Here is a 57,671-nt window from a genome sequence, read left to right as displayed (position 1 = left end):
AATGCTGATTGCAGACATGATAACTGGATTTATTATTGTTTCGCTAACAGAAAAAATTATCAAAAAGAGTGCGACTTCATAATACTGTAAGGGCTTTGGCAAGAAAGAAGGTTCGTCGAATTTTAAAGTTAATAAAGTGAAGTAAAATAAAGCACATGCGCATAAAAAAAGGGCGAAATTCATTTGAGAAAAAAAATGTGGATAATTATTTTTCAATGCTCTACGCGATAAATAGTAAGTAATAATAGGAGTCGCTACCATTATAGTTAAACCTTCCAATGCTGAAAAGAATGTCACTGGTATATTATAATTAAACACTGTTTTATGCGTATAGTGCTCAATAAAAAGTGAAAGTGTACCTGAAGCGCTAAGATTATAGATTACTGCCCAAAAGCCAAAAAATATAATGGAAACAATGAGCATATAGAGTGCTTTGTTTTGTACTTGAGATATTTTTTCTTTTGGAAATTTTAAATTGATATTTTTGCCTGATTTAAAAACGAGATGCTTTTTTCCAAAATAAAATATTAAAATACCGAGAGCCATGCCAAAACCTGCCGAAGTTAAAGCTATGTGGTAACCATATGTCTGTAATAGAAGTCCACCGATGACTCCTGCTAGCATTATTCCTAAATTGATACCACAATAATACCAACAATATCCTGACTCTCTGCGCTTATCATTCCATTTATATAAATTTCCAAGCAGTGCTGGTATGCAGGGTTTAAAGAAAGCAGTGCCTGTCGCAATTAAAAATAAGGCAATATATAAAAAGTTTATGTTGGCTGAGAATAGCATAAAAAAATGGCCGAACATTATTATTGTGCCACCTAATAATATTGAACGAAAATGCCCAAGAAATTTATCAGCAATAAGCGAACCAAAAATTGGAAAAATATATGCAGCAAGTGTGTATAAACCACCTAATGTAAGAGCATCGGCTTTACTCCAGCCCAATCCATGCTCAGAAACTGGAGAAGATGCATATAAAACAAGTAAAAAAGAGAGAGTATAAAAACTCAGGCGTTCAAAAACTTCGGTTAAGGCAAGAACATACATGCCTTTTGGATGTGATAAAGTCATCATCTTTTCTTTCATGTATAGTGTTAAAAAAAATAATAGGATTTCAAATATTAAATTTTTAGCTAGCAAAAATTAATTTAGTCTATAAGAGAATGAATTCAAGTGTTTTTTTTCTTGTATTTTTGTCATTAATTCTTAAAAATTGCAAATTATTTTTTTTGGACTTCTTTATTATGTTCAACTTTATGTATGTTTAAAGCTCATATTTAAAAAAAATTAAATAATTAATTTAAAATATATATATTTTAATTTTTTTTCTTAAAAAGTTGAATTGTCACTTTATTGAAACAAAATGGACAAAATAAATATTTTAAAACGCTCATTAGATATGCAAAATATTTATTTTTAAATGTACTAAATACAATAAGTATTAGTTGTCGAAAATAGAAGCACCTGTTCTGAGTTCGGAATTGATCTTTACTTCTTGCGAAGCAAGATCAAGATAGCGACGCAGAATTGCTTGTTGGGTTCTATTTGTTTGCATGCAGGGGCATGGTATCCGCACAACGAGATCGATTCTCTCAGGGGATGGGAGAATGATGGATATTCTGGGATCGATACTTGCCGGCCCAAGTACGAAAGCATTGTTTTTACTGTTAAAAAATTTCTTAGCTTCTATTAAGTAAGGAGCAGTAATTTCTTTTGCTGCAAATAGTAAGAGTGATTCGCATTGCCTCCAATCCTGAGTGCTTGCAATGGGTACGGTAAAGGAATGAAAGACATATTTTTCATTGTGACTTTCCCTTGAGACGGAATATGTCAAGTACAAGCTGTTTGGGATAACGAGTGTGCGGCCAGTGTATTGAGAAAGTTGCCCAGTGGGTCCTATTTCGAGCAGGGTCGTGGTTAAAAATTTATAATCAACCACATCACCACGGAAAGCGCCGATTTCTATTCTGTCACCCACAGAAAATGGTTTTGCGATCCATTTATAAAAACCACCAACAAAACAGAGAATAAATTCTTTTGTCGCTATCGCTAAAGCAGCTGCGATGGCAACAAAAGAAAGAGCTATTGTTTTAAGTTCGTTCGACCAAATCGTAATAAGCGAGAAAAATATGATAACTATAAAGGCATTTTTAACACGTACCGTGATGTTAATCTTGCTTTCCGCTGGGGTGATTTTGAGTTGAGAGATTTGTCGCACGACCAAAAAGCGAATTGCAAGCAATGTGATAAAGACAATGACCGAAGTAAAAATATTCTGTACATAATATTTATCCTGGAAAAACTCGTACATGACTTTCCTTTAAACAACTATTTTTTACTGCCATAATGTAAGGCTGCCTGTTCTTTAGCAGCTTCCATAGCAGTTTTTATCATTTTTCCTTTTAGGAAGAAATATAAAACAGCACCTATCAATAAGATAAAACTCAAAGTTAAAAATGTTTTGAAAGGAGCTTCGAGCGAAATAGCCCCAATTTTAGCTGCTATAATACTTGTTAAGCCCAAGGTAGCCAAATAAAAAGATTGGAAGAGCGATTTTAACTTTATAGGAGCAATCATACTAATTGCAGACATCATTACTGGAGAAATGATTGTTTCACTAATTGAAAATAAAATAATAAAAAATGCAATTTCATAATATTGAAAAGGTTTTTCACCTGCAAGTGAATTCTGCCCAATAAATGCAAGGTAACTAAAATAAAATAAAGAAATTGAACAGAGTAAAACTGCAAAATTCATTTGGGTAAAAAAATGTGGATATTTGTTACGTAAAGCCATTTTAGCAAGGAAATAAGTAATGACTGGGGTTACAGCGATAATCGTGAGACTTTCAAGCGATTGAAAAAACGTTGTCGGGATAACAAAATTAAATAGCGTTTTATTTGTCTGATTTTCAATGAATAATGTTAATGTTCCAGATAGTGCAATGTTATAAATAATGGCCCAAATAGCAAAAAAGGCAAATGCATTTAGGAGTGAAAGGAGTGCTTTTCTTTGTTTGCGTGTGATAGGTTGATGGTCTTTTTCTTTCTGCTTTGATTTGCGAATAACTTTCTCTAGGACTAGATGCTTACGACCCATAAAGAAAACGATCATCCCGAAAATCATCCCAACTCCCGCAGAAGCAAGTGCAATGCGAAAACCAAAGTGTTGCTGGAGTAGACCGCTGCTGATCCCTGCTATCATAGCACCTAAGTTAATTCCAAAATAATACCAACTGAAACCAGATTCTCTGCGTAAATCATCAGGTGAATACAATTGACCAAGAAGTGCTGGCATACACGGTTTGAAAAATCCTGTACCTACTGCTACACAGCTAAGGCCAATATAAAAAAAGTATGAATATTCTGAAAAAAAGAGTAAAAAGTGACCTAAGATAATCACAAATCCACCAAAAATAACAGCTTTATATCTGCCAATAATTTTGTCGGCAATAAAAGATCCTAAGATCGGCAAAGTAAACGCAGCCATTGTGTAAATCCCTGAAAGGGCAAGAGCTTTTTCATTACTCCATCCCAGTCCATTGTTTTCGATACTTGCCGATGCATAGAGAACAAGTAAAAAACTGAGGGTATAATAACTTAAGCGCTCAAAGACCTCTGTAAATGCTAGGATATACATACCTTTTGGCTGTGATTTTTGTTTCATTTGTATTATCTCGCAAAAAATTAATAAAATAGTTAATCAAAAGCTTCTTGTGCAATTTGACCATTTAAAAATAGAGTATACCGTAAATGAGGACAAGATTTTTTGGCTTGATTTTTGACTGAGCTAGCAAGTTTAATTTTCAATATTTACGCAATAGAAAAGAATTATTTTATTATTTAATAAATTTTAATAAGAATGATTAATTATTTTTTAAAGCAGAGATTATTCTTATTTCAGTATTACTTTGCCAAAAATAAATGCTTCGGGTAAGAATTCATTTATTTTTCCAAGATCTTTTTGATCGATGACGAGTGTAAATCCTAAACCCATATTCCAAACTGTATAAGCTTCATCATCAGAAATATTTCCCAATTCTTGAAAATATTTCATTATTTTGGGAGTAGATATTTTTTCTTTATCTACTTGATAGTGTAAATCTGCAGGCAAAATTCGGCTGATATTTGTTAGGCCGCCACCCGTAATATGCGCCATGCCTTTTATGCTAAGCTGTTTTTTTAATCTTAAAATATCTTTCACGTACAAGCGGGTTGGTTCAGTTAAATAATCGCCAATAGTTTTGTCCGCAAAAGAATCTTGTAACTGGATATTATTATCCTGCATAATTTTACGTACTAAAGAATATCCATTTGAATGAAATCCACTGCTCGGTAAACCAATTAATAGATCGCCTGCTTTGATATTTTTCCCATCAATAATTTCATTGTTATAAACTTCGCCAACGGCAAAGCCTGCGAGATCGAATTTATTGTTGTCGTAAAATCCAGGCATTTCTGCGGTTTCACCTCCTAATAGAAGACACCCTGACTCCTTACACGCGCGCACAATTCCTTTGATCACTCGGTGAGCGATATCGACATTGAGCTTACCTGTGGCAAAATAGTCCAGGAAAAAAAGCGGACGAGCTCCACAGACAATGAGATCATTTACGCTCATGGCAACGAGATCTTGTCCAAGATCTTCATAGCGCTCCATTTTTATGCCAAGTTCAAGCTTTGTCCCGACCCCATCGGTGCATGCAACTAAGGAGCGCTCTTCATCGAAGGGGTAGAGACCAGCAAAACCTCCAATAGATGGATTCATTTCTTTGATTTTATCAACAAGATGTTCACCTGCAGCAATGCTAACACCTGCTTTTTCATAAGTTTGACTTGTCATAAATTTTTCTCCTGGCCAATAATTTTTGCGAGAGTGGATGTGAGCAATTTATGCTCGAGTGGGCGAACACGTTCTTGCAGTTGTTGCACAGTTTCGAAAGGAAAAATTGGAAATTCAATAGAATTGAGCACGGGCCCCGCGTCGAGTTCTTCTATCACTTCGTGTACAGTTAATTCCCAGCGTGAAAAATGATTATCAATCGCATATTCATAGGCGTGCGCTCCTTTGTATGTATTGAGATTCGCTGGATGTAAATTGATTAGAAGCGGGGTCGGTTGAGTTTTTCTCAGTTCGGTAAAAAACGTAGCAGTCAATACACGCATATAACCTGCAAGGACAATGACCTTAATATTTTTAATCGTTGTTAATTTATTAATAATTTCAATTTCGTGATCTGCACGCGATAGAAAATGCGTGTGTGGAATAACGAAACAAGGAATATTTTTATTTTGTGCTTTTTTAATCACAAGTGCTGATTCTTTATTGCAAACAAGCGCTTTGACATCCAAAGGAAATGCATTGGCAATTGCTTCAAAATTAGTGCCAGAACCACTGGCAAAGACAACGATCATAAAGACTCTTTCAGTGGTGTTTGTCCTTGAGAAATTTCACAAAACTCTTTTCCAATATCTAATCTAAAATGAGGTTTGCAAAAACTTCCATCAGAATTTTTTAAATAATAATTTTCAATCGAGCAGTAAATATTTTTTTGAGCTTGGGAAAAAGTTTTTGAACTCGCCAATAAACCAAATGCTCGCCCGCCAGTTGTAGTGCAATCAGGTTCAATTGCTGTAGGAATAAATTCACAGGAATTTTGCAGAAAATTATTAATGCTCAGTTCTCTGCGAGGAGCTGATTTTTCAGGATATTCTGGAGAAGCTGCAACAAGGAAAATTCTTTTTAAACCATCGTGATTGAATTCGTGACCTGATTTATTTGGATTAAAAAATGAATAACCCTTAGCAGTATTTAATAACTCAGTGTAAAAGTCTCTTTGTAATCCTGGTAACAAAACCTGTGTTTCAGGATCACCTAAACGGCAGTTGTATTCGAGTAACCATGCTTCTTGATTTTCATCAACCATAAAGCCTGCAAATAAAAATCCTCTATAAGGTGTGTTCCTTTTTGAAAGCTCTTTGAGGGTTTTTTCAAAGGTTGTTCTGATTTGTCCGAGAATTTTTTCACTTAAACACACGGGACTGACAGAACCCATGCCTCCGGTATTTGGACCAGTTTGCCCATCATTGCGCCGTTTATAATCTCTTGCCATGGGTAAGAGCCGAAACTCGTTGCCATTGCATAAAGCAATGGCCGATATTTCTTCGCCATTTAGAGTCTCTTCAATAAGGAAACAAGGAGTTTTCATTTGTTTGCTATAGGTATCTGTATTTACTTGCGCAGATAATTTTTCCCATTCAGGTAAATTTATTTCGATAGAAACAAGAGCATTGTAGACATCTTCTTTAGTAAATAAAACAAAAACACCTTTTCCGGCAGCCAGTCCATCATACTTCAGCACACAAGGAAGAGTGAATTGAGCTGTGTAATTTAACTCAAGATATTCGTGTAAAAGTTTTTTTAAATCATTCCATGCAATAATTTGAGCAGTTGCTGTTTTTATTCCTGCTGCTTGAATTATTTCTTTACAAATAATTTTACTGGACTCCAGTGATGCACAAGCGAGTGAAGGAGCAAGAACTGGAATATTATGTTTTTCACAGGCTGCTTGTATGCCTTGAGCAATGGGAAGCTCTGGTCCCGCAACAACAAGTCCGATATGATTGTCGCTGGCAAATTGAGCAATTTCATCGACGTTTGTATATGGGCACAAACGATATTTTGCATGTTCCCATTTTCTTTTACCTGAAGCACAAAAGACATTTTTTACTTCAGGTAGTTTTGCAAATGCAGAGAATAATGAATAATCACGCCCACCATTACCAATGATTAAAATATTTTCAGGCATTAAAGAAAGGGATATTGATTTTGCAAATGCATCAGGGGAAATCGGCCAAGGAATAAGATTGGGTTTAGAAATTTCATAAGGTGAAATATCTCCAACAAATAATTTAAATAACTCTTGATATCGGTCCGAAATGCTTTTAGAGATTTCTTCAACTACTTTTTTATCTTGGAATATAAGATGATTTGCCGGATTTCCCTTAATTTCTTCGGGCTTTCCTAAAAATTTTATCAGCTCTTCTCTTAAAAACTCCTTGGATAACTGCTTTGGATTCATGCAATTCGTTTCGTTTAATAGCCAGTAACGAGAAGAATCGGGTGTGTGGACTTCATCGACTAAAATTATTTTATTTTCAAAAATGCCCATTTCATATTTGGTGTCGACCAATACTAAATTTCTTTTTTGTGCTTCTAAACTGCCAAATTCAAATAATTCTAAGGCTTTTTTTTCAACGTAATCCCAATTGTCTTTTCCTATTATTTCGCTAGCTCGTGCACAAGAAATGGGAAGATCATGTCCTCCATCGGCTTTGGTCGTGGGAGTGATAATCGGTTTAGGGAATTTCGCATTTTGCTTCATACCTTGTGGTAACGTTACGGCGTATTCAGCAAAAACTCCTTCGACACCTTTGCTTTCATAAAGGCGCCAAATACTTCCTGTTAAATACCCACGTACAATGATTTCAATTGGAAAAACTTTAGTTTCTTTAACAAGGGTATGGGTTTCATTTAAACAACCGATTAAATTATTTTCGATTATATGCTCAGTTTTTTGAAAATAAAAAACTGAGAGAGCTTGGAGAATTTCTGCTTTTTTTTCAATTTCAAAAGGAAAGATAAAATCGAAAGCTGATATACGATTGCTTGTTTGTACAATTCTTGTGTTGTTATCGAGAACTGCGCTGTTACGTACTTTGCCGATATAAATATTTTGTATACTTGTCATTACAAATTCCTTAAAAGTAACGTTGAATAGCTTCTAAATTATCTTTCATTTGTTCGAGTGATATATTTCCACCCGCAAAAACACCTCGACTCACTGAGAAGGTGATTTCATTTGGGTGATTCGCACATTTACTGATAATTTTCCAATCTGCACCTTGCGCGCCCAGCCCAGGTGATAGAACAGACAATTCACTTACTTTTAACTCTTCTGAAAAAATAATATTTTCTCTATTTGCTCCAATGACAACGCCAATTAATTTATTTAAATCCTCTTGGTTAGCAAATATATTGTCCCGTAATTGCTGACATGCTAAAAGAGTTTTTCTCCAGTTTTCATCGATAAATGATAGTTCTCCTGTGCTAGATTCACTCGTTGCGCAGAGTACATAAACACGGCCTTTGCGATCTGCATTCTTTGCACATTCTTCAAAAGCTAATTGCAAGGTTTTTTCCCCTAAAAATGGACTGATAGTTAATGCATGTGCTTGTAAAGTTCCAAAGATAAAATGCAAATACGCTTTTAGAGTTGTTGATATATCATTGAATTTTGCATCAATTATTATAGTATATTTATCATTGTAGCGGTTTACAAACTCTTCTAATAAAGATATGCCTTTGCTTCCATACGCAAGAAAATATGCCAACTGTGGTTTTAATACTTTATCGTTTAGTCTATTACCATAAAAGTCGAGAATTTCCATATGTGTATAAACGGCAGTGCGAAAACTTTCAAAATTTTGCTGAGTGGGATTGGGATCGATACCAAGACAAAAATTAATATTTTTATATGTTTTCATTTAAATCTCTCCAAAATTTTTCCGCTAACATGGAAGAGGAATTTTTACTTGTAGAATGAGTGACAAAATGTCCCATTTTTCTATTCTTTTTTGCTTCTTTTTTTCCATACAGCACTACATCAATGACTGCTGGATTTTCTTTCCAAGCATTTAGATTGAGAGCATATTTATTATTTTGTTCTAACCAAATGTCTCCTAAAAGATTTCCCATACAGTAAAAACCTTCATTGAGTATTGGTGTTTGCAAAGGAATATTCAATAATATACGTGCAAGTGCATCGAATTGACTAAAATTGCAGGCGTTGAGTGTGATATGGCCAGAGTTGTGAGGCCGTGGAGCAAATTCATTTATGTAAATATAATAATCATCCACTTTTTCAAAATTATAATATGGATTCATTTTACGTGATAAAAAGAATTCGGTTGTTAATAGGCCTGTGACATCTAATTTTTCGGCAGCACGTGTAGCAATTTCTTTTATTTTTTCTTGCACTGCAAAAGGTAAATTTACAGGTAATTGAGTCGTATATAAAATATGATTCCTATGAACATTTTCAAATATTGGGAAACAGAAAGAGGAATGATCTGCTGCACGTGCTACAATACAACTTGCTTCCATTTCAATTGCAATTTTTTCCTCAAAAATAATAGGGATAAAATTTGCAGAGATTTCTTGCAAAAAAAGATTAAAATCATTTTTGCTTTGAATCATCCATTGTCCTTTACCATCATAACCACCAGTTACGGTTTTAATAATAAAAGGATAAGAAAATGTTTGAGCAATGCACTCTGCTTCTTCCCTGTTTATAGCATAGGCAAACTGACAGACAGGAAAATGATTGTTTTTTAAAAATGCTTTTTCGAAATATCTATTTTGAGTGGTTTTTAAGACTTGTGCAGAAGGGAATATCTTTGTACCCGTAGAATTACATATCTCTTCAAGTAGATTCACAGAAACATTTTCGAATTCATAAGTAACTATGTCAGAACTTGCAAAAAATTCTTCTAATTTTTTTTTATCTTCCCAATCACCTTGTACACAATGGTTCGTTCGTTCAATCGCAGGAGAAAAAGGATCTGGATCATAAAATTGGACTTTTGCACCAAGCTTTTGAAGAGCGCTCGCCAGCATACACCCAAGCTGCCCTCCTCCTAAAATACCAACTGTTTTCATCCTTATTTCTTTCTTTCAATAGTTTTTAAGAAAGCGCAGTTAATAGACTTTATCTGTTACTTTAACTGTGCATTTTTTAAATTTTCTTGGACGATTTTATTTCCCTCAAGTGCTAATTGAGCTCTATTTTTTCGCCATTTTATTAGTGCTAATGAAATTTCTCGATCTTCAATAGCAAGAATTTGTAATGCAAATAGGGCTGAGTTGGTCGCGCCGGCATTGCCAATGGCAAAAGTTGCTGTTGGTATTCCTCCAGGCATTTGCACGATAGAGAGCAAACTGTCCATGCCATTTAAGGCTTTGGACTGGATAGGCACTGCTAAAACAGGCACTGTGGTCAGTGCACTGACCATGCCGGGTAAATGAGCTGCTCCACCTGCACCAGCTATAATTATTTTTATCCCTTTTTCTTTCACTTGTTTTGCATATTCAAACATCAGTTCAGGAGTTCTGTGAGCACTTATCACTTGAATTTCATAAGGGATAGAAAATTCTATTAAAATGGCTTCGGCATTTTTTAAAGTCTCATAATCTGAATGGCTGCCCATAATGAGACTGATAAGCGGCTTTTGTGTCATTTTTAGTTTTCTCCAAAATCTTCGGGGCATGCGATTTTTTGCGCTGTAATATCTTGATAAATCCCTGAAAAACAGGCAGTGCACCAACCACCGTTTGAACTTTCGGACTTTTCTTCATGAAAAAAGTTTGTTACTTTATATTTGTTCTTATTTTGAAAATCATTCATAACTGAAAGAAGACTTTCTTCAGATAAAAATCCAAGGGAGTCAGATTTTAGATAATCATTCATTTCGTTTGGAGTCATGCGCTGCGCTAATAACTCTTTTCGTTTTGGGGTATCTATACCATAAAAACAAGGATATCTCACCGGGGGGGAAGATATCCTCATATGTACTTCTTTTGCACCTGCTTCTCTGAGCAATTCGATGATTTTTCGTGAAGTTGTTCCTCTCACAATACTATCATCAATGACGATTATGCGTTTATTCCTCACAGTTTCTCGCACAGGATTGAGCTTCAAGCGCACGCGAAAATTGCGTACATTTTGTGTTGGTTCGATAAAAGTTCGACCCACATAATGGTTGCGAATAAGGCCAATTTTATATGGAATTCCTGAGGCATTTGCATAACCCATAGCCATAGGCACACCACTGTCGGGAATAGCAATGACCATATCTGCCTCGACAGGATTCAAACGCGCTAGTTCTTCACCCATCGCAAAACGAGCGTCGTGGGCAGGAATATTCCAAACGAGACTGTCGGGCCGAGAAAAATAAACATGTTCGAAAATACATTTTGCTTTTTGTTTATTTTTGCTTTGGAAAGTAGACATATTGAAATAACAACTTTCGTTTTGTCCCGTACTCAAATCAATGGAAAGAATTTCTCCAGGCACGATATCACGCACAAACTCTGCTCCGACGAGATCCATGGCACAGGTTTCGCTACTTAAAACCCAGCTACTTTTTTCTGCATTTTCTATGGGTAATCTTCCTAATGACATGGGGCGATAACCACAAGTGTCTACGACTGCATAAAGGTGGCTTGGGGTTAAAATAAGCAAAGAAAAAGCCCCTGCTAATTTTTCAAAGGCTTCTTTTAATCGTTCTATAAATGTCTCTTTTGAGCTTCTTGCCATGAGATGCAATACGAGCTCAGAATCTGCGGTCCCCTGTAAAATGGCTCCATTTTTTTCGAGGCTGTGACGAATCTCTTCGGAATTTACAATATTGCCATTGTGTGAAAGCGAAACAGGAATTCCGCCAATTCTTGCTGTAATAGGTTGGATATTGGCATCAAGATTCCCGCCCGAAGTGCTATACCGCACATGTCCTATCGCCGTTGATCCTTTTAGCTTAACAAGTTCTTCTTCTTTAAAAACATCAGAAACAAGACCTGAATTTCTAAAAGTATGAAGCTGTTTGTCTTCATCTATTGTAGAGATTCCAGCACTTTCTTGACCTCTATGCTGTAAAGCAAAGAGGCCAAGATATGCTATTTTTGAGGCGTTTTCTGCATTCGTAACTCCAAAAACACCACACATATTTATTTTTCCTTATATTCGCATGAAAGTGTATCAAAAAAACGCTTTAGTGAATTAGAATAAAGTTTAAATACGGTCTTATAATCGAACACAGTTTTTGGGATGGAAGAGCCTACAGGTTTAAGTGCAGCAAGATACTCTGCTTTAAAATGATTTGAAGTCAATTGAATGAATTTTTCGACATTTTCTTTATGTTCAAAACCAAATATAAAGCCCATGTTACCTTCTGAAAAAAGATCCTGACTGGACATCTTCCAAAGATTTTCGCTTAACTCTATCTCACATTCTGACCTAAGGGAACAAGAAATAAGTGATCCAAGCAAACCCCCGTGACCGACTGGAAAACATAATTTTGGCTTTAACTCTTGAATTCGAGTAAGAACTTGTTTCCATAAATTTTGCTCACTTGTTAAGTTTAATTGAGGACAATGTGAGTTATTTTTTCCTAATATCCAAGCGGTTTGTGAAGCTTCGTAGCTTGATAATTCAAGTGCATTTTTATCTGCAAGTTGAACTAAGAAAACAGTTTTATGGTCTGCTTTTTCAAAGTAAAAGGCAGGCAACGAGAGCAATGGAATTTTTGTAACATCATCAATTCTACCAACAATACCAAGCATAGGTGTGGGTGGAATTGGTTTGCCAGAAGTTTGATTATTTAAGCTCACATTACCACTGACAATTGGAATATGAAATTCTTTTGCCACCAAGTTGATACCATCAACCGAATCGGATAACTGCCGCATGACTTCCGGTGAGCGGGGGCTACCAAAATTAAGGCAGTCTGTCATAGCGAGTGGTACACCACCACTCGCAACTATTTTACGAGCAACTTTTATTGCAGACAGAGCAGATCCTTGATAGGGATTCAGTTCTACCCAGCGCTCTTCACAGCCACCTGCAACTGCAATACCTGTTTTTGTTTCTTGATGGTTGACATCTTTTTCTTGAGCAAATTTAGGCAATCTCACAATACCAGCCGAAGCTGTTTGCATAGCGCCGCAACCTGCAACCGTGTTACCTTGCACAGTCGAACAATAATTATGATAAACAGCTGAGCGTTTTGCATTGGCAGGATGGGTAAATAAATTTTCAATTAAATTTGGATATTTTTCAATCAAGTTCTCAAGGCTGATATTAGATAAAATATCATTGTGAGCATCAATATTAACAGCATCAAGTGATAGCGATGGTTTCGACTTTGCTGTAGAGCCGTTCCAAATATTCTCTACGTTTTCATTATTTAAAACTTCATGATTTTTTAAATATGTTTCTCTATCTTGAACAGGAAGTTCATAGCGTGGAACTTCATCGATTAAAATTGGTATAGGAGTTGCAGTCACAATTTGCTTATCAAATAAACATACAAATAGCCCCGTTCTGTTTACTTTCCCAATCTCGGCATAAGATAGATTGAATTTTTTAAGTTCTTCAAGAACAGCAGTTAAATTTTCTGGTTTGACAGCACAGAGCATACGTTCTTGGGACTCACTCAAAAGGATTTCCCAAGCCTGCATATTGCTTGCCCGTTGAGGAACTTTTGCTAAGTCAATTGCCACTCCACAGCCAGAACGGCCAGCCATTTCAACAGAACTTGAAGTCAAACCAGCGGCGCCCATGTCTTGTAAACCAATCGCAAGTTTTTTCTCTATGATAGAAAGTGTGGCTTCAAGCAATACTTTTTCAGCAAAGGGGTCACCGACTTGAACAGTGGGCTTGAGAGTTGCTCCACCCGTAGAAAATTCAGAACTGCTCATGGTTGCGCCATGCACTCCGTCGCGGCCAGTGGCAGAACCAAAGTAAATGAGGATATTTTCCCCTTCTGGAAATAAAATAGATTCAATTTCGTTTGTTACGTTAGAATTGATCTGTATTTGTGGTAATATTTCTTTTGTTTTCTTTTTTAATATCGAAACTTGTTCTTCACTAGCTTCAGATAATATTCCCTTAAATATTTTTTCTTTATGTATAATTCCGGCTGTAAACGCATTGACTAAAATATTTTTGTTATAGTTGTGATGAAAGCTTATATCACCGGTGACTGTCGGTACTCCCACACAATTGCCATAATCGCCGATCCCGCGGACAGTGTCGCGCAAGAGGGTGGCATTCCAAGTGCCTTCACCGAATCGTAGGCAATTTAATGCTGCAATAGGATAAGCACCCATGCAGAAAACATCACGCAATATTCCACCCACACCTGTGGCTGCACCTTGATAAGGTTCCAAATAGCTTGGATGATTGTGTGACTCCATTTTAAAAGCGATGCCGTAATTTTTATTAATTGCGATCACACCTGCATTTTCGCCGGGACCTTGTAAAACCCAAGGTTCTTCAGTATGAAAGCGTTTTAAGTGCACTCGTGAAGATTTATAAGAACAGTGTTCGCTCCAAAGAGCTCCACACACAGCAAGTTCTTCCTTAGATGGGATGCGACCTAATTTTTCAACAAATGCAGTTGCTTCTTCTTTATTTAAGCCTGCTTTTGCAGCTGTTTCAAGATATTCAGCTGTGATGAGGTTCTTATTAGACATTAATGCGCTCTCCCCATTTTTATTTTTTCAACAAATTTTTCTAATTCACTTCCCACTCGAATTTTAATATTTCGAGATTGTGAAATTCCAAGTAAAAAAATGAGTCCAGCTGTGCCACCAACTGCGGTGTCAGATGCTCTTTCTGGGTGGGGCATCATTCCAAGGACTGTGCCTGAGTCATTTGTGATTCCTGCAATGGATTTATAACTGCCATTTTCATTGTTGTTGTAGTAAATAACAGCGTTACTTTCCGCTTTTGTACGTGCGTGTTCATCCACTGGAGGTACCCAATTGCCCATTCCGCAGGATAAAGGAACACGGAAGTGGGTCGAAAATTCTTTCTGTAACTCTTCTTCTTCATTTTCATTAAACTCAGGAATCCACACACACTTTTTGTCACTCTTCTTTTTTAAATAAGATGAATCAATGTGAATGGAAACTGGAAAATGATGATACCGACGTGTGATATTTTTCACTAAGGCACCAGGTAACAAACCCGTTTCGCATAATATTTGAAAACCATTGCAAATTCCTAATATGGCGACTCCATCAGCAGCTCTTTTTTTTACAAAAGCCATTTCTTCTGAACGAGCTGCGATTGCGCCCGCTCTTAAATAGTCACCATAACTGAATCCACCTGGGACAAAGATCGCATCTATTTCATCCGACTTTAACGAAGAATGTATTGTTAAATCAAGAAATTCAGCCTCGGTTTCGAGATTTGATGCGATCCATAAAAGTGATTCCTTTTCACAATTTGTTCCAGGAAAAACGGGGAGAAGAGTTTTTTTCATTGAATAACCTCAACCGTGAACTGCTCAATAACAGGGTTGTATAAAACTTCACTTGCATATTTATGCATATTTTCTGGGTTTGTATTGCCAGGCATACGAATAAAAAAACATTTTTGTTGGCGCATATCTATCACTTCATTGCCAGACAAGCGCATGTCATTTGCAATCGTTTTTGCTTCTGTGTCAAGGACATCAGGCAGAAGTTCAATAGTTACCTTGATTATTTTTTGCAGAGCGGGAATTTTATTATGGATAGCTTCTGAACTTTTACGCTTGAACTCTTCCGGTGTGATACCAAAAACTCTTTTGAATGTTACTGGTAAGGATTTTAAATAGCGATCTGTATCGAACAACTGTGATAATTTATCTGCACCAACAGTTTCTTTTACTTTTTTATTTTGTAACAGATCATTGAGAAATTGTTTCGGTTCGACTTGGTTGGTTGCAACCTTAGCAGAAATTGCAAGGGCGATGCCTTGAACGAGTTCGTATGCTTCTGTTCTATTCATTCCACTTGTTACTAGGGCAGTCAATACGCTTTGGCTTGCCCACAAGCCGCCGGATTTCCAAAGTGTGGCTTGCATAGCTTCTGGGCGGATTTGCATACCTTCAATCAGAGATGCACAACGTGAAAGCATAAAATCAGCAGTGATAAAGAGATCCGGCAAAGCCATACGTTCTACACTGCTGTGGGAAATATCTCGTTCATGCCAAAGAGCGACATTTTCAGACAGCATTCCGGCAAATCCACGGATAGTTCTTGCTAGACCACAGAGATTTTCAGCTAAGATCGGATTTTTTTTGTGCGGCATAGCTGAACTGCCTTTTTGCTTTTTGCCAAATGGCTCCAAAACTTCACCAAGCTCAGTGCGTGCCCAATGACGCATATTCGTTGCAAAACGATCGACAGCATTGGTTGCAGCAAGTATAGCGGAAGCGACTGACACAAAACGGTCCCGTGGTATCACCTGCGTAGCTACGGCCTCTGGTTGTAATTTCAGTTTAGTTAAAACTGAAAGTTCAAATTCTGCTGTCATTTGCGAATAAGTTCCCACTGCTCCGGATAGTTTGCCATAAGACATTGTCTTCTGGGCGTTGAGTATTTCAGTGTGTGCTCTTTGAAATTCAGCGTAATGACTTGCTAAAACTTGGGCAAAACTCATAGGTTCTGCATGAATACCATGTGTGCGGCCAATGCAAACTGTTTGAGTGTGTTCAAAAGCACGCTGTGCGAGGTTTTCTCTGAGTTTTTGTAGGATATTTGTTATTATTTCTAGGGATTTACGAGTGCGGAGGGAAAGACTGGTGTCTAGGACATCTGAGCTTGTCAAGCCTTTGTGGAGAAAGTGACCTTTGTCGCCCATGGAATCGCCCACTTCAGAAACAAAAGCAATCACATCGTGGCCGGTTTCCTGCTCTCGAGCCAAGTAATCAGCAGGAGTTTTAGAGTTAAAAGCTTTGTCGAAAACATTTATAACATCGTTGGGTGCGTCTCCCATTTCTACAAGAGTTGCTAAATGCGCTTTTTCAACTTCAGCCCAAGACGCATATTTAGAGTCTTCAGACCAGATAGATTTCATTTCTGGGCGGGAATAACGTTCAATCATGATGCGAACCTCCGTTCAATTTTATCTCTTCACGCGGTCACTTTCTCTTAGAAAAAATTTGTCTTAAGGACAAGAGGTAGCAAAAAAAATTGTAATTAGATTAAATGATTAGCTATTTTAAAATTATTTAAAAAAAAATTTAAAAAATTCATTATATTTATAAATAATGTTATCAAATTAAAAATATTTTTATTTAATCTATATTTTTTGATAGTTTTATAAAATAAAAACTTGGACAAGATTTTTAGTTAAATATTTAAAATCATTAATGTTAGTAAAAAGGTGTATTTTAGAAATTTAGAAATTCATTATTATTCTGATCAAAATTATTCCAATAAATCATTTAGCGCCTTAATTTTGACTCATGGCGACTACACACAGAGGCAAAATTTAATGCAATGAGGCGGCTTTAAAATAGAGAACCCTAAAAATATCGTCATTAGTATTATTCCGATTAAGATAATTTTTCGATTGGTGGATTTTATTTCTATTCTTCATTGCAAAATAATCTTGTGCCCCTTCATATTGAAATTACAATAGAAGGGATGGTCACCAAAATACATTCGTGAGATTATAAATTTAATGCTAATAATAAATCAAGAAATAAATTTTAGAATTTCTGATATAATTAAATCCTCTTTTTCAATTATAGATAGATGTGAAGCATTGTGTGCTTGTATCATTTTAAACTGTTCTGGGCTTGATAAGGCATTTGGTATATTGTTATCTTTTAAATCAATACAATTTTTAAGATATTGATCAACATTTAAATTTCCAGTCAATTTATAACTAACCATTGCCTTAAACAATAAAGTTTTGGCAAATTTTAATTTTGAGCTAATACCTTGTTCAAAATATTTTGACTCAACATTTATTGTGTTTATAATTTTTTTAGCCTCAGTCGGTGAAACCTCATTTTTTATAAGTTCATCCATTACATCTATTTCAATAAAGTTGTTTAACACTTGTAAATTATCATATACCGAATCGAGAAGATAAATATATATATTTGATATTCCTTGTTTTTCTAGAATACTTGCAATTTCTAACGCTATAATGCCACCCAATGACCAACCTAATAAGTGATAAGTTTTCTGTTTAGTTTCATCCATTATTTTTTGGATATGTTTTAAATAATATTCACACAAATCATGAAAATTATCTATCATTTTTTCTTGATATAAATTGTAATGTTCAACTCCATAGCAATGAAAATGATCTTTCATTTTAAATGAGAGATCTTTATAAACATCACAGCTACCCGTTCCTGAGTGGATCATAAAAATACTTGGTTTATCTGAAGACTTATTTAACTCAATGATTTGCTTGTATTCTATCTCTTTATTTAATTCAAAATCATTATTTTTACTTGGTTTAAAATCGGAAGATTTTTCTCTAATAAAATCACATATTTTTTCAACGGTATTATAAGTAAATATGTCTTTTATATTTAAAATTACACCTAAATCATTTCTTATTTTATTTACAATTTTAATTGAAATAATACTGTCGCCACCAACGCTAAAAAATTTATTATTTATCCCGATTGAATTTTTGGACAGACCTAAAACACTTTCCCAAATAGCACAGATATTTTTTTCCAACTCATTTCTTGGTGGGACAAAATTTTCATCTTGACGAATTTTTGGAGTAGGAAGTGCTTTTTTATCCAATTTGCCATTCAAAGTTAAGGGGATTTCTTTTAAGTAAACAAAATAATTTGGCAACATATAATCAGGTAAACAGGTTGATAGATATTCTTTTAATTCCTTTTCATCAATTTCAGCATCAGCGACGTAGTAACAAATAAGAGATTTATGTTCTGAAGAGGAATCTCCCAAAGTTTTTACAATTGCTACGGCTTGTTTGATATTTTCAAAACCTAAAATAGCACTTTCTATTTCACCCAATTCAATTCTAAAGCCACGGATTTTTACTTGTGAATCATTCCGTCCGATATATTCCAAACAGCCATTGGGTAACAAGCGAACGAGATCACCTGTTTTATAAAGACGGGAGTTATAAGAGGATAACTTTTCTTGCTCTGTTTGATATGGATTGGCAATAAATTTTTCAGCAGTGAGTTCTGGCCTATTTAAATATCCTCTCGCAACCCCTATACCGCCAATATAGAGTTCGCCAATAGCTCCAATAGGAAGTAATTTTAAATTATTATCTAAAACATAGGTTGTATAATTGGGTAAAGCTTTTCCAATCCAATTCACTTCTTCAGGATTATTGTATTTATGTGTATTAGATATCACTGTAGTTTCAGTTGGACCATATGCATTCATTAATTTTTTATTATGATTTAAATAATTTTCTAAAATATTTTTGTTGAATTTATCACCACCCACTGTCAGGAGATCAATTTCTAATACAGTGTCCTTATCAAGCAAAAAGGGGAGTAAAACAGCATAGTTTATTTGATTTTTTTTGACAAATTCAGACAGCAAATGAAGGTCTTTCCGAACTTCATTTGCAACTATATATAAACAATGTCCATGAAAAATACTTGATGATAACTCCCAAACATGTGCATCAAATACATAATTTGCAAACCAGAGCACAGAAATATATTTATTTTCTTTGAACTCTTCTGCAATTAAATTCCCTTGGTTTACAATCAAATTCACAACACTTGCATGCTCAATCAAAACTCCCTTAGGTCTACCTGTGGTTCCTGAAGTGTAAATCACATATGCTAAGTGATGGCTGTCGATTTTTGTTGTTAAATTAGATTGATTTTGCTTCTGTAAAGTAAATTCACCGTTTTCCCCATCGATAAATTCTATTTTTACATTTTGTAAATTTTTATTAAGGAATAATTCTTTAAGCGATTCATTGGTTAATAATACCTTTGAACCCGTGTCATTCAGAATATATTCTATCCTTTCCATTGGATACTCAGGATCCATGGGCACATAAGCCCCTCCTGCTTTAAGAACAGCAAGAATACTGATTAACATATGCTCGTCACGTTTTAGGCAAAGAGCAATAAGATCATCTGCTTTAATGGCATATTTATCTTTTATATAATGAGCAAGTTGATTAGCACGTAAATTTAATTCTGAATAAGTTAGCTTATTATTTTCACTTACGAGAGCTATGTTATGAGGAGTTTTTATAACCTGTTCTTCAAAGCATTGTATGATATTTTGTTCTTTAAAATAATTTTTATTTAAAGCACTTTGATTAGAATAAATATAAGTCAACTGATCGGCTGGTAGATAATTCAAATGCTTTAATTTAAAATCCGAGCTTAAATAATTATTTTTTAGCAATGAAATTTCTTTTAATATTTGAATAAATAGAGAAGTATAATTTTTAATTGTTTCTTTATGGAATAAGCTTTCTGAATAATTAAAGCACCCTGATATTTTGTCAAGTTCTTCATTCAGGAAAAGGCTTAAGTCAAACTTAGCAGGAGAATACATTTGATTTATTATTTCATCACATTCTGAAGTTTTTTCAATAAAATTTAAATATTTGTTATCCTTTACATTCTCTTGGAAAGCATTCATTTCAAACATAACTTGGAAAATTGGGTGTTTGGAAGGGTCACGTTCAGGCGATATTTCTACAACGAGCTTTTCGAAAGGTAAGTCTTGGTGCTGTTGAGCCTCAATAACTTCTTTTCCGACAGCTTTTATAAAATCAACTAAGCATAGCTCTGGATCTATTTTGGCACGTAACACAATTGTATTGACAAAATAACCTATTATTTCTCCTATTTTCGGAAAATGGCGGTTGGCAATGGGAGAGCCAACTACGATGTCTTTTTGTCCACTGATACAGCTTAACATTAAATAATAAGAGGATAAGAATAAGCTATACTTGGAAAGATCCAAATTTTTTGAAACTATTCTTAAATCATCTGATAATTGTCTATCTAGCTCAAAGAAAACATTCTGGCCTTTATAATCAATATGCAATGGTCTTTGCTTATCTAAATGAAGGTCTAACGCTTCGATTCCAGATAATTTATCTTTCCAAAACTTCATTTCCTGTTCTAAGATTTGGCCTTGCAAATAATTTTTTTGCCATCTTGCAAAATCTTTGTATTGAAGATCTAAGGGCGAGATTTTTTTTGATTGCTCGTTCTTTTCAAAATAATCGTAGTAGCTTAATAATTCATTTAGAAAGACTTCCGTTGACCAACCATCAAATGCAATATGATGGATAGTTATATTTAAAAACTTCTCTCTTGTGCCATTATCATCTTTCAAAATATAGATACATCCACTTATTGGAATATCTAGATTTAAATTAAAAGTATGATTTATTTTTTCTTTCAATTTTTCTTCAAAGTTCTTTTTTGAATCGCATTCAATTCTACACAGTTGAAAAAATTTTCCATTATCAAAGAGGGCTTCTTGATAGGCATTGCCCTCTACTGAATCCTTAATGACACTTCTCAAAACTTCATGCCTTGAGATAATCTCTTGTAATGAAAGGAGCAATGATTGTTCATTCGTATTTGCAGAAAGCTTATAGAGCATAGGAATATTATAACTGTTTAGCCCGTTTTCAAACTTATCTATAAACCAAAGACGTTCTTGCGCAAAGGACAGTATTTGCTCTTCTGTATTTTTAAATACAGATTTTTCAATTTTAATGTTATTTCCGCGCTTTAGCAATAATTCTTGTACTATATTTTTTATATTCTTTGAGGCTAAAAAATCTTTTAAGGATATATTTAAATCTAATTCTTTATTTATGCGATTGAGTAATTTAATTGCAGTAATACTGTTACCGCCTAAACTGAAAAAATCACTCTTAATACCAACTAATCCTTTTTCTAAACATAAAACTTCTTCCCAAATGGAAGCTATATTTTTCTCCATTTCACTCTGAGGTGCTTCAAATTCGTTAATACTTTTCAAATTAACGTCCGGAAGTGCTCTTTTATCTAGCTTACCATTTATTGTTAAAGGTAAGGTACTTAATTGCATAAAGAAACCAGGGATCATATAGTCTGGTAATTTCGTGGATAAAAATTGAGTTAATTCTTTAATATCTATCTGTATTTCTGATATGTAGTAGCAAATTATTACTTTATTTAATTCATCATTCCCGATATTTTTAACGATGACTACAGCTTGCTTTATTCCGTTAAAACAAAGCACTGCATTTTCTATTTCACTGAGTTCAATACGAAAGCCTCTGATTTTTACTTGTAAGTCGTTGCGTCCAATGTATTCCAATTCACCATTTTCAAGCAAACGGACAAGATCTCCAGTTTTATATAAATAACTATTTATATTTAATTTTTTTTCACTTGTTGTTTGCAGTGAATTGGTTATAAATCTTTCCGCAGTTAATTCTAACTTGTTTAAATATCCATGAGCGACACTTACACCAGTAATATAAAGCTCTCCAACACTATTAATTGGTAAAGGAATAAGGTTTTTATCCAAGACAAAGATTTTAGAGTAATCAAAAACTTTTCCAATAGAAGAATTTTTAAGATCAAAATCAAAATCTGAATTATATTTTTTTACAGTCACTTCACCTGTTTCTGTTGGTCCGTAATAATTCAAAAATGTTCTATTACTTCTAAATTCTTTTTTAATAAGTCGTGGATCAAATTCTTCCCCACTAAACATAACTTTATTTAATGATTTTAGGTTATCAATTTTTACTTCATCTAAAAATAATTTAAATTGTGAGGGAACAAAATGACATATTGTTACATTATAACTTAATATCAATCTTTCAATTTCGTCTAAATCAAAGATTTTCTGAGTAATAATTAATTTCGCCCCAGATAGTAGGGTTGTGAATATATCTGAAAATGAAACATCAAAGACTAAATTTGTCTTAAATAGGAAGATATCTTCGACTGTCATTTCATTTTCTTTAATCATGTATAAGATGCGGTTGCTACAACTTTCATGTCCCATCATAACCCCTTTGGGTTTACCTGTGGTTCCCGAAGTGTAAATCACATATGCTAAATGATGGCTGCCGATTTGTGTTGTTAGATTGCCTTGATTTTGCTTCTGTAATGTATATTCAAGATTTTTACTATCGATAAGTTCTATATTTACTTTTTGTAAATTTTTATTATGGAATAATTCTTTATGGGATTCATTGGTTAATAAGACTTTTGCAGCCGTGTCCTCTAGAATATATTCTATCCTTTCCATTGGATACTCAGGATCCATGGGCACATATGCCCCTCCTGCTTTGAGGACAGCTAGAATACTGATTAACATATGTTCATCGCGCTCTAGGCAAAGGGCAATAAGATCATCTGTTTTAATGGCATATTTATCTTTCATATAATGGGCAAGTTGATTAGCCCGTAAATTTAATTCGGAATATGTTAGTATATTCTTTTCACTTATGAGAGCAATATTATGTGGGGTATTTAAAACCCGCTCTTCGAAAAGTTGAACGATATTTTTTTGCTTCAATCTGGGCTTGCTCGTTGAATTCCGTTCACCAAGAATTTTTTCAAATTCATATTCATTTAAATATTTCAATGAATGGACAAGGATATTTTGATCGTTAGCAATTTGCATCAATAATTGTTTCATCAGGCCAAGCATTTTTTCAATAGTATTGGTTTCAAATAATTCGCCTGCGAATTTTAATTTGCAATGCAACTGTTTCTCAGTTTCATAAACGATCATTGTAAATGGATAATCAAGAGTTTCGAATATCTCTTCCATTTGAATTTCTGTATTTATTCTTTTTGATAAATCATCAGAGTGATCACTTGGATAATTTTCAAAAACAAAGATGCAATCAAACAACCTCTCTCCATTCTTTTGAAGAGTAGATAAATTTACGATACTCCGTGAATTTATTTCATTAATTTGATCTTGAATTTCTATCACGCAGTCAATAACTTTTTTTTCAGGATTAGCATTGTGATTGACAATCAGAGGAAGGGTGTTGATAAATAAACCCACAGAACTATCAATGTCTTTAACCGGAATGTTACGTCCTGAAACTGTTGTCCCAATAGTTGTTTTTAAACCGTTGCCATAAACACTTAAAACTTTATGCCAGACATACTGAAGCATGGCATTTATGGTAACAGAACGAGATTGGCATATTTTCTTTAATTCAAAGTATAAATTTTCTTCACAGATAATTTCTTTTTGTTGAGGATTTTTAACATGCTTATATCCATTAAATGAAAGCAAATTTTTCTTAGCTTCTTGTGAGAGCAAACCATTTAAATCGATGTCATTTTCAATTTCTTTGACATAGTTTTTCCAAAAGTTTATATTCGCATCTTTGTGCTCATTAAAATATAACTGAGCTTCTCCATAAGTAGGATCATATCCTATTTCTATTATTTTATTATCTATCAAATTTAAATATGTTTTATGAATATAATTTAATAAGACAGGTAAGCTCCAACCATCAAGAATCGCATGGTGGTTACTTAAAATGCAGGTGTATTCATCTTCTGAGAGTTTAAACAAAGAAACACGAGCTAAATTTCCTTTGTCTAATTGGAATTTATTTTTTCTATCTTTTTCTTGAAATTCTTTAATATATTTTTTTTGCTTAAAAGATTCTTTAATATCCGTTAAGTCAAAATATTTCCAATCAATCTTTCCATTTTTATCAATAACTTGGACAAGTTCCTCATCCCAAGCAAAGCGTAAACGGAGTACATCATATTTAGAAACAGCATGATTCCAGGCTTCATGTAAATACTCAGGTTTTAATGAATTCTTATAATTCCAAACAATTTGCACAAAATAAGCATCATCGATGTCACCTTGATTTAAGGCATGATAAACAAATCCTTGTTGTAAACTATTTGCCAAATATATATTTTCAACTTCTTTTTCTTTTTGAAGGGTATCCAAGTAAGAATGATTGATAATATTCCCGATATCACTTCTTGTTAAGTAACAGCGTTTAAAGTCGGATAGATGCAATATGATGCTAGAAAGATAATCCTTAAAATAGAGTGCCAATTGATTGGTTGTTTCTTTATCAAGTTTTGTGTCTATTAAAAAAGAAAGTGAACCATTTATAATCAGCCCATTTGCGGCAATGGTATGTTTCAATCTATTGATTGGATTTATAGAAACACCACTATTTTCACTTACAATCTGCCAATTGCTGCTGGAATAATCAACTTTGCTTTCATTTTCAAACTGCCCAAGATAGTTAAAGCTTATGCATGGCAATTCATTTTCAACATAGGAATAAAGTGCAGAATAACCAATCCCTTTATTGGGAACTTGCTTAAGGGATTCTTTTACATTAACAACTAATTTTTCAAGTTCATCATTTGCTGCAAAGCAAACAGGATACATACTAGTGAACCAACCTATTGTTTTTGTAAGGTCATAGCTTGGATCAATTTCTTCGCGTCCATGTCCTTCAAGTAAAATGGCCAGATGTTCAAGTCTTGTTTGCTTTTTGATGGCTGCAATGAAAGCGGCTATTAAAATATCATTTATTTCTGTTTTATATGCCTTATTGCATTCAGTTAATAGTTTTAGAGTCAGGTTTTCAGGGAGTCTAAATTCAGCAATGTTTAGATTATCGTCTGTTAATAATTCTTTTTGATATATTGATTTTAAAGATAAATTAAATTCTCGAATCTGTATTAAATTTCTTTCCCAATAATCTTTTTCATGGTCAATAAATGTAGAGTATTTTTTAAGTCCCTCTTCCCATTGCCTATAACTTGTTCCTTTTTTTGGTAATTTCTTTTGTGCATAAATTGACTGCAAATCTTCAACTATAATGCGCCAACTGACAGCATCAACAATCAAATGGTGCATCGAAACAAAAATGCGGGCTGTTTTGTCTTGAAAACCTTCTATATATCCAAAACTAAATAGAAAGCCTTTTTCTAAACTAAAGTTGCTTTGCCAACTTGTAAATATCTCAATTAATTTTTGGTTATATATTTCTGTTCCTTCTTTTTCCTTCAATAATCCAATATCCAAATACTTTATTTCAGGTAAAGAAATATTGGCAAGGTATGATTGCTTCCAAGTTTTATTCTCAAAGGTATAACCCAAGCGGAAAGCATCATGATGTTCTATTAGTTTGCATATTGAATTTTTTAATTTTTCTATATCCAATAATGGAGTTTTAATTAAAAAAGAGTGATTCCAATGCTCTGGTACCTTAAATTCTTGAGAGAAAAACCATTCTTGTATAGGTAAAAGCGGAACTTTTCCTGATAATATTCCTTCTTCTCTTTTTATTTCAATGTCTTTAGAATTAGAATTATTTTTTATATGCTCAGATAAGAGTTCAATGCATTTATATTTGAAAATATCTTTAACACTGACAACCAAACCCAATTGCGAGCGCATACGTCCAACGATTTGAATGCTTATAATGCTATCCCCACCCAAACTAAAAAAATCACTTTTTATTCCGACAGAATATTTGGGCAATCCTAAAACACTTTCCCATATTGCACAGATATTTTTTTCCAACTCATTTCTTGGAGCGACAAAATTTTCTTCTTGCCGAATTGTTGGATCAGGGAGAGCCTTTTTATCCAGTTTACCATTCACAGTTAATGGGATTTCTTTTAAGTAAACAAAATAATTTGGCAGCATATAATCAGGTAAACAGGTTGATAGATATTCTTTTAGTTCTTTTTCATTTATTTCTTCATGCGAGACATAGTAACAAATAAGAGATTTATGATCTGAGTTACTCTCTCCCAGAGCTTTTGCAATTGCTGCTGCTTGTTTGATATTTTTAAAACCTAAAATGGCACTTTCAATCTCTTCAAGTTCTATCCTATAGCCACGGATTTTAACCTGGGTATCATTCCGTCCAATATACTCAAAACATCCGTTGGGCAACAGACGCACAAGATCCCCTGTTTTATAAAGACGGGAGTTAAAATTGGATAACTTTTCTTGCTCTGTTTGGTATGGATTGACGATAAATTTCTCTGCAGTAAGTTCAGGTCTATTTAAATACCCCCTTGCAACCCCAACGCCGCCTATAAAAAGTTCTCCAATTGCTCCAACAGGAAGTAAATTTAAATGATTGTCTAACACATAAAGTTTATGATTTCTAATTGCATTTCCAATTTGGTTTACTTCTTCTGGAGAATGATATTGATGATAAGCGCTCATAACTGTAGTTTCGGTTGGTCCATATGCATTTATCACTTTTTTGTGATGATTTAAATAATTTTCTAGAATATTTTTGTTGAATTTATCTCCAGCCACTGTGAGGAGATCGATTTCTAATAGATTGTCTTTATCTAGCAACGATGGAGGTAGGACCGCATAGTTTATTTGATGTTCTTTGACATATTCAGACAGAAAATGAAGGTCTTTTCGAACTTCATTTGCAACTATATATAAACAATGTCCATGAAAAATACTCGATGATAACTCCCAAACATGTGCATCAAATACATAATTTGCAAACCAGAGTACAGAAATATATTTATTTTCTTTGAACTCTTCTGCAATTAAATTCCCTTGGTTTACAATCAAATTTACAACGCCTGCGTGTTCAATCAGAACTCCCTTAGGTTTTCCTGTGGTTCCTGAAGTGTAAATCACATATGCTAAATGATGGTTCTCGATTTTTGTTGTTAAATTGCCTTGATTTTGCTTCTGTAAAGTATATTCAAGATTTTTACTGTCGATGAATTCTATATTTACTTTTTGTAAACTTTCTTTAAAAAATAATTCTTTTTGCGATTCATTGGTTAATAATAATTTTGTACCCGTGTCTTCTAGAATATATTCTATCCTATCCATTGGATATTCAGGATCCATGGGCACATAAGCCGCTCCTGCTTTAAGAACAGCAAGAATACTAATTAGCATATGCTCATCGCGTTTGAGGCAAAGGGCGACTAAATCATCTGCTTTAATATCGTATTTATCTTTTAAGTAATGAGCAAGTTGATTAGCTCGTAAATTTAATTCGGAATATGTTAGTTTATCCTTATTACTTACGAGAGCAATATTATGCGGAGTTTTTAAAACCTGCTCTTCAAAACATTGAGTAATGACTCTTTTGTCTGGATTTTCAATATTTTTTGAATTAACATTATCAAAATATTTATAATAACCTTCATAAGGTATTAAATAATAATCGTTAATATTTTTGAGTTTTTTACCTTTTTTACTTTCTATTAAGTTATTTATAATTTGAGAATATAAATTATCATATATTTTGCAAAAATTATTCATTAATTCAATTGAGACTTTGTCGCATTTGAAATAAACTCTAAAATGTAATTCTCCATATTTTTCTTCGTATCCAAATGAAATATCATTTGCTAAGGCAATGAATGAATTGTGACCAACTTGTGCTTTTATGTTTTCAAATGATAAAGTCATATTTTGTAAATTAGTGCTTGCAAATGTTAAATTAAGAATCTCTCCCTTGTCTTTTAATTCTAATTCATAAATTGGAAAATAACTTTGTTTTATATTTTCTGTTTTAAGAGAATGTATAAATTCTTTATTTTTATGAATTATGTCCACAATATTTAGATCGTTATTTAAATGGAATGGAAGTAAACATGTATTGACATTTCCACCATAAATAAGATCTACTCCTTCCCTAATGGCAACAGGATATGGAATACAAAAATTTTCTGTTTTAGTGAATTTAAATATTGTTATTGCAAATATAATGTTTGAAAATGAATAAGGTGTTATTTTGTAATTTGAAATAATATTTTTTATCTTTTCTAAAAATATTTTATCAAAACTAAAGTTTATTTCGTGAATTTTAAATAATTCTTGTATATTTATTCCATCAGATTTAATTTTGTTTTTTAGAGGTTCTGAATATTTTAAAAATTTAAGATCAATAGGCTCAATGTTTAGTAAAGATTTATCCCAAAAATTCTTGTATTTTTCATAATTATTTTTAATTTTTTCTTTTAAATATAATGAAATATTCTGTAAATTTTTTTCTTGTTCATTTACAGTTATCGCATAAGAATAATTTTCATTGTTATAATATTTAGAAATTTCATTATATAATGTTTCTAAAGATGAACCGTCAATTAATATATGTTGCAATATAAATATGAATCTGAATTTTTTTTCATCATTTTTTATTAATATATACCGATATAAGCATCCATTTTCAAGATCAAAATCTTTACTTATAAAGTTCTTTAGTTCATTTGCTTCACAGCCATTTTCATAATACTTTAATTCTTGTATACTAGTATTGTTGGTCCAAAAATATTTGCCATTGCTATCTTCGACATGAGAATTCATTAAATAGAATTCAGAAATAAATCTTTTAAGTGAACGATTTAGTCTCTCTACATTCAATTCTCCTTCTAAAGCCTGGTCTATAACAATATGATAATCTGTTCGAGTTGGATTCAGTTTCCATTCAAAATAGAACAACAGATGGTAAGGAGTAAGTTCAACTGTATTATTCATGGTGATAACCCTTTATAATTAATATTATATTTGAAATAAAATAAGTATCTCAACTTTTATCTTACGTATATATTCTTGTCGAATTAAATAATGAGTAATTTTTTTTCATACTATGGAATTTTTATTTTAACAAGAGTTAAATTATAAATAAAAAATTTTTATTAAATATAAATAAATATAATTTATATAAATTTATATTTATTTATATGTATTTATTTGTTTTTTTTAAAAAAATTATTATTAAAAATGATAAGTTATTAATTTTAATTATATGTATTTTTAATATTTTAAATTAATGTAATAATAAATAAAAAAATATAAATTTTTTAAATATTTTTCTATTTCGCAATTTGTCTGAAACCGAGTTTTGATATCGAAAGAATCCAAACAACGAATTCATTAAAGCGACGATGAATAAATCATGAAAGAAACCGAGATATTGCTTTTTTAATATGCACTTATTATTTCTATAATAATGAGAAGTTAAACTATATAAATTGCAATTAATTCAAAAATATTTTCTTAAATTAATATTATATTAAATATTTTAAAATAAAAATTGATAAATTTAACTCAGTCCTACATCTAAAAACATCATAAGGACAAAACCAAAAATAAATCCTGCTGTGGCTTTGGCTTCATTGCCAGAGCGGTGGAGTTCGGGAATCATTTCACCACAAATAACATAAAGCATTGCTCCGCCAGCTAAAGCAAGCCCACCGGGCAGCAATGAATGGGAAAAACTCGTCGCGATACAGCCGAGCAATGCACCAATGGATTCAGCAAAGCCTGCAATTAAAGTGGCATTGATGGCATACCTATTGGAAAAACCATAAGCTTTTAATGACAATGCGACCACTAAGCCTTCGGGTATATCTTGCAATGCAATACCAATAATAATAGGCAACGCAATATTGATTTCACCACTGCCTAAACCAACCCCAACAGCAAGACCTTCTGGGAAATTGTGGATAGTAATTGCTAAAATAAAAAGCCAAATCCTTTTTAAGGATTTGCTTTCCATTCCTTCTCTGCCTTTTAAAAAATGTTCATGGGGAATTATTTTATTAAAAAAACTAAGAGCAATGCTACCTAATATTACAAATAACGAAACATACCCTGCTGAGTACAGTTTATTTTGAAATTCGTTTTCAGCAATAGTAATTGCAGGATTCAGTAAGGAAAAACAAACTGCTCCAAGCATAACTCCTGCGCTGATTCCAATTAGAATATCCCTAACTTTTATAGAAATATTCTTTGCAAGAAAAATTGGCAGTGCACCAATACAAGAAGCAAAGAAAGTAACAGACACTCCAATGGCAATTATATCAAAAAAAGAATTCGAAAATGATATCACTCTGTTCTTATATCCTTTGCATTACGACATATATGCTTTTATTTCTTTCTCAGAAATTCCTAAAATTTTTGCAATTCTCATCGCATAATCTTTGTCGGCTTGATAAAAATATCCGAGTTGCCGCACTTTGATTTCTTTATCTATATATTTCATATGTCCAGCGATGTTTGTCGTCAAACTATTCTTTTCTACTTCTGAAAAAAGCTTATAAAGCAGTCCAGCTTGAGCAAAATCATCTTTCTTAGGATACTCCGATCGACAGCTATTGCCACTTAGTAATATGTTTTGTTCTGATTTAAGTGGATTAGAGCGAGGACCACCATAACTATTTGGTGAATAATTAATAGAAGATCCTCCGTTGCCGTCCATACGCATTGCACCATCACGTTGATAGTTCGTTATTTTCTTTGCATACGGGCAGTTCACTGGAATCAGGGCAAAATTTGTCCCTAAGCGGTGCCGTTGAGTGTCAGTATATGAAAAAAGTCTTCCTTGTAACAGCTTATCAGGTGAGGCTTCGATGCCGGGAACAAAGTTAGCAGGACAAAAAGCCGCTTGCTCTATTTCTTGAAAGAAATTTTCTGGGTTTCTATCTAAGACAAGTTTGCCAACAGGAAGTAGGGGATAATCGGAATAAAGCCATACTTTTGTGGGATCAAAAGGATTAAATTTATATGTTAGCGCATCTTTTTCTGGCATAATTTGCACAAAAGCTTTCCAACATGCTTTTCCGCCCTTTTTTAAATGTTCGAAAAGATCTCTCGTTGCGCCATCCACATCTGCAAGGGCAGCTTCTTTTTCTGTATAATTTTCAATTCCGGCTTCACTTTTAAAATGCCATTTTATGAAGTAACTTTCATTTTTTTTATTCACAAATTTGAAGGTATGTACACCAAAACCATGCATATTGCGATATGATTTAGGCGTGCCTCGGTCTGAAAAAAGCATTGTCAACATATGCGTCGTTTCTGGACTCAGAGAATTAAAATCCCAAAAAGCATTTTTATCTTTTAAGTTGGATTGTGGATTTCTTTTATGAGTGTGCACCATATCTGGAAACTTAAATGGGTCACGGATAAAAAAAACGGGTAGATTATTTCCAACGAGGTCGTAATTGCCCTCGAGTGTATAAAACTTAATAGCAAATCCTCTTGGGTCGCGTTCGAAATCGGAAGACCCTTTTTCACCGCCTACGGTAGAAAATCTCACGAGCACATCCGTTTTAAGACCAATTTTGCTTAAGAAGTCTGCTTTGGTGTATTTTGTTATGTCATGGGTAACTTCAAAGTATCCGTACGCTCCAGCCCCCTTGGCATGAACGACTCTTTCTGGAATGCGTTCACGGTCAAAATGAGCCATTTTTTCTAAGAAAAAATAATCTTGTAATAAAACAGGGCCACGCTCACCTGCAGTTAAAACGTGTTCATTGCTTGGTATCGGAGCGCCTGCATTGGTAGAAATTGTTTGGTGAAGTTTGCTTTTGTTCGAATGGGCAGGCTTGGAATTATTTTTATCAGGCATTGCGAACCCCATATACTTTCAATCTGCAGTGTTGTTTAATCTTTTGAAACAAATGCATAATAATTAATTTTAAAGTAAACTGAGTCCTTTCGCAACCGATGTGATTCTGAGAACGTCATTAATTTTCGCACGAGTTATATTTAAATTCATGACTGCTTTTTCATGGGCAATGACACATTTTTCGCAGCTATTTAAAATACTAATTGCTAATGAAATCAGTTCAAACAATTCTTTAGGCATATAAGGTTTGGCAAGAGCATTCATTCTTAATAAGGGAGAGCCATATTCTTGTGCGGCATTTTCATCGTTTTTTTCAACAAAGAAACGGAATTTATAATATGTGTTTAACATCCCCATTATTGCTGGGATTTGTTTTGCTTCATTTATGATTTCATCTGCAATTTGTAAATGATTTGCCAATTCAAGCCCGATTAATTCTATCGATTGATTTGATAAAGTTCTCCCTAAAGAAATTAATAAAAGTGCATATTCATCATCACTTAGAAATTCGGATTCAGCAAATTTTTCGAAATTCAACTTTAAATCATTGACTGCTTTACCTTGTACATTATTGGATAAGTTTATTAAGAATTTTGAGGTTATTTCTTGTCTTATCATTTTATTTTCCTCTGCAATTAAATTCTTGCTCTTAAAAGAACAAGAATTATTTATGATTTATTATAATTTTGATAATAGAGTTTTAATTTAGATTGGCTATAAAAACTATTTGAGTGTTGCTTGGCCTTTTTCCCAATTACATGGGCAAAGTTCATCTGTTTGCAAAGCATCTAAAACTCGAATTACTTCTTTTACATTTCTCCCTACGGAAAGGTCATTGGCAGAAACCCAACGGATAATTCCTTCAGGGTCAACAATGAAAGTTGCTCTAAGAGGAACCTTTTCTACTGGATGTAAAATACCAAGTGCTTCGCTAAGCTCTTTTTTATTATCAGCAAGCATAGCTATTTCTAGGTTTTTTAGATCTTCGTGGTGCTTGCGCCATGCTAAATGCACATATTGACTGTCCGTACTTGCACCATAAAGTTCACAATCACGGTCATGAAATTGTTTAATTGCTTTGTTAAATTCAGCGATTTCTGTTGGACAAACAAAGGTAAAGTCGAGAGGCCAAAAGAAAAAGACAGACCATTTACCTTTTATGCTGTCATTGTTTAATGTGATAAATTCTTTTCCTTGTTCTAAAGAAACAACGGCTGGTACTGAAAAGTTTGGAAAAGGTTGGGAGATGCTAAGAATTCTTGACATTGATGAGCTCCTTTAAATTTATTTACTGAAACTTTAATGACATAGGATAGTTTATTTACTAATCCTAAATTTAGACTTAGTCTAAATTTTTTCTTATGTCAACTCTTCAAGGGGAAAAAATAAAATGTCAAAAATTTAAAATCTGATTAAAAAATAATTTTTAGCTTCCCAATAAACGAAAAAAACTCTTATTCTCTGGAGAATAAGAGTTTTTAATGAGCTATTGGAAAGGCTATTAGAGACTGGTATCCAAGGATTTTTTGAAAAATGACTTAGCAGCTGCCATATTTCTTTTATCACGCATGCAAATACTTAAAGTCGCATTTTGGCGATCATTTGCACGGTACATATACTTCCATTCACCGTTGCATTTTACATATGATTCTTCAATTTCATAATTTGGAATACGTTTACGAGATTTTTGATCCACATTGTTGCCAAATTTTTGAACCCATTCATATACAGTTTTATGAGATACTTCAACACCATGCGCAAGCATTTTTTCAGAAACAGAACGATAAGTCATATTCTCATGAAAATATAATTGCACAGCCGTTTCAATCACAGGCCATGGATAACGGTGTTGTTTGTCAATTCTTTCTTTAGTTGCCATTATAAGGACTCCTTGCATAGAAACGATAGGAACTTCACGTTAGGTCATTTTTAAATGAAAGGTAACGTAACAATTTTTTTTGATATATCAAATGAAATATATAGGCAAGAGATTATTGTTATTATTTATTATTTTGGAAATGATTGTCGGGGAGGATGTTTTCAGTTATATTGAATACGTTAGTTACTGTATTGATTTCAAGTATTTGCGCAAACTTAGCACTCAATCCAATCCATCGTTCAATGGCAGGTTTTACCATTCCAACCAGCACATGACAGGCTTCTTTACCATGCTCATGAACTGCAAGAAGTGTAGCATCTTCAATGTGATTTGCGATTTTATCGAGTTCTCTTAAACAGCGCTCGGCTTCTGGCTCGAGTTGTTCAGGATCCTTATTTAATAGATATATTGGCCTCGCTGCAAGCGTGAGAAATAAATTACAATCACTCAATAATGTTTCAAGGCTTTTTTCATAATTTTTGCCAGGATCCCATAACTTTAGAGTCACTACTTTTAAATCAAAAACGAGAAGTCCAGCCATATCAAGGGCAACTTGTAAGCTTTCAAACGAAAGTTGTTCAGCTGTATCTAAACGAGCATCTACTTTATCATCAGTCTCAAGTTTTAATCTGAGAAACTCAGGATTATCAATATCAATTGAGGAGTTATTTATACTGATTGAAGTGAGAGCACTGTTATTGTTGAGTGCAATATTTTCAAGTCTTTTCATTAAAATTGCTAATGTATCTATACTTTGAAGTGGAGGCACCCTCTTTCCATTCACTCTAACGTCTGCCATTTTTAACTCCTTTTACGAATGACATTTCCGAATAAACAAATTACTTATGCAGGTTTTTTCTGTTGTTCTACTTTCTGTATTTGGGCAATAAGTGAATGTGCTCTGCTGTTCATAGGGTCGAGTGCAAGAATATTTTCCATGAGTTGAAGAGCAATGTCCTGCTTGCCTGTCTTATAGGTAATCGTTCCGAGTGTGTAAATCATATTGACATCATGAGGATGTAAGCTGATATATCGAATCAAAACTCTTTCCGCATCGGCAAACTCATTCATTTCAAATGACAGTTTCACTAAATTATAAATTGCTACTGTGTTATCTGCTTTTAAATGACATGCTCTGACTGTCCATGATAGTGCTTCTTTAAATTCATTTAAACCTTCAAATGATAGGCCTAAACCTAGGCTAGCCATATCATCATTTGGAGCTAAACTGACAGCTTTTTGGAATTGAGGTACGGCTATATTATAATTATTACGATGTAAAGCCACCGTACCGAGGCCGATATAACATTTTGCACAATAAGGATCGAGTTCGAGAGCTTTTGTATAGTTAACGACACCGTTGTCAAGATCTCCAAGTTTGGTAAAGCAATCTCCAATAAGGCGGAATAAATTTGCTTGCTGCACAACGGATAAAGAGCTTTTTTGGAAAGCTTGAGAAATTAGATTTATAGCATCGATATATTGCTTAGCAATAACCATTTCTTCTATTTGTTCTATCAATTTTGATGCACTTTCTGTATCGTTTACTGCAATATTTACAATCAGTGATTTAAATATCTCAGACACTTCGTTGATATTTTTTTCAAAGGGAAATTCATTGGCAATTGCTTTTTTTATAGCACCTTTTACATTTGTTACTTTATCTTGTTTTTCAATTGTTTCTTGCATGAGTCGTGCTAAAGAGTGAATGCTCCCTGCAGAATACGTTTTATAGAAACGACTAATCCACTCACCTATCCAATTGTGACCATTCGAAATTGCTATAATTTCAGATGAAAGTGCACACATGACATCATACGTGCTATCGAGACATTTGAGAGGGTTTCCATTTACAGGTGCAATCGGACCATGAATAACAGCATCACACACTGAAATGATCGATGAAAATTGATTGCCCGCAATTTCTTTTAAATCATCCCCATTGGGATTTAAAAAATAGACGTGATCATCTAGTCCCATTTCTACGACGCTTTGTCTGATATCTGCACCCGCAGAGCCCGTCCCACAAAAGCAAAGACGCGCATTGCCTTGAAAAGTGGGATTGCTTTGTAAAAGGTTTTTAAAAGCAAAAACAGAGTCAAGAGCTCCTGATTCTATTTCAAGCGGTCCTAAATGAAAAAAGATAAAGTCTGTTTCTGGTAAACCCAAGGCGCTGCGCAATTCAATGCGCCTTATAGCCGATATTTCTGAGGAATATCTTTTTGTATTGATTGTTCTTGCCACACGACGAATACGCTGAGCGCTTATTTCCTCTAAATAAGACCAAGTGGCTCCATCTTTATCAAAACAAAGGATCAAATCTGCATTTTTTAAAATTTCTTTGCGCACCGTTTTTTCTCGCGCAATATTGGGGAGAGGCGAGCCATTGGGTGAACGGGTGCCAACATTAGCATGTGGAGGTCTAGGTGCATTTTGCCAAATGATAAGACGTGCTTGATTGATTCTTTTTGCTTTTGCAGCTTGATAACTGGCAAGAGAATTTTCACCTAAAGAAATAATTAAAGAATATTGTTCTAATTCTTTTTCAAGACCAGATAAAAATGTTTTATTTTCTGGCATGGAATCCATAGTGTAACAAGTTAAATAGATAGGAGTATTGGATAAATGCATCATTTTAGCAAAATGTGTAAATGCTCTACTTTCGCTGTGATTTGTATAAAGTGCTCCTTCTATACCAAGTTTTATCGCGCACGAATTCCAAATTTCAAGTTCGCAGGGGTGTGGAAGTTGAGGAGCAACAAATGCAATTCTTTTAGCTCCACTTAATATATGAGCAGCATGTTTTTGTTGCATATCCGCAAGCTCTTTGCCTCCAATCCCCTCAATAATTTGAGCGAGGTCAGAAAAGCTTTTATTCTTGGCATCCTTGAGTATATTTTCAAGGGAGCTGGTGGTTTTCATAGTTAATTATCCTCCCGAAGATATATGAGAATGCGCATATGCGTGGGTCGCTTTACGTAATGATTGTAAACGAATCAATTCAACAGAATAATCTTCTAAAATTTGTTTTAAAATTAATTTAAAATTTTCGTCGTGGAAAAATAAAAAATCTTTTAATAAATTATAATTATATTTAGAATCTACTTCGTTTTTTAGACTTTGCGCGTAAGAAGATACCAATGCTTTTCTTTTTATCATAAATATTTTTGTAACGTTATTTAATTCATATTCACTGAGCAGTGTATTTTTATTATCTATATTTAAATTGGAAAATAAATTATTATGAAGTTTAATCCATTTATTGTAAAAAATATAAAAATCTTTTTTTAAAGGAGAATTTGAAAATCGATGCGAAAGCTTTGTAATCAAACCTTCGTAATTTTCAAGGGCTGAATAAGAGGGCTTTTCCACCTTTCTGATTCCTTTTTAAAGAAAATTTTTAAATGTGTCTTGATCAAAGTTTATGAGATAGCTCTTGCATTAATCAATTATTTAGGTGTGTTGCTTTTTTGGCAAAAGGACTGTAGTTTTTGCTGGTAAGCAGAATTTTTCTATTCTGCCAATTTAGGAGACTTTACAAGTGATAAATCAATTAAAAGGCACAACAATTAAAGTAGACGATGGACAAGTCACACTGACAGATTATATGGGAAGTGATTTGTCTGTTGTGAATGCTGCGCGTGTCAGTTTCGGAAAACACAAATCAGAAATGGATGATAAAGATGTAAAACTCATCAATTATTTAGGTGCTCATAAACACATGAGCCCCTTCCGCCATGTCATTTTTACATTCACGCTCGAGGGTGTATCAGAAGTTGTCTGTCGTCAGCTTTATAAACATCAAGTGGGCTGCGCTTACACAAGTGGTGAGTTTAAAGAAGCTGCAACAACTTGGAATGAGATTTCAGGTCGTTATGTAAAACTTGAACCAGAGTTCCACGTACCTACAAATTTCAGAAAACAGAGCAAAAACAATAAACAGGCTTCCGTTGAAGGTGAAAATGTAGATTCTGAAGATGCTGTGCGCGCTATTTACCTCGATGCTATGGAACATAGTTTTGCTGCTTATAAGAAATTGCTCGACCTCGGTGTTTGTGGCGAACAAGCACGCATGGTTATGCCTCTCAGTTTCAAAAACTCACTTATTTGGACAGCTTCTCTCGAAGCAACGATCAATTTTATTAAATTGCGTGACCATGAAGGTGCTCAACTTGAAATTCGCAATCTAGCTCGTGCCGTTAAGAAATTAATCGAACCAATTTGCCCTCACTCCATTGAAGCTCTTCTTAAATCCAGCAAATAATAAAAACTTCCTTTAGCAGTGAAAATTTTATCCGATATGCAAAATGTACCCAGTGTGCAATTTGCATCGGTACATATTTACTCGTCTGGCCAAGGATGGCCGCACTCATTCTAGTAGCTTTGGAATGCAGTGAGTTTCATGGAGGAAACAAGCTATGGGTTTGCGCATACAAACCAATATTCAGTCTCTCAATTCTCAGCGAACCTTGAGAATTTCGACACAGGCGAATGATGAGTCCATCGAAAAGGTGAGCTCAGGATATCGCATCAATAAAGCGTCAGATGACGCTGCCGGTCTCGCAATCAGTGAAAAATTGAAAGCAGACATACGTGGTCTTAATATGGCGAGACGTAACGCCAGCGACGGTATTTCCCTTCTTCAAACTGCCGAAGGTGGTATGAATGAAATTGGAAATATGTTGACTCGTTTGCGCGAACTTGCTGTGCAAGGTGCTTCTGATACAGTTGGTAATAAAGAACGTAGCTTTATTCACAAAGAATTCAATGCACTGAAAGATGAAGTCGATCGTATTACGAATTCTACAGAATTCAACGGTACTATGCTTTTAACAGGTACTGCGGAAGGTCTACCAGAAGCATTAACTGGCAAATCAAACCCACCACCACTGGAAGTTCAAGTTGGTAAAAACTGGTTTAAGGAAACTGACGGTCAAGATGCTGATGGTGAATTTGGTCGTAATCCAGTTGATATTATTCGTCTTAATTTTCAAAACATCAACACAAGCACTTTGGGTCTTGAACTTGGCCGTGCGAGTGATGAGAGTATGGAATCGACGGGTGTGTTTTTGGAAGGTGGAGAACACAACGATTCTAAAATGCGTGCTCAACTTTCTATCAATAAACTCGACAGTGCAATTTCAAAAGTTGCTGAATTCCGTGCGGAAATGGGTGCGTATCAAAACCGTTTAGGATCAACCATTGCGAACTTATCAGTACAAACGGAAAACTATGCAGCTGCGAATAGCCGTATCCGTGATACTGACTTTGCAGAAGAAACCGCTAAATTGGCGCAGTCAAATATTCTGAAACAAGGTGGTGTTGCGGTGCTTGCACAAGCAAACCAAAGCCCTGGTGCAGCACTTCGTTTATTAGGTTAATCTTTGTTTATTTAATAACACTTTGCCACAGAGATTGTCTTTTATTTAAGATACTCTCTGTGTTTACTTATTTAGGAAGTGAAAATATTTCAATGGCTTCTTTATTTTGAATATCAATTTTAAATTCAATGGCAATTTGATTGTGTTCGGTAAGAAAAACAGAAATGGGATCTGCCACGACATATGAATCAACGATATTGTACATAATAATTTCTTCATTTGCGACGGCAGGAGTAAAAATGGGGTAAATATAATCAATTACATTTTTAGTTTTTAATTTTCCTGTGTTGAAATGCGTGATTCTATCTTTCAATAAACCTGCTTTTAACTCATATACAATTGAGGGTTTTGCAATAATACCAACATCATCAGTGTCTAAACTCAATTTCTCGAGGGACTTAATCAATAGATCCACCGATGTGATTGGAGTCACTGGAATGCGAGCAAGTCGTGCTAGATCGTAACAAGCCAAGCCTATGCTATCAGCTGCGAGAGATAATATTACATCTCTTTTTTCTGAAAGAAACTTATCGTCTAAAATAACATTTTGTCCGCCATTTATAAGCATGTAGGTACGTTTAGCCAAATTTTTTAAATGTGTTTGATTGGGAGGAATAATTTCATCTTTTGGAGCTTCATCCAAATTGTAGGCAATTGGGTAAAGATGTTTTGAATCGAGATAGTGATATTGATTGACTCCGATGAGAGAAACCACATGGATAGGGCTTCTCTGCATGAGAGTTTTATAAATTTTTGAAGGGGATGTCAGATTTAATGGCATACTCGCATACTCCTCTGGAGCATAAATGGCTTAATCAATCAGAATTACAAATTGAGATACGGTGCGCGATAAAATTTCAGTTAAAACGAAAGGTGACTTGAAAAGTGTATCAATATCTTAAAAAAATTGTAACAAACCAAAGCTAAAGCCAAAAGTATGAAAGGGTGTCAGAGTGTACGCATAATCGAGACGAATTGCCACACGATTGATCTTCATTGGGAGGAAACGGATGCCTATGCCAATACTGGATGCAGTTTGTGAAGAGGCAAGGTTCGCAAATGAATTGGTCGCATTGCCAATATCAGTAAAAAGAGCATGTTGGAGAGTGAGGTAGTCTCCGACGTAACTTGGTATTCTCAGCTCAAAATTTCCATACCAAGCAAATTTTCCTGAAAATTCGTTGTCGTAAAAACCTCTGATTTTATCGAGTCCACCCAAAAAATATTGTTGCGATAACACGTCGCTGGATGTCATACTGAAATTCGCTCTAAGGGCAAAATAAGAAAGCCTTGGCAAAGGGATATCAAATAGGCCTAGCGGAATATGCGGACTAAATAGGAGTACAGTGTTATTTAAAGAGGTATAATTGTCGTCAGGATTTGTATACACATTTGCTGTTGAATCTAAGATTGATACGAAATTCACACCATTGCTTAATATTCCATCGTAGTTTATGGAGCCTAGAGTGATACGAGCTTCTGCTGCAAGTGATGATGTTGAATTTGGCAATTTAAAGTTATTTTTTATATTGGTATTAATTTCTGTATCATTTAACCCATCTGTATCGATATTATAATCATAAAAAATAAAACCTCCGCCTAAAAATAGATTGTCTCTCAATTTTACGTCTGCATATGAAGTTAACATATTTCTTTTGCTGGAAAAGGATCCTAAAACTTTTCTTTTATTATCATATGTATTGTAAATATCGTGTTGTCTTGCGCCATTGATAACAAGATTAACAGGACCACCTAGTACATTTGGATTTCTGAAAAAAATAAAAGTTGAACAGTTATCGTTTTTACACCCGTAAGTAAAATTAAAAGTATAAAGTCTACCTAAAAAATTGGTATCATATAATCCAACTACGAGATATGAGCTTCCACCACCTGAACCTGTGAGAAAATAAGGTAACAGAGTCCACTTTTCGTCTACTTCGATTTTAATATAAATATCATCTACATCTTTATTTAATTGATAAAATTTAATATCAATTTTTAAGAAAATTTGTAGATTTTTTAAATTTTGTACTGTGCTTGCTAAATTTTTGAGACTAAATTTTGAATTTTCTTTTAAAGTAATTTGTTCTAAAATGATATCTTCACCAGTTTGGGTGTTGCCTTCTATCTCAATACTTTTAATTAATAAATTAACAGCTTGATCTGCTCGGATTTCTTTTCCAAATTTATTTGGATCTAGGTCTTGTGCATATGAATTATTAAATTTTAAAAAAAAACAAGAAAGTAGTGCAAGAAGATGTAGGAAAATTTTAATTATTTTAATTCTGAAGCACTGATTTATGAGCACGCTTTTCTTTTCCTAGTTAAAATTTTAAAACATTATTTTTTTAAAAAACTCATAACCGCTTCTTCTGTGTTTTTTATAATCTCATCGTAGTTAAATACACCTTCATCAAAAAGCCATTGTAATGAGATTCCATCAATTAATGCAATAATGATTGTTGCATATTGTAAAGCATCTCCTTTTCGAAAAAGGTCTTGATTTATCCCTTGTTGTATAATACCGGCGATCGCGGCTCTGAATTTTGAATAATGACTTGCAATTTCTTGGCGAACTTTTTCTTTTTGATCGATTTGTGTCCAAAAATCCATATTAATTCGATAATATTCTCGCTTGTTTTGAACTATACTTGAGCACATCCAAATGACATTGGAAAGCTTTGCAATGGGATCGGTGTTTAAATCTCCTGCAAGCAAAAGATTTTCAATATCGACGCTTACATAATCTAAGACCGTCATCATAAGATCTTCTTTGTTTAAGAAATAATAATGAATAATACCTTTTGAGACATCTGCAACACGAGCAACGTCTTGCATAGAAAAATTACTATAACCATAACGAGTGATACATTCGATTGTCGCATTTATAATTTGAGTTTTTCTTTCTGAAGCAAGGTCGGAACGGCTCATAATTTATATTCCTGTATTGTGACGTCAAATTCATATCTAGGAAGGAACTGTTATCCCTTCTGAAACACAAACAGCTTAAGATCTAAGTGCTATGAGTCAAGAGAATATCAAACAAACAGTGATTAAGAGGGAGTTAACAACTGCCACATGTATGATTTGCTTCAAATTATGCAGCAGGATGGATACCTGTCTTCTGTAGAGTTATTGGCTCTCAGGAAGACTTGCAAGGAATTGGGTGAAAATCCTGTCAGGATGTTGCGTTCTCTAAATATAGCTTCACCAGAGCAGATTCAAGATTATTTGCAAAGATATTTTGGAGTTGGAGCTTTAGGGAAGCAGGCTCTAAAAATGTTAGATGAAACCTACCAGTCTTATGTGCCAGTCGATATAGCTATTCATTACAGTTGTTTTGGTTTAGGTGAAGATTCAAATGTTTTATATGTGGCTATGGAAGATCCTTCTGATCGTGGCATTGTCAATCAATTGAGATTTTTTTTAAATAAAAGAATTGTTGGTGTTTCTGCAACTGTTTTTCAACTTGCAGAAGGATTGTCAAAAATATATAAAGTTCATAAATCGGCTTTAAATTTAACAACTATTTTAGAAAATACCCGTGGGGTTATCGCTGGGATACGCTATGAAGTTCCGCATAAAGCTGAAGCAATAAGCATTGATGATGATTTTGTAAGTTCAAATCTCAAAGACTCAGATTCACATGATGATGAACCAGTTGTTTCTAAAAAGAGTGCTAAGCAGGCAAATAAAGAAATTGAAAATGATGAACCGGAAGTTGAGGCGCAAGCAAAAGAAAACAGTTCTGGGGCAGAACCTTCAGCTGAAATATCGGTCGGAGCTGAAGGCGGTGATGCTGATAAAATGCCTTCTGTCGGATTTATTGATGGCAGCAGCGGTGAAGTTGATAATGCAGCATTGGCTGAAAATGTAAGTGCACAGGCAGACTCAGCTGAGAGTGAAGCACCACAGGAAATAGCAGAAGACGCTCCGACTGAAACTGAAGCGCCAGTGGAAGCAAGCGCAGGAGAGGAAGCTCCAATAGCAGAAGACGCTCCGCAAGAAATAGCGGAAGACGCACCGATGGAAACCGAAGCACCAATGGAAGCGAGCACAGGAGAGGAAGCTCCAATAGCAGAAGACGCTCCGCAAGAAATAGCTGAAGACGCGCCGATGGAAACCGAAGCACCATTGGAAGCGAGCGCAGGAGAGGAAGCTCCAATAGCTGAAGAAGCTCCGCAGGAAATAGCGGAAGACGCTCCGCAAGAGATAGCAGAAGACGCACCGATGGACACCGAAGCAGCAATGGAAGCTCCAATAGCGGAAGACGCAACGCAAGAGATAGCAGAAGACGCACCGATGGAAACCGAAGCAGCAATGGAAGCTCCAATAGCGGAAGACGCTCCGCAAGAGATAGTAGAAGACGCACCGATGGAAACCGAAGCACCAATGGAAGCAAAAGGTGCGCAAGAGTTAGCAGAAGATGAACCCGTAGACTTAGACTCAATGGAAGAACCGCAAGAACTCGATCTGCAGGCAGCTGATGATATTTTAGCAGATGATGTTGAAATGGAGAGTGATGATAGAGCACCACATGAAAAAACTTTTGCAATACCTTCAGAATCAATGACTGTGCAATTGTCATCGCTTGCAAGTTCTGCATTGGTTAAATTGTCTTTAATCGATGATAAAGATCAAGCAGTCGAAATGATAAATTCATTATTAAAGCCATTTAATACATCTGTTACCTTATTTGATTCAGAAAAATATTTGATAGAAGGTGAAGATTTTTCTTTGGAAGGTGATCTTTCATCGGAAATTAAAGCTGAAGGAAATTCCGTAGCTTTTGCTATAGAGCCTATTTTAAAACGTGTTTTAAAAATGAAAGATGATTTGTAATTATTGTTCATTGTTACTTTATACGTGAGGTGTTTTGTGGAAAATGATACCAACTCATCGAGTGTAAGATTTTCAGCGACAGATTGTATGGCATCCATGTTAAATGCACAAAGGCAATTGATGATTGCAGTGCGTCGATTAAATGAACTTGTGGCATTTTCGCAAAGCACAGATATTGAAGCAAATCGCCAATTTTTATTAGCTCTGCAAGGGCAGTTCCGAAAGATCAGCGACAACGTTTCTAACGTAACAGAAAATTTGGGTAACTTACTCGAATTTAGAAAAGCAAAAGATAGAGAAATTCAGCGTGCGTCATTTAACTTAGACAGCACGCGTCAAGCAATCGGTGAAAGTATTGTTACTTTAAATGTGACTTCTGATTATATCAGAGAGAGTATTGTCATGAGCAGGCACTCCCTTGCTGAAACACGAAAAACTGCAGATAGAAGCCGCGCGTGGGGGCGGTTGGGTTCGGATCTTTTGCATGATTTTAATACTTTTCAAGATCAAATGGAAGAACTCACCGAAGTCATAAAAAGCTGGGATGAATTGATGAATAAAACACAGTCATTGCAAAATGAAGTGTTCCAACATTCACAAACAACGCGAGAGGCCATTCAGGGTGTGACGATGGGAATGATCGGCGGGCGTGATCGCATGAATGCCGTGCAAGAAAAAATCTCCATACTTGCAAACCGTGTTGCGGACATTGGTAGCATTATTGAAGTCATCGACGATATTTCTGAACAAACGAATCTCCTTGCTTTGAATGCAAGTATTGAAGCCGCGCGTGCAGGAGATCAGGGCAAAGGCTTTGCTGTGGTTGCAGATGATATTAGAAAATTAGCGGAAAGATCTTCAACTGCTACAAGAGATATTTATGATAGAATTGAAGCAATTCAAGAAGAAACTTCTGGAGCAATGAGTGCGATCCGTGAGGGGCATGCAGTCATAGAAGCTGGGGTAAAAAAAGCTGCGACTGCTGATGAACTTTTAAAAGACTTAAGAGAAAAAATTGGGCAATTGTCTCGGCAAGCCATTGGGCTTGATGATCAATTAGGGACGGCAAAAAACCTCTCTGAAGGTAATAAAACCCGAACAAGAGAAATGTTTAGAAGTATTCGTAAAATTTCAGATACTGCGACCTTTGCACGAGATTTGGTGACGCAGGTCGAGACAAGTTTAACTGGAATCGTTGCTGCAGGAACGAGCAGTTTAGCGGCCATACAGCTTGAAATCAAAAAATTGGTAGAAAATATAAATAGTTTAGAGCAGGCACAGAGTGTAGCGCGGCAAGTGCATGATTGGGTCCACCATGTGGCAGTTGCGTTGGGTGAAGCTAAGTCAGACTCTGAAGTTGCTGCAAGCCAATGTTCAAGTGGTCTGCATCAAGTTGAGCTTTCCTTTAAACATCTTGACACTGACCGTTCTGCTTTAGAATCCATGCAAAATGTAGGCAAAGATATATCGAGTTGTGTTGATAAAGTGATTTTGGCCAGTGAATATTTAAAAAATATGCTGTCAAATGGTGTTTCCTTACAAATCGGCTCACCTGGGCAGGTTTTGATTCTTAAAGATGATGGTAAATTTTCCGAGACGGATAGCAGCGTAACTCCTTTAACAAAAGATGAAAGTGGAACTGATGAAAATGCAAAGGATGCAACTTGATTTATGGGGATTAGAATCACAGGCAATGGAACGCTTGAAAACAATATAGCAAAAGCACAAAAAGAAGTTGATAACAGTCTCGAAAGGTTATCAAGTGGTGTTCGCTTCACTCGCAATGATCCACTCCCCGTTGAAAGATCTCAATCTGACGCTCTTATGTCCAAAATGAAAGAAATAAATAAATATAGGCAAAATGTGAACGAAGGCTTGAGTTTTACGGAAACTGCGGATGCTGCGCTGAGCCAATTGACCAATTCGACGATTCATTTAAAAGAGCTCGTTGCTCAATCTCTAAATCCATCGCTTTCAGATAAAGAAAGACAGTTTATATTTATTGAATATCAGGCACATATCGAAGAAATGGATCGCACTGCAGCGACGACATCTTACGGTGGAAGAAATGTCTTAGACCACACGGATTCTGTTGATGTTTCAGGTGTGGGGACTTCTTCCAATGCAAAGTCTTTTTGGTCCAGAGTCGGCGCGCCTGTTATCGCCGATGGGAAAGATTTGAATAAAATCGGTATTGAGAAATTAGATGAAATAAATGCAAGACCTAAAGATCTAGGACTTATTTCTGCCGAGCACCTAGCAAATTCCCGTGATGGAGTGTCATTGGATGAAGTGATGGATACTTTTGGTTCCAGTGCTGAAAGTATTGGATCAAGTTTCGATGAAGCGCAGATGAAATTATCAGAATATCGCTCATCTTTTGGAGCAGCAACTTCAAGATTAACAAGTGCAAAGAATTCGTTGGATGTGGCATACGAAAACGTTGCTGCAGCAAACTCGCGTATTCGTGATGTGGATTATGCGACAGAATCAACAAACTTAGCGCGCGCAAAAATACTTGTACAAGCTGGGACAAGTCTTCTTGCGCAAAGTAACAATTCGCAAAATGTATTAACCTTAATTAAAGGTCTTGATCGCAATAGTTGATTATTGAATATTAACATACTTAGCATCGAAATAAATTTCATTATCTTCTTCTGGAATAATTTGTACAACAGGTAAATACCGTATTTCATTCTTTTGTATTGCAAAAGAATTGTGTATTTTTGCAAATACTTTAACAGCTGCCCGAGCAATAGCATAATATCCATCTGCTGTTGTAAAAATTTCGCACATAGAAATATTTTTAAATTTAAATTTTCCAGAGCACTTATTCATATGAAATAAACTTAATTTAATATATCCATCTTCATTTTTTAAATTTCTGATCGTTAAGTAAGTATTTGTTTCTCGATTTAATATTTGTTTGTTTTCTTCATTTAGACAGAGTTGTAACCAATAACCTTGAATAAATATAGTTACTGTTGTATTTGCAGAATAAAGCTTGCTGAACTCATTTTTAGATAAACGTGCTAGTAAGTGACTAAACTTTCCTTTTTTATCGAAAGCAGATTCAACTTTTGTGCCTTGAAAGAGTTCAGAGGCAATTTCAGAAGGTGTTTTTGTTAAATAATAATTTGTTTTCATTTTTACCTCATTTATTAAGATTTAAAAAGATTTCATTTGTAAAATTCTCAATATGTCTATAATGATCTTTTTTGTTTGAAATTGAGAAGTTTTGTTGTTTACTCCTCAAATGATACTTATATGATTTTTAAGTTAGGAGAGTGTCGGATAATTGACTGGTAAGAATTTGGACAGAATAAATTCATAAATTTGTGATTTAATTTTCCCATGAAAATTAAATCACAGGAACTCTCCATCCATAAGGGTCTTTCAATGAACCTGTCTGAATCCCGAGTAAATTTTCTTTTAATTTAATGGTTATTTCTCCTATTTTTCCATTATTAATTGTGATTTTTTCTCCATCTTCAATCAATGCATTGATGGGAGAGATCACTGCCGCTGTTCCACAAGCAAACATTTCTGTTAATTTTTTAGCTTTTATATCTTTAATAACTTCAGAAATTTCAACTTTGCGTTCTTCCACTTCATAGCCTAAATCTTTAGCAAGCTCTAAAATAGATGCACGCGTGACTCCTTGTAAAATGCTCCCACTTAGGGCAGGGGTAACAATTTTGTTTCCATAGATAAACATGACATTCATGGCTCCCGCTTCTTCAACATATTTGTGCTCGCTTGAGTCCAGCCATAAAACCTGTTCAGCGCCATTCTGTTTGGCTTTAACCATGGGAGGGAGAGCTGCAGCATAATTCCCTCCGCATTTTGCTTCGCCTGAGCCTCCGACTGCGGCACGGGAGAGGTTTCTTTCAATATAAACTGAAATACCTGTGTCATTGGCGAAATAGCATTTTGCAGGGCTTAAAATAATATAAAAACGGTAGGCTTTTGAAGCTCTGTAAGAAACGCCTTCATCGAGTGGGATCATAGTGGGTCGGATGTAAAGTGAATCTGGGGAAGGGAGAATCCATCTGCGTTCTATGCGGATCAGTTCTTCAACACATGCAACAAAAAGATCTTCTGGAAATGGCTCCATACCGAGACGAAGGGCAGAGAGACGCATCCGTTGAGCGTTTTTTTCAGGACGGAAAAGAAAAACTTCATCATCGTTGTCTTTTGAGCGGTAGGCTTTCAAACCTTCAAAGATTGTTTGTCCATAGTGAAAGACAACGGCGCTTGGATTGAGAGAAAATGGTTTATATGGAACAATTTCAGGTGTTTGCCAGCCATTTTTATGGGGAATATAGTCACAGATAAGCATGTGGTCCGTATCTATTGCTCCAAAAGGAATCGGATCGGAAGGCATAGGAGGTGTTTTGCGCATATGTTTTGGCAGTAAAAGCTTGTTGATTTTAAATTCGCTCTTTTTATTCTCAATATTTCTTTTGTTTATCATGTTATTCCCTCTGAAGAAGAGTCGAAAGTGTTTCGCCTCTGAGACACGACCATAAACTTTTTTTTTTTTTTGCGCTAGAAGCTTGACAACGTCTTGGAAGGTTGGCATACAGGTTTCACCGCTGGTGGGGCATCGACAAGTGGTAAGTCAACGGTTTTTGATACCGTCATTCCTAGGTTCGAATCCTAGTGCCCCAGCCATTACTTCTCCATTAAATGCTTCCTTTTTATTTCCAAAATACTTTCTAAGTTAACTAAAATAAGATAAGCTAAAATCTCAAAACGATTTAAATTAAAACTTTTTTGAGGTTCATATGCAAGTTCGAAAAGCTGTTGAAAAAGATTTTCCTGCTGTTTATTTTATGGGTCATGAGACTTGGGGGCAGGGTTTAACAATAGATGAATATTCTAAAAAATGCAGTGAATCCGACAAATATGACAATGGTCAATGGTATGTTTTAGAAGTCGATAAAAAAATCGTCAGTTCCTTGATCTGCTATCGAAATTCATTTGGTCTCGATGCACACACAGTCGGAATAGGATCGGTTGCGACGCTGCCTGAATATAGGAAAAGAGGGTATGTTTCTTTTTTAATGCACGACATTGTTAGCAATCAAGATCACGGGAAAGATGCTCGCGCCTTTTTATTATTTTCTGATATCAAACCTGAATTCTACGAGAAATTTGGTTTTAAAATTCTACCCTCGCATTTACAAAGATATAAAAAATCCATCACGATGGTACGTGATATGGACAATCATTTTAACTTGCACGAAATGAAGCTTGAAGATCTGCCAGTGTATTTTTAATTTATAGGATAATTTACGAATCTTTTTTGGCAACCATGAGTGTGACTGCGCAGTTCCCTTGGATATTAAGCATAGTGATAAAAGGATCGATTAAAGGCTCAATGCTCAATAATAGAAAGACTCCAACAGAGGGCGGGATACCTAGGGGAGATAGGACAATTCCAAACGAAGTTGCACTTAAAATAGCTGGTCCTGCCGTGCTGGCAATGGATGCTGCCCAGCTAGCAAAAAAGAGAGTTGCAATTGAAGAAAAGCTTATTGGAATTTGATATAAATTCATAAGAAATATTGCAATTGCAATGCTTCGTATCATCACTCCGGGTTTAAACAAACTGACGCCAAGAGGCATAACGAGTTCAACACTTTGTTTATTGACTTTAAAATCTTGGGTTAAAGCGAGCATTGCTGCAGGCATAGCGGCAAAACTACTCGAAGTGCCAAATGCGATTAAATATGAATTTTTCAGATTTTTAAGACAAGTAAATACAGGTTTTTTTTGCATGCGCGCAATAATAATAGAAAATGCAATAAAAAATGTAATCACTGTGGCAAATATGAGAGCTATTAAGTCAAAGAGTGCTTTTAAAGTTTGCAATCCTACGTTAGATAGAAAACCAGAAATTAAAAAGAATATACCGAATGGTAAAAAATACATGAGAATATCTACCATTTTTAAGAAAGCTAAAAAAATTGCATCAAAAAATGCAACAGCAACTTTTACATTGGGACTTTCCGTAATGCCTAGTGCAATTCCTAAGAGAATAGAAAATAATAAAATGGAAATATCTTTTCTCTCATAAATTGATTTGACAATATTTGTCGGAATAATATTTTCGATGTATGCAACAAAACTTCCATGACTCACGCTTCCTGGAGTATAATTTTTGATAACAGTTTCAGAATTATTTATACCATTACTCAATAATTGTACTGCATTTGTACTTAAATTACTACCCGGAGAAAAAATGATACTTAGAAAAACGGACATGAATGTGACAGCAATCATGCAAGAAAAAAATATAATAATCAGTCGTTTTAAATAATAAACAGAATCGCTTGAGTGGAAAATATTATAAAAACTACAAATGAGAGCAGAAATCATAATTGGTATAACGGTTATTTGTAAAAATCCGAGATACATATCTCCAAGAAATGCAATTTTTTTTGCAGCGACGGGAGCAAAAATTCCAAAAATTGCACCAAGAAACATTGAGATAAAAATTGTCCAATGATTAAGAAGAATTTTTTTAATCTTTTTTATCATTTTATTTCTTTCAAATATTTTTGTGCAAGATATTTATTCTTACCATCGTATTTCATTCTGTTTACATAGAGGTTCACCCAATTTAAAAGATTTGGATTATGCCAATTTACAACAATTGAGATCGGGTCTAACTCACCTTCTATTATCTTTCTGCGGACGTAGATATTGGCGAGTTTTCTGTTTTTAATAATATAATTTGCATAAATTTCATCGACGAATAGCGATAAGATTTTTCCACTGATCACATCGGTCAAAGCACTTTCTAAATCGTCATATTTAACGATAGTTGCGTTTTTTAAAAGCACATCAATATTGTTTAAATTATTTTTTACATAATCTTCATAGGCAGAGTTTTTGAGTACAGCAATTTTTAAAAATTCTTTATCAACTTCTGTATTATTACGGATTTTAATTTCAAGCAGTCGATTAACAATGAGAGATTGATTTGGAAATAAATAGGGTTCGGAAAAGTTGACGGAAATTCCACGTGAAAGTGTAGAGCTTATGGCACTTATTGCAAGGTCAGCAGAATCATTTTCCACAAGTTTAATCACATCAGCAAAAGTATTTGCGTTGCGATTAAATTCCAGGCTAACCCCAAGGTTTTTCGCAATATCTTGAGCTATGTCAATGTCATAACCCTTAAGTTTTTTCTTTTCATCTTCGTAAAAAAAAGGGGGATAATTTCCTGTTTTGAGAGCAACAATGATTTTCCCTCGGGAAATAATTTTTTTGATATCTGGAGGAATTTCAGCATTTGCATACTGAATGAAAAAAAATTGGATTAATAAGATATAGAATAATTTTTTGATAAAGAACGAGATAAATTTAAACATAATAATCTCTCAGCTATTATTAAATAGAAAACTTTAAGTTTATTTTAACATGCTTCTTGAATTAGAAGAGTGCAAAAAAAATAAGCCAAAAAATTGATTTTACCTTGGCAATAATTTCCTAAATAGTTTTTGACTGAAATGCTGACTTTTTCTATTACAGTTAAAATTTTGGCTATAAACTGAGAAGTATCGGAATTAACTTGGGGGGAAGCGTGGCCATAAAATATTCAGGCCCTCAAAAAGCGGCTATTCTTTTACTAGCATTTGGTGAAGAGATTTCGGCAGAAATCTTCAAGCATATGACTGAGTTTGAAATCAAGCGCATCGGGAGCGCGATGAGCCGTTTGGGTCGAGTTGACAGCGATGCTATAGACATGGTCATGGAAGAGTTTTATCAAATTCTTCAATCTAATAAAAAGTATTTTTTAGGAAGTAACGACTTCACCAGAAAATTAATTGAGTCAGCATTTAAAAGTGATCAAGCAAATGCACTTATCGATGAATTGTCCTTAACATCGAATGCAAATTTAGAATCACTCGAATTGATTGATCCAAAAATGTTGGCAAATTTTTTAAGAAATGAACATCCGCAAACAATGGCCTTGATTTTAGCGCATCTTGACCCTAAGAAATTTGGCGAAACATTGAAGATTTTACCCGAAAGTTTACATACTGAATTAATCCTAAGAGTTGCTAGTTTAGAAAGTGTATCTCCAGAAATCATCGATGAGATTGATGATGTTTTACGTAACGAAATACAAAAACTAGGTAACGTAACGAGTTCAAAAGTGGGTGGAATTGAGCCAATTGTCGAAATGCTCAATCTAATGGATAAAGCAACTGAAGAAAATATTCTTGATAGACTTGAAGAAAGAGATCCTGATCTTGCAGAAAATATTCGGAAATTAATGTTTGTATTTGATGACCTTATTAAAATTGATGATCGTGGCATTCAAACTGTTATGCGCGAAGTGAAACCTGAGCAATTAAAGCTTGCATTGAAAACAGCTTCGGAAGGTGTGAAAGAGTTGATATTTAAGAATATGTCACAAAAAGCAGCCGAGAATTTACGCGAAGAAATGACGATCATGGGGCCAGCAAAAATTTCCGATGTGGAACAAGCCCAATTTGCCATAGTGCAAGTGGCTCGGCGTCTAAATGATGAAGGCAAAATAGTGATTTCTGCAAGTGGTGAAAATGCTCTCGTTTGATAAATGAGGTATATGTGGTTTCAAAATCAGGTAAACTTATAAAAAAAGAAAATAAAAAGTTAATGGATACGCTTGAGGTTGAGAAATATCCTTGGCTGCATTTTAATGATCAAACCGTTATATTTCCTGATAACCCTCGTAAAAGTGTCATTTTACAAAAAATGCATGATCCGCAAGAGATGAACGTTAAAATCACAGCAGCCCGAGATTTTAAAAAACCGCTGGGCAGTCGTGCAAAGATGCTTCTGCCTACAGATATGACCTTGGATTTTGAAAAGGGTCGAAAAGAAATGGAAATTCGCAGAAGACGTACCATGATGGATGAGGAAGAGGCAATGGCTCTCGAACTGTCTGAAATGGAACATGAGATGGAAGTCAATGTGAATAAAAAGAGAAATGAAAATTCAGGAGCTGATCCGCAGGTAAAAACTCCTGACAAAAGTATGCCAGTGGAAAAAAGTAACAAAGAACAAGAGCTCAGTTTTGTTCCAACAGAGCAACAAACAGAAGTTAAAAGTGAAGAAAATATTGAAATGAAAACTGAAGACAGCACTTTAAAATTAAAGGAACAAAGTGAAAAGATATTTAATGAAGCCAAAAATGCAGGTTTTAACGAAGGTAAAGAAGAAGGATTTACCACTGGCAAAAAAGAAGGATTTGAAGCTGGATCACGTGATGGGTATCTAAGTGGTGAAGAGCGCGGAATGGCTGCTGCAGAATCTAAATATAACAGAGCATTTGAAAATATTTCCGAAGTGGCAAATAGATTATCTGAGTTACGAGATTCTTTAATTAAACAAGGTAAAGATATATTTGTTGAGTTAACAAAGTTGTGTTGTGAAAAAATACTTAAGGAGCAAATAAAATCAAGTGATGCTTCTTTAGCGCACCTTTTTGATGAAATATTGAAAACATATACTTCAAAAAATTCAATTACAATTGAAATGAACTCAAATGATGCGACTCGTTTGCGACGTCATATTGAAGCCAAAAAAGAAGTTTCAAAAATTGAAATAAAAGAAAATGAATCGCTGGAAAGCGGATCCTTTCATGTTGAAAGTGATACAGGTGTTTCTTTTGTAGATTTAAAGAAAAGTGTTGATAATATAGTTGAAAATTTAAAAGACGATCTTTTTCAAGACGAAACTCAAAGCGATAATATTAAATATTCAGGTGAAGCGAAAAAGGCGTAAAAAATGTTTTCCAATGAAGCACTTTTAAAATTAAAAAAGAAAAGGGATACTCAAATAATAAAAGATCCTTTTGAAAAATATGGGAAAGTCGTACAAATTGTGGGAACGGTCATTGAAGCGACTTTAACCGATGCACCTCTGGGAGCGCTCGTTCGAATTTTTAATAGAGAAAGAAGCTATGCGATTGAAGGAGAAGTCGTTGGTTTTCGTAAAGATAAAGCTCTTATAGTCCCATTTTCCGATCCAATCGGAGTGTGTGCAAATTCGCTTGTTCAATGTATTGAACGAGAACAAAAAATCTTAATCGGTGAACATCTGATTGGTCGCATCATTGATGGATACGGGCGTCCGATGGTCGGTGAAGAATTTGTTGGCAATTTGGGTTCTTCCTATTCGATCGTGCGTGAGCCCCTTAATCCCTTGACACGGAGAAGAATTTCGAAACCATTTGACACTGGAATTCGATCTATCAATGCACTTTTAAGTTTTGGAGAAGGACAACGGATCGGGATCATGGCGGGTTCAGGTGTTGGTAAAAGTGTGCTTATGGGAATGATCTCTCGCTACTCCGATGCTGAAATCAACGTAATTGCGTTGATAGGGGAACGCGGTAGAGAGGTTCGAGAATTCCTAGAAGAAAACCTTGGGGAAGAGGGGCTTAAAAAAAGCGTAGTCGTCGTTTCGACAGGCGATCAATCCCCTCTCAGTCGAGTGCGAGCTGCGCATGTTGGAACAGCAATCGCTGAATATTTTAGGGATCAAGGAAAAAAAGTATTACTTTTAATGGATTCATTAACTCGCGTGGCAATGGCACAAAGAGAAATCGGATTGTCCGTTGGTGAGCCTCCGACAACAAAAGGATACACACCTTCGGTTTTTTCTTTGTTACCAAAATTATTGGAGCGAGCAGGAAACAGTGAATCTAAAGGATCCCTCACTGGCATATACACAGTATTAGTTGAGGGGGATGATTTTAATGACCCCGTTTGTGATTCTGCAAGAAGTATTCTCGATGGTCATATAAATTTATCACGCTCACTTGCTGAAAGAAATCATTTTCCATCAATAGATATTCTATCGAGTGCGAGTCGAGTTATGATTGATATTGCAGATGAAAAACATTTAAAAGCGGTTTCTATTTTACGAGATCTTATGGCAGAGTTTCAAAAAAATGAAGATTTAATAAATATTGGTGCTTACAATGTTGGTATGAATCCAAAGCTTGATAAAGCAATGAAACTTCTTCCTCAAATCGATGCTTTTTTAAAACAAGATAGAATGTTGAAATGCACTTTTCATGATTCTCTGAACTCTTTACATGATTTACTCGGAGAAGAGCGTATATGAATTTTCGTTTTTCCTTACAAAGAATATTGCACTTACGGGAACAAGAAACCCAAGAGGCGGAAATGAAAGTTGAATATACAAAGAGGGTGATCGAAGCATTAAAAAACATGATATATCAGGAAAGAGACTTATATTTTTCTGAAAGAGATGAATTGAATATTTGTGTTAAAGATTCTCAAATACATAAAGTAACAATTTATGAACGATCATTGAATATGAGACAAGGACGTATTATGGAACTTCTTGATAATTTAAGAAGTTGCCAATCAGACTTAGAAGTTTATCAACAAACACTTATACAAGCTAGAAGAAATCAAAAAATTATTGAAAAATTAAAGGAAGTAAAAGAAAAAGAATTTCTGAAAAAAGAAGCATATAAAGAACAAACTATTCTTGATGAAGTTGGTAATCAAAAATATTTGAGAAATCAATTTCAAGAGAAAGGTGAAGAATGAGAAGAGTACTAAAATTTATTTTTCTTTTTGTTTTAATGATTCAGCAAATGGCGGCTCAGTCTGAGAATATGCCAAAAAATCAAACGGCGGCTCAGTCTGAAAATATGCCGAAAAATCAAATGGCAGCTCAGTCTGAAAATATGCCAAATATTCCAAAAAATGAACTTACTGCATCAGAAGCAATGCGGATTCGTGATGAACTTGAACTCATTCGCAGTGATGTTGAGCAAAAGTTGATACGCCTTGAAGATGCAAAAAAAGCTTATGATAAATCTCGACTTGATATAGATTCTCAGCTCAAAAAGATTGAAGAGGAAAGAAGATTGCTTGACGAAACTCTTCAAAAAGAGAAGAAACTAAAGGAGGAGCGGGTGAAAGAGGCTGTGGAGTTTGTTTCAAAAATGGAACCACGCAAAGTGGCTCCTGTTATGGACAATATGGATCGAGATCTGGTGATAGCTCTTTTGAGCCGTTTGCCTGCGCGTCAAGTCACAAAGCTCCTTGAAAACTCAACGCCCGCAAAAGCAACACAATTTTTGGAGTATTATACACGTATTCGCTCTGGCAGAGAATTTGAAATGTTAAGAGAGCTTGGTTTGTGTGCTCCATATAAGGATAAAAATGATAACAAAGGTACAGCATCATCCCCATAGTTTTCACACCGATGAGTATTTAGCTTCCCCTTTTTCTCGCCCTCGTTTTTTTGTTTCAACTTCAAGAGGATTTGAAGATATTCTGAAAGAAGAACTCGAAGAAATATGCTCAACTTATGAAATAAAATCAAATATTTGGGCAGGCTCTGCAGGCTGTTACATGGAAGGACCTTGGAGTGCGTGTATAGCTGCTAATCTAGCGGCTATGTGTGCAAGTCGTGTGCTTTTAGTACTAGCTGAAGCTGAAGTCAAAAGTGAAGAGGAACTTCATTTTATCGCCTCACAAATCGATTGGTCTCTTATATTCCCAAAAGAATTAACATTTTCTGTCAATGCCTCAGTGAGTGATTCCTTTGTCAATAACTCTATGTTTGCAAGTTTACGTATTAAAGATGCAATTTGTGATGTGTTTCGCAATAAAGTCGGTGAACGTCCAAATGTAAATACTGAAAATCCTGACGTCAAAATATTCGTCCGCCTTGTGCGGAGAAAATTGAGCATTTCTGTTGACACAACTGGTGAGCCTCTCTCACGGCGTGGCTATCGTGTGGGTGGTGTTGAAGCTCCTTTAAGAGAGTCCTTAGCGGCAGCTTTGCTCAGAATTTCTGGCTGGAATAAACTCGCAAATAGTATTTGGAAATCGAGTGAAGCCGTTTATTTAGAACGAAAGGGTGTGAATGAAAACTCGGGTAAGAAAATTCCTAAACAGGTTTTAATTTCCCCTTATTTTATGGATCCAATGTGTGGTTCAGGCACCCTTGCCATTGAAGCTGCTTTAGCTATTTTACATTGGAAACCCAATGTGCGGCGCAATGAATTTGCTTTTATGGATCTTTGTCCAGATAAAGTACCAGAAATGAAAGCTGCATTGCGTGAACTAAAAACAAAAATATTATCTAACGAAAAGCCTTTAGCAGATTTACCTGTCAGAGCTAGACTTTATTCACAACAAAACAATATTGAAGTGCATGATGATATTTTAGCACCCATTCGAGCTGGGGATATTCTCAATCGTAATATTGAAGTTGCGAGAGATTGTGCTGAAGAAGCCGGTGTGGGTCGGGTTATTGCTTTTCAAGTAAAAGATGCATTTATGAGCAAACCCCATGCATCCTGTGGTATCCAAATTGTTAACCCCCCTTATGGAGAAAGACTCGAAGAAGGTGAAGATCTTGCGCCGATGTACAAAGCGATGGGTGACCTTTGGAAACAGAAGTACCCTAATTGGAATGCTTGGCTTCTCACCGCTAATGAAACTGCTTTAAAATCAGTCGGTTTGCGTCCCACCCGAAAAGTTTCTGTATACAATGGAAGTTTGCAATGTAAGTATTT

The 57,671-nt window shown here is 34.8% G+C and carries 41 protein-coding genes and 1 tRNA gene (2 of these 42 cut by a window edge); 13 read left to right on the top strand and 29 right to left on the bottom strand.

From position 1 onward, the window contains the following. The 22 genes from H7355_RS14005 to H7355_RS13900 form a co-directional block, all read right to left on the bottom strand. Positions 1-1,086, bottom strand: the 5' portion of a protein-coding gene (locus H7355_RS14005; RefSeq protein WP_186648893.1) for a peptide MFS transporter. It extends 246 nt beyond the left edge of the window; only the first 1,086 of its 1,332 coding nucleotides appear in the window; it begins with the start codon at positions 1,084-1,086; its stop codon lies off the left edge, out of view. A gap of 367 nt (positions 1,087-1,453) precedes the next feature. Then, a complete protein-coding gene (locus H7355_RS14000) occupies positions 1,454-2,323 on the bottom strand; it encodes a mechanosensitive ion channel family protein (protein ID WP_186648891.1) in 870 nt (289 codons plus the stop codon). 17 nt (positions 2,324-2,340) lie between these two features. Further along, positions 2,341-3,678 (bottom strand): peptide MFS transporter, encoded by a 1,338-nt coding sequence (locus H7355_RS13995; RefSeq protein ID WP_186648889.1) that lies wholly within the window; start codon positions 3,676-3,678, stop codon positions 2,341-2,343. A gap of 228 nt (positions 3,679-3,906) precedes the next feature. Next, positions 3,907-4,854 carry a phosphoribosylformylglycinamidine cyclo-ligase gene (gene purM / locus H7355_RS13990; protein ID WP_186648887.1) on the bottom strand — a complete coding sequence of 316 codons (948 nt, stop codon included), beginning with the start codon at positions 4,852-4,854 and terminating at the stop codon, positions 3,907-3,909. Further along, positions 4,851-5,426, bottom strand: a complete 576-nt coding sequence (locus H7355_RS13985) for a formyltransferase family protein (RefSeq protein ID WP_186648885.1) — start codon at positions 5,424-5,426, stop codon at positions 4,851-4,853. The genes purM and H7355_RS13985 overlap by 4 nt, the downstream gene beginning before the upstream one ends. Further along, on the bottom strand, positions 5,423-7,762 hold the full coding sequence (locus H7355_RS13980; protein WP_186648883.1) for a phosphoribosylaminoimidazolesuccinocarboxamide synthase: 2,340 nt from the start codon (positions 7,760-7,762) through the stop codon (positions 5,423-5,425). Before H7355_RS13980 ends, H7355_RS13985 begins: the two co-directional genes overlap by 4 nt. Before the next feature lie 10 nt (positions 7,763-7,772). Continuing rightward, complete coding sequence (pyrF, locus tag H7355_RS13975) at positions 7,773-8,558, bottom strand: orotidine-5'-phosphate decarboxylase (protein WP_186648881.1); 786 nt, start codon at positions 8,556-8,558, stop codon at positions 7,773-7,775. After that, positions 8,545-9,732 carry a 5-(carboxyamino)imidazole ribonucleotide synthase gene (locus H7355_RS13970; RefSeq protein WP_186648879.1) on the bottom strand — a complete coding sequence of 396 codons (1,188 nt, stop codon included), beginning with the start codon at positions 9,730-9,732 and terminating at the stop codon, positions 8,545-8,547. Before H7355_RS13970 ends, pyrF begins: the two co-directional genes overlap by 14 nt. Before the next feature lie 56 nt (positions 9,733-9,788). Further along, positions 9,789-10,310 (bottom strand): 5-(carboxyamino)imidazole ribonucleotide mutase, encoded by a 522-nt coding sequence (purE, locus tag H7355_RS13965; RefSeq protein WP_186648877.1) that lies wholly within the window; start codon positions 10,308-10,310, stop codon positions 9,789-9,791. 2 nt (positions 10,311-10,312) lie between these two features. After that, positions 10,313-11,794: an amidophosphoribosyltransferase gene (gene purF, locus H7355_RS13960; RefSeq protein WP_186648875.1), complete on the bottom strand. Its 1,482-nt coding sequence runs from the start codon at positions 11,792-11,794 to the stop codon at positions 10,313-10,315. Positions 11,795-11,796: 2 nt separating this feature from the next. Continuing rightward, positions 11,797-14,325 (bottom strand): AIR synthase related protein, encoded by a 2,529-nt coding sequence (locus H7355_RS13955; RefSeq protein WP_186648873.1) that lies wholly within the window; start codon positions 14,323-14,325, stop codon positions 11,797-11,799. Next, the gene (gene purQ / locus H7355_RS13950; RefSeq protein ID WP_186648871.1) at positions 14,325-15,119 is read right to left on the bottom strand and encodes a phosphoribosylformylglycinamidine synthase I; all 795 of its coding nucleotides are present in this window, start codon (positions 15,117-15,119) and stop codon (positions 14,325-14,327) included. Before purQ ends, H7355_RS13955 begins: the two co-directional genes overlap by 1 nt. After that, positions 15,116-16,726, bottom strand: a complete 1,611-nt coding sequence (gene purB, locus H7355_RS13945; RefSeq protein WP_186648869.1) for an adenylosuccinate lyase — start codon at positions 16,724-16,726, stop codon at positions 15,116-15,118. Before purB ends, purQ begins: the two co-directional genes overlap by 4 nt. 596 nt (positions 16,727-17,322) lie before the next feature. Continuing rightward, positions 17,323-29,115 carry a non-ribosomal peptide synthetase gene (locus H7355_RS13940; protein ID WP_186648867.1) on the bottom strand — a complete coding sequence of 3,931 codons (11,793 nt, stop codon included), beginning with the start codon at positions 29,113-29,115 and terminating at the stop codon, positions 17,323-17,325. A 568-nt stretch (positions 29,116-29,683) separates the two neighbouring features. Further along, entirely contained in the window at positions 29,684-30,442 is a 759-nt protein-coding gene (locus H7355_RS16150) for a ZIP family metal transporter (RefSeq protein ID WP_390808694.1), read from the bottom strand. A 51-nt stretch (positions 30,443-30,493) separates the two neighbouring features. Then, positions 30,494-31,993 (bottom strand): catalase, encoded by a 1,500-nt coding sequence (locus tag H7355_RS13930; RefSeq protein ID WP_186648856.1) that lies wholly within the window; start codon positions 31,991-31,993, stop codon positions 30,494-30,496. A gap of 69 nt (positions 31,994-32,062) precedes the next feature. Next, on the bottom strand, positions 32,063-32,611 hold the full coding sequence (locus H7355_RS13925; protein WP_186648854.1) for a carboxymuconolactone decarboxylase family protein: 549 nt from the start codon (positions 32,609-32,611) through the stop codon (positions 32,063-32,065). A gap of 105 nt (positions 32,612-32,716) precedes the next feature. Beyond that, entirely contained in the window at positions 32,717-33,259 is a 543-nt protein-coding gene (locus tag H7355_RS13920) for a peroxiredoxin (protein ID WP_186648845.1), read from the bottom strand. A 235-nt stretch (positions 33,260-33,494) separates the two neighbouring features. After that, positions 33,495-33,872 carry a DDE-type integrase/transposase/recombinase gene (locus H7355_RS13915; protein WP_186648843.1) on the bottom strand — a complete coding sequence of 126 codons (378 nt, stop codon included), beginning with the start codon at positions 33,870-33,872 and terminating at the stop codon, positions 33,495-33,497. A 121-nt stretch (positions 33,873-33,993) separates the two neighbouring features. After that, complete coding sequence (locus tag H7355_RS13910; RefSeq protein WP_186648841.1) at positions 33,994-34,671, bottom strand: hypothetical protein; 678 nt, start codon at positions 34,669-34,671, stop codon at positions 33,994-33,996. A gap of 44 nt (positions 34,672-34,715) precedes the next feature. Beyond that, a complete protein-coding gene (locus tag H7355_RS13905) occupies positions 34,716-36,794 on the bottom strand; it encodes a tetratricopeptide repeat protein (protein ID WP_186648839.1) in 2,079 nt (692 codons plus the stop codon). A 6-nt stretch (positions 36,795-36,800) separates the two neighbouring features. Next, positions 36,801-37,244 (bottom strand): hypothetical protein, encoded by a 444-nt coding sequence (locus H7355_RS13900; protein ID WP_186648837.1) that lies wholly within the window; start codon positions 37,242-37,244, stop codon positions 36,801-36,803. 169 nt (positions 37,245-37,413) lie between these two features. Here H7355_RS13900 and thyX point away from each other — a divergent pair, with 169 nt between their 5' ends. Then, positions 37,414-38,136: an FAD-dependent thymidylate synthase gene (gene thyX, locus H7355_RS13895; protein WP_186648835.1), complete on the top strand. Its 723-nt coding sequence runs from the start codon at positions 37,414-37,416 to the stop codon at positions 38,134-38,136. A 154-nt stretch (positions 38,137-38,290) separates the two neighbouring features. Continuing rightward, a complete protein-coding gene (locus H7355_RS13890; protein WP_186648827.1) occupies positions 38,291-39,253 on the top strand; it encodes a flagellin N-terminal helical domain-containing protein in 963 nt (320 codons plus the stop codon). Between the two features lie 67 nt (positions 39,254-39,320). Here H7355_RS13890 and H7355_RS13885 read toward each other — a convergent pair whose 3' ends face one another. The 3 genes from H7355_RS13885 to H7355_RS13875 form a co-directional block, all read right to left on the bottom strand. Beyond that, positions 39,321-40,034: a hypothetical protein gene (locus tag H7355_RS13885; protein WP_186648825.1), complete on the bottom strand. Its 714-nt coding sequence runs from the start codon at positions 40,032-40,034 to the stop codon at positions 39,321-39,323. Positions 40,035-40,151: 117 nt separating this feature from the next. After that, positions 40,152-41,561: a POTRA domain-containing protein gene (locus H7355_RS16145; protein ID WP_186648823.1), complete on the bottom strand. Its 1,410-nt coding sequence runs from the start codon at positions 41,559-41,561 to the stop codon at positions 40,152-40,154. A 32-nt stretch (positions 41,562-41,593) separates the two neighbouring features. After that, a complete protein-coding gene (locus tag H7355_RS13875; RefSeq protein WP_130607481.1) occupies positions 41,594-42,184 on the bottom strand; it encodes a TetR/AcrR family transcriptional regulator in 591 nt (196 codons plus the stop codon). Positions 42,185-42,331: 147 nt separating this feature from the next. Here H7355_RS13875 and H7355_RS13870 point away from each other — a divergent pair, with 147 nt between their 5' ends. Genes H7355_RS13870 through H7355_RS13860 form a run of 3 tightly spaced genes read left to right on the top strand, consistent with a single transcriptional unit; the run spans position 42,332 to position 46,702 of the window. Then, complete coding sequence (locus H7355_RS13870; protein ID WP_186648821.1) at positions 42,332-44,095, top strand: GspE/PulE/PilB domain-containing protein; 1,764 nt, start codon at positions 42,332-42,334, stop codon at positions 44,093-44,095. A gap of 36 nt (positions 44,096-44,131) precedes the next feature. Next, positions 44,132-45,763, top strand: coding sequence for a methyl-accepting chemotaxis protein (locus tag H7355_RS13865; RefSeq protein WP_186648819.1), 1,632 nt, complete (start codon positions 44,132-44,134; stop codon positions 45,761-45,763). A gap of 3 nt (positions 45,764-45,766) precedes the next feature. Continuing rightward, positions 45,767-46,702, top strand: coding sequence for a flagellin (locus tag H7355_RS13860; protein WP_186648817.1), 936 nt, complete (start codon positions 45,767-45,769; stop codon positions 46,700-46,702). Here the strand turns inward: H7355_RS13860 and H7355_RS13855 are convergent, their stop codons facing one another. Both H7355_RS13855 and H7355_RS13850 read right to left on the bottom strand, forming a co-directional pair. Then, on the bottom strand, positions 46,703-47,242 hold the full coding sequence (locus H7355_RS13855) for a hypothetical protein (protein ID WP_186648815.1): 540 nt from the start codon (positions 47,240-47,242) through the stop codon (positions 46,703-46,705). A gap of 214 nt (positions 47,243-47,456) precedes the next feature. Further along, complete coding sequence (locus H7355_RS13850; RefSeq protein ID WP_186648813.1) at positions 47,457-48,572, bottom strand: branched-chain amino acid aminotransferase; 1,116 nt, start codon at positions 48,570-48,572, stop codon at positions 47,457-47,459. A gap of 125 nt (positions 48,573-48,697) precedes the next feature. Between H7355_RS13850 and H7355_RS13845 the strand changes: the two genes are divergently transcribed. Continuing rightward, a tRNA-Gln gene (locus H7355_RS13845) sits at positions 48,698-48,772 on the top strand. A gap of 113 nt (positions 48,773-48,885) precedes the next feature. Beyond that, positions 48,886-49,380, top strand: a complete 495-nt coding sequence (locus H7355_RS13840; RefSeq protein WP_186648811.1) for a GNAT family N-acetyltransferase — start codon at positions 48,886-48,888, stop codon at positions 49,378-49,380. Between the two features lie 13 nt (positions 49,381-49,393). Here H7355_RS13840 and H7355_RS13835 read toward each other — a convergent pair whose 3' ends face one another. Both H7355_RS13835 and H7355_RS13830 read right to left on the bottom strand, forming a co-directional pair. Next, the gene (locus tag H7355_RS13835) at positions 49,394-50,644 is read right to left on the bottom strand and encodes a dicarboxylate/amino acid:cation symporter (RefSeq protein ID WP_186648802.1); all 1,251 of its coding nucleotides are present in this window, start codon (positions 50,642-50,644) and stop codon (positions 49,394-49,396) included. Then, positions 50,641-51,480, bottom strand: a complete 840-nt coding sequence (locus tag H7355_RS13830) for an ABC transporter substrate-binding protein (protein ID WP_186648800.1) — start codon at positions 51,478-51,480, stop codon at positions 50,641-50,643. Before H7355_RS13830 ends, H7355_RS13835 begins: the two co-directional genes overlap by 4 nt. Positions 51,481-51,692: 212 nt before the next feature. Here H7355_RS13830 and fliG point away from each other — a divergent pair, with 212 nt between their 5' ends. The 6 genes in view from fliG to H7355_RS13800 are tightly spaced (at most 14 nt apart) and all read left to right on the top strand, a layout consistent with a single transcriptional unit that may run on beyond the window. After that, positions 51,693-52,691: a flagellar motor switch protein FliG gene (gene fliG / locus H7355_RS13825; RefSeq protein ID WP_172603800.1), complete on the top strand. Its 999-nt coding sequence runs from the start codon at positions 51,693-51,695 to the stop codon at positions 52,689-52,691. A gap of 14 nt (positions 52,692-52,705) precedes the next feature. Further along, positions 52,706-53,884, top strand: coding sequence for a FliH/SctL family protein (locus H7355_RS16140; protein ID WP_186648798.1), 1,179 nt, complete (start codon positions 52,706-52,708; stop codon positions 53,882-53,884). Positions 53,885-53,887: 3 nt separating this feature from the next. Further along, a complete protein-coding gene (locus H7355_RS13815; protein WP_186648796.1) occupies positions 53,888-55,231 on the top strand; it encodes a FliI/YscN family ATPase in 1,344 nt (447 codons plus the stop codon). Further along, entirely contained in the window at positions 55,228-55,686 is a 459-nt protein-coding gene (fliJ, locus tag H7355_RS13810; protein ID WP_186648794.1) for a flagellar export protein FliJ, read from the top strand. The genes H7355_RS13815 and fliJ overlap by 4 nt, the downstream gene beginning before the upstream one ends. Beyond that, positions 55,683-56,339, top strand: coding sequence for a MotE family protein (locus tag H7355_RS13805; protein ID WP_186648792.1), 657 nt, complete (start codon positions 55,683-55,685; stop codon positions 56,337-56,339). Before fliJ ends, H7355_RS13805 begins: the two co-directional genes overlap by 4 nt. After that, positions 56,308-57,671, top strand: the 5' portion of a protein-coding gene (locus H7355_RS13800) for a THUMP domain-containing class I SAM-dependent RNA methyltransferase (RefSeq protein WP_186648790.1). 43 nt of this gene lie beyond the right edge of the window; only the first 1,364 of its 1,407 coding nucleotides appear in the window; it begins with the start codon at positions 56,308-56,310; its stop codon lies off the right edge, out of view. The genes H7355_RS13805 and H7355_RS13800 overlap by 32 nt, the downstream gene beginning before the upstream one ends.

Source organism: Fluviispira vulneris (genome assembly GCF_014281055.1).
GTDB classification, from domain to species: Bacteria; Bdellovibrionota_B; Oligoflexia; order Silvanigrellales; family Silvanigrellaceae; genus Silvanigrella; species Silvanigrella vulneris.
This window is presented reverse-complemented; position numbering and strand designations above follow the sequence as displayed.

Excerpts from the sequence above, each read along its gene's own strand:
- H7355_RS13955 (WP_186648873.1), bottom strand. The coding sequence starts at position 14,325 with ATGTCTAATAAGAACCTCATCACAGCTGAATATCTTGAAACAGCTGCA.
- H7355_RS13840 (WP_186648811.1), top strand. The coding sequence starts at position 48,886 with ATGCAAGTTCGAAAAGCTGTTGAAAAAGATTTTCCTGCTGTTTATTTT.
- purB (WP_186648869.1), bottom strand. The coding sequence starts at position 16,726 with ATGATTGAACGTTATTCCCGCCCAGAAATGAAATCTATCTGGTCTGAA.
- H7355_RS13805 (WP_186648792.1), top strand. The coding sequence starts at position 55,683 with ATGAGAAGAGTACTAAAATTTATTTTTCTTTTTGTTTTAATGATTCAG.
- H7355_RS13910 (WP_186648841.1), bottom strand. The coding sequence starts at position 34,671 with ATGGCAGACGTTAGAGTGAATGGAAAGAGGGTGCCTCCACTTCAAAGT.
- H7355_RS13970 (WP_186648879.1), bottom strand. The coding sequence starts at position 9,732 with ATGAAAACAGTTGGTATTTTAGGAGGAGGGCAGCTTGGGTGTATGCTG.
- H7355_RS13980 (WP_186648883.1), bottom strand. The coding sequence starts at position 7,762 with ATGACAAGTATACAAAATATTTATATCGGCAAAGTACGTAACAGCGCA.
- H7355_RS13995 (WP_186648889.1), bottom strand. The coding sequence starts at position 3,678 with ATGAAACAAAAATCACAGCCAAAAGGTATGTATATCCTAGCATTTACA.
- pyrF (WP_186648881.1), bottom strand. The coding sequence starts at position 8,558 with ATGAAAACATATAAAAATATTAATTTTTGTCTTGGTATCGATCCCAAT.
- H7355_RS13875 (WP_130607481.1), bottom strand. The coding sequence starts at position 42,184 with ATGAGCCGTTCCGACCTTGCTTCAGAAAGAAAAACTCAAATTATAAAT.
- purM (WP_186648887.1), bottom strand. The coding sequence starts at position 4,854 with ATGACAAGTCAAACTTATGAAAAAGCAGGTGTTAGCATTGCTGCAGGT.
- purF (WP_186648875.1), bottom strand. The coding sequence starts at position 11,794 with ATGTGTGGTGTTTTTGGAGTTACGAATGCAGAAAACGCCTCAAAAATA.
- H7355_RS13890 (WP_186648827.1), top strand. The coding sequence starts at position 38,291 with ATGGGTTTGCGCATACAAACCAATATTCAGTCTCTCAATTCTCAGCGA.
- H7355_RS13920 (WP_186648845.1), bottom strand. The coding sequence starts at position 33,259 with ATGTCAAGAATTCTTAGCATCTCCCAACCTTTTCCAAACTTTTCAGTA.
- H7355_RS13885 (WP_186648825.1), bottom strand. The coding sequence starts at position 40,034 with ATGCCATTAAATCTGACATCCCCTTCAAAAATTTATAAAACTCTCATG.
- H7355_RS13815 (WP_186648796.1), top strand. The coding sequence starts at position 53,888 with ATGTTTTCCAATGAAGCACTTTTAAAATTAAAAAAGAAAAGGGATACT.
- H7355_RS13985 (WP_186648885.1), bottom strand. The coding sequence starts at position 5,426 with ATGATCGTTGTCTTTGCCAGTGGTTCTGGCACTAATTTTGAAGCAATT.
- H7355_RS13930 (WP_186648856.1), bottom strand. The coding sequence starts at position 31,993 with ATGCCTGATAAAAATAATTCCAAGCCTGCCCATTCGAACAAAAGCAAA.
- H7355_RS13835 (WP_186648802.1), bottom strand. The coding sequence starts at position 50,644 with ATGATAAAAAAGATTAAAAAAATTCTTCTTAATCATTGGACAATTTTT.
- H7355_RS13915 (WP_186648843.1), bottom strand. The coding sequence starts at position 33,872 with ATGGCAACTAAAGAAAGAATTGACAAACAACACCGTTATCCATGGCCT.
- H7355_RS13860 (WP_186648817.1), top strand. The coding sequence starts at position 45,767 with ATGGGGATTAGAATCACAGGCAATGGAACGCTTGAAAACAATATAGCA.
- fliJ (WP_186648794.1), top strand. The coding sequence starts at position 55,228 with ATGAATTTTCGTTTTTCCTTACAAAGAATATTGCACTTACGGGAACAA.
- purQ (WP_186648871.1), bottom strand. The coding sequence starts at position 15,119 with ATGAAAAAAACTCTTCTCCCCGTTTTTCCTGGAACAAATTGTGAAAAG.
- H7355_RS13855 (WP_186648815.1), bottom strand. The coding sequence starts at position 47,242 with ATGAAAACAAATTATTATTTAACAAAAACACCTTCTGAAATTGCCTCT.
- H7355_RS14000 (WP_186648891.1), bottom strand. The coding sequence starts at position 2,323 with ATGTACGAGTTTTTCCAGGATAAATATTATGTACAGAATATTTTTACT.
- H7355_RS13905 (WP_186648839.1), bottom strand. The coding sequence starts at position 36,794 with ATGAAAACCACCAGCTCCCTTGAAAATATACTCAAGGATGCCAAGAAT.
- H7355_RS13940 (WP_186648867.1), bottom strand. The coding sequence starts at position 29,115 with ATGAATAATACAGTTGAACTTACTCCTTACCATCTGTTGTTCTATTTT.
- H7355_RS13925 (WP_186648854.1), bottom strand. The coding sequence starts at position 32,611 with ATGATAAGACAAGAAATAACCTCAAAATTCTTAATAAACTTATCCAAT.
- H7355_RS13830 (WP_186648800.1), bottom strand. The coding sequence starts at position 51,480 with ATGTTTAAATTTATCTCGTTCTTTATCAAAAAATTATTCTATATCTTA.
- H7355_RS13870 (WP_186648821.1), top strand. The coding sequence starts at position 42,332 with ATGTATGATTTGCTTCAAATTATGCAGCAGGATGGATACCTGTCTTCT.
- H7355_RS13850 (WP_186648813.1), bottom strand. The coding sequence starts at position 48,572 with ATGATAAACAAAAGAAATATTGAGAATAAAAAGAGCGAATTTAAAATC.
- purE (WP_186648877.1), bottom strand. The coding sequence starts at position 10,310 with ATGACACAAAAGCCGCTTATCAGTCTCATTATGGGCAGCCATTCAGAT.